Source organism: Collinsella intestinalis (genome assembly GCF_902501455.1).
GTDB lineage: Bacteria > Actinomycetota > Coriobacteriia > Coriobacteriales > Coriobacteriaceae > Collinsella > Collinsella intestinalis.
In genome coordinates this window covers 345,438-398,723 of record NZ_CABWIC010000007.1, presented here as the reverse complement: position 1 = coordinate 398,723, position 53,286 = coordinate 345,438, and the positions used below count along the sequence as shown (strand labels likewise).

General features: G+C 60.8%; 71 protein-coding genes and 1 tRNA gene (2 of these 72 running past the window's edge). 10 read left to right on the top strand and 62 right to left on the bottom strand.

Going from position 1 to position 53,286, the window contains the following annotated elements; all coding sequences use genetic code 11:
- The 6 genes from AOBCEHNH_RS03055 to AOBCEHNH_RS03030 form a co-directional block, all read left to right on the top strand.
- Positions 1-112, top strand: the final stretch of a protein-coding gene (locus AOBCEHNH_RS03055; RefSeq protein ID WP_152063113.1) for a hypothetical protein. 155 nt of this gene lie to the left of the window's left edge; only the last 112 of its 267 coding nucleotides appear in the window; its start codon lies beyond the left edge, outside the window; the stop codon is at positions 110-112.
- A gap of 71 nt (positions 113-183) precedes the next feature.
- Positions 184-333: a hypothetical protein gene (locus AOBCEHNH_RS03050; protein WP_193221160.1), complete on the top strand. Its 150-nt coding sequence runs from the start codon at positions 184-186 to the stop codon at positions 331-333.
- Positions 333-530, top strand: a complete 198-nt coding sequence (locus AOBCEHNH_RS03045; RefSeq protein ID WP_152063112.1) for a hypothetical protein — start codon at positions 333-335, stop codon at positions 528-530. The genes AOBCEHNH_RS03050 and AOBCEHNH_RS03045 overlap by 1 nt, the downstream gene beginning before the upstream one ends.
- A gap of 53 nt (positions 531-583) precedes the next feature.
- Complete coding sequence (locus AOBCEHNH_RS03040; protein ID WP_152063111.1) at positions 584-874, top strand: hypothetical protein; 291 nt, start codon at positions 584-586, stop codon at positions 872-874.
- 78 nt (positions 875-952) lie between these two features.
- Positions 953-1,354, top strand: coding sequence for a hypothetical protein (locus AOBCEHNH_RS03035; RefSeq protein ID WP_152063110.1), 402 nt, complete (start codon positions 953-955; stop codon positions 1,352-1,354).
- 18 nt (positions 1,355-1,372) lie between these two features.
- Entirely contained in the window at positions 1,373-1,579 is a 207-nt protein-coding gene (locus AOBCEHNH_RS03030; protein WP_152063109.1) for a hypothetical protein, read from the top strand.
- Between the two features lie 389 nt (positions 1,580-1,968).
- On the opposite strand, the gene AOBCEHNH_RS03025 is transcribed toward AOBCEHNH_RS03030, so the two are convergent.
- The 28 genes from AOBCEHNH_RS03025 to AOBCEHNH_RS02890 form a co-directional block, all read right to left on the bottom strand.
- Entirely contained in the window at positions 1,969-2,391 is a 423-nt protein-coding gene (locus AOBCEHNH_RS03025) for a hypothetical protein (RefSeq protein ID WP_193221159.1), read from the bottom strand.
- Positions 2,381-2,563 (bottom strand): hypothetical protein, encoded by a 183-nt coding sequence (locus tag AOBCEHNH_RS03020; protein ID WP_152063107.1) that lies wholly within the window; start codon positions 2,561-2,563, stop codon positions 2,381-2,383. Before AOBCEHNH_RS03020 ends, AOBCEHNH_RS03025 begins: the two co-directional genes overlap by 11 nt.
- Entirely contained in the window at positions 2,563-2,805 is a 243-nt protein-coding gene (locus AOBCEHNH_RS03015; RefSeq protein ID WP_152063106.1) for a hypothetical protein, read from the bottom strand. Before AOBCEHNH_RS03015 ends, AOBCEHNH_RS03020 begins: the two co-directional genes overlap by 1 nt.
- Complete coding sequence (locus tag AOBCEHNH_RS03010) at positions 2,798-3,163, bottom strand: hypothetical protein (RefSeq protein ID WP_152063105.1); 366 nt, start codon at positions 3,161-3,163, stop codon at positions 2,798-2,800. Before AOBCEHNH_RS03010 ends, AOBCEHNH_RS03015 begins: the two co-directional genes overlap by 8 nt.
- Positions 3,150-3,509, bottom strand: a complete 360-nt coding sequence (locus AOBCEHNH_RS03005; RefSeq protein WP_152063104.1) for a hypothetical protein — start codon at positions 3,507-3,509, stop codon at positions 3,150-3,152. Before AOBCEHNH_RS03005 ends, AOBCEHNH_RS03010 begins: the two co-directional genes overlap by 14 nt.
- Positions 3,506-3,727: a hypothetical protein gene (locus AOBCEHNH_RS03000; protein WP_152063103.1), complete on the bottom strand. Its 222-nt coding sequence runs from the start codon at positions 3,725-3,727 to the stop codon at positions 3,506-3,508. Before AOBCEHNH_RS03000 ends, AOBCEHNH_RS03005 begins: the two co-directional genes overlap by 4 nt.
- Positions 3,717-4,040, bottom strand: coding sequence for a hypothetical protein (locus tag AOBCEHNH_RS02995; RefSeq protein ID WP_152063102.1), 324 nt, complete (start codon positions 4,038-4,040; stop codon positions 3,717-3,719). The genes AOBCEHNH_RS03000 and AOBCEHNH_RS02995 overlap by 11 nt, the downstream gene beginning before the upstream one ends.
- Complete coding sequence (locus AOBCEHNH_RS02990) at positions 4,037-4,309, bottom strand: DUF3310 domain-containing protein (protein ID WP_152063101.1); 273 nt, start codon at positions 4,307-4,309, stop codon at positions 4,037-4,039. Before AOBCEHNH_RS02990 ends, AOBCEHNH_RS02995 begins: the two co-directional genes overlap by 4 nt.
- Complete coding sequence (locus AOBCEHNH_RS02985; RefSeq protein WP_152063100.1) at positions 4,306-4,503, bottom strand: hypothetical protein; 198 nt, start codon at positions 4,501-4,503, stop codon at positions 4,306-4,308. The genes AOBCEHNH_RS02990 and AOBCEHNH_RS02985 overlap by 4 nt, the downstream gene beginning before the upstream one ends.
- Positions 4,500-5,534 (bottom strand): NUMOD4 motif-containing HNH endonuclease, encoded by a 1,035-nt coding sequence (locus AOBCEHNH_RS02980; RefSeq protein ID WP_152063099.1) that lies wholly within the window; start codon positions 5,532-5,534, stop codon positions 4,500-4,502. The genes AOBCEHNH_RS02985 and AOBCEHNH_RS02980 overlap by 4 nt, the downstream gene beginning before the upstream one ends.
- A complete protein-coding gene (locus AOBCEHNH_RS02975; protein ID WP_152063098.1) occupies positions 5,531-5,881 on the bottom strand; it encodes a hypothetical protein in 351 nt (116 codons plus the stop codon). Before AOBCEHNH_RS02975 ends, AOBCEHNH_RS02980 begins: the two co-directional genes overlap by 4 nt.
- Positions 5,881-6,132, bottom strand: a complete 252-nt coding sequence (locus tag AOBCEHNH_RS02970; protein ID WP_152063097.1) for a hypothetical protein — start codon at positions 6,130-6,132, stop codon at positions 5,881-5,883. The genes AOBCEHNH_RS02975 and AOBCEHNH_RS02970 overlap by 1 nt, the downstream gene beginning before the upstream one ends.
- A complete protein-coding gene (locus AOBCEHNH_RS02965; protein WP_152063096.1) occupies positions 6,125-6,451 on the bottom strand; it encodes a hypothetical protein in 327 nt (108 codons plus the stop codon). The genes AOBCEHNH_RS02970 and AOBCEHNH_RS02965 overlap by 8 nt, the downstream gene beginning before the upstream one ends.
- Positions 6,452-6,607: a hypothetical protein gene (locus AOBCEHNH_RS02960; RefSeq protein ID WP_193221158.1), complete on the bottom strand. Its 156-nt coding sequence runs from the start codon at positions 6,605-6,607 to the stop codon at positions 6,452-6,454.
- The gene (mihF, locus tag AOBCEHNH_RS02955; protein ID WP_152063095.1) at positions 6,607-6,915 is read right to left on the bottom strand and encodes an integration host factor, actinobacterial type; all 309 of its coding nucleotides are present in this window, start codon (positions 6,913-6,915) and stop codon (positions 6,607-6,609) included. The genes AOBCEHNH_RS02960 and mihF overlap by 1 nt, the downstream gene beginning before the upstream one ends.
- Positions 6,908-7,087, bottom strand: a complete 180-nt coding sequence (locus tag AOBCEHNH_RS02950; protein WP_152063094.1) for a hypothetical protein — start codon at positions 7,085-7,087, stop codon at positions 6,908-6,910. The genes mihF and AOBCEHNH_RS02950 overlap by 8 nt, the downstream gene beginning before the upstream one ends.
- A 9-nt stretch (positions 7,088-7,096) precedes the next feature.
- Positions 7,097-7,507 carry a single-stranded DNA-binding protein gene (locus AOBCEHNH_RS02945; RefSeq protein WP_152063093.1) on the bottom strand — a complete coding sequence of 137 codons (411 nt, stop codon included), beginning with the start codon at positions 7,505-7,507 and terminating at the stop codon, positions 7,097-7,099.
- Positions 7,504-7,674: a hypothetical protein gene (locus AOBCEHNH_RS02940; protein WP_193221157.1), complete on the bottom strand. Its 171-nt coding sequence runs from the start codon at positions 7,672-7,674 to the stop codon at positions 7,504-7,506. Before AOBCEHNH_RS02940 ends, AOBCEHNH_RS02945 begins: the two co-directional genes overlap by 4 nt.
- Before the next feature lie 28 nt (positions 7,675-7,702).
- Positions 7,703-8,539: a recombinase RecT gene (locus AOBCEHNH_RS02935; RefSeq protein ID WP_152063091.1), complete on the bottom strand. Its 837-nt coding sequence runs from the start codon at positions 8,537-8,539 to the stop codon at positions 7,703-7,705.
- A complete protein-coding gene (locus tag AOBCEHNH_RS02930) occupies positions 8,540-9,511 on the bottom strand; it encodes a YqaJ viral recombinase family nuclease (RefSeq protein WP_152063090.1) in 972 nt (323 codons plus the stop codon). It abuts the gene before it with no gap.
- A complete protein-coding gene (locus tag AOBCEHNH_RS02925) occupies positions 9,501-9,983 on the bottom strand; it encodes a RusA family crossover junction endodeoxyribonuclease (RefSeq protein ID WP_152063089.1) in 483 nt (160 codons plus the stop codon). The genes AOBCEHNH_RS02930 and AOBCEHNH_RS02925 overlap by 11 nt, the downstream gene beginning before the upstream one ends.
- Positions 9,965-10,279 carry a helix-turn-helix domain-containing protein gene (locus AOBCEHNH_RS02920; protein WP_152063088.1) on the bottom strand — a complete coding sequence of 105 codons (315 nt, stop codon included), beginning with the start codon at positions 10,277-10,279 and terminating at the stop codon, positions 9,965-9,967. The genes AOBCEHNH_RS02925 and AOBCEHNH_RS02920 overlap by 19 nt, the downstream gene beginning before the upstream one ends.
- A 378-nt stretch (positions 10,280-10,657) precedes the next feature.
- The gene (locus AOBCEHNH_RS02915) at positions 10,658-11,032 is read right to left on the bottom strand and encodes a hypothetical protein (protein ID WP_152063087.1); all 375 of its coding nucleotides are present in this window, start codon (positions 11,030-11,032) and stop codon (positions 10,658-10,660) included.
- 106 nt (positions 11,033-11,138) lie between these two features.
- Positions 11,139-11,214 (bottom strand) — tRNA-Arg (locus AOBCEHNH_RS02910).
- A 370-nt stretch (positions 11,215-11,584) separates the two neighbouring features.
- Entirely contained in the window at positions 11,585-11,896 is a 312-nt protein-coding gene (locus AOBCEHNH_RS02905; RefSeq protein ID WP_152063086.1) for a hypothetical protein, read from the bottom strand.
- A gap of 22 nt (positions 11,897-11,918) precedes the next feature.
- Complete coding sequence (locus tag AOBCEHNH_RS02900; protein ID WP_152063085.1) at positions 11,919-12,653, bottom strand: hypothetical protein; 735 nt, start codon at positions 12,651-12,653, stop codon at positions 11,919-11,921.
- A gap of 5 nt (positions 12,654-12,658) precedes the next feature.
- Positions 12,659-13,405, bottom strand: coding sequence for a phage antirepressor KilAC domain-containing protein (locus AOBCEHNH_RS02895; RefSeq protein ID WP_152063084.1), 747 nt, complete (start codon positions 13,403-13,405; stop codon positions 12,659-12,661).
- A 20-nt stretch (positions 13,406-13,425) separates the two neighbouring features.
- The gene (locus tag AOBCEHNH_RS02890) at positions 13,426-13,662 is read right to left on the bottom strand and encodes a hypothetical protein (protein WP_152063083.1); all 237 of its coding nucleotides are present in this window, start codon (positions 13,660-13,662) and stop codon (positions 13,426-13,428) included.
- A gap of 115 nt (positions 13,663-13,777) precedes the next feature.
- On the opposite strand from AOBCEHNH_RS02890, the gene AOBCEHNH_RS02885 reads away from it, so the two are divergent.
- On the top strand, positions 13,778-14,449 hold the full coding sequence (locus tag AOBCEHNH_RS02885) for a S24 family peptidase (protein WP_152063082.1): 672 nt from the start codon (positions 13,778-13,780) through the stop codon (positions 14,447-14,449).
- Positions 14,450-14,458: 9 nt separating this feature from the next.
- Complete coding sequence (locus AOBCEHNH_RS02880; protein ID WP_152063081.1) at positions 14,459-14,947, top strand: hypothetical protein; 489 nt, start codon at positions 14,459-14,461, stop codon at positions 14,945-14,947.
- A gap of 129 nt (positions 14,948-15,076) precedes the next feature.
- Here AOBCEHNH_RS02880 and AOBCEHNH_RS02875 read toward each other — a convergent pair whose 3' ends face one another.
- Positions 15,077-15,406 carry a YjcQ family protein gene (locus AOBCEHNH_RS02875; RefSeq protein ID WP_152063080.1) on the bottom strand — a complete coding sequence of 110 codons (330 nt, stop codon included), beginning with the start codon at positions 15,404-15,406 and terminating at the stop codon, positions 15,077-15,079.
- Between the two features lie 32 nt (positions 15,407-15,438).
- Between AOBCEHNH_RS02875 and AOBCEHNH_RS02870 the strand changes: the two genes are divergently transcribed.
- Entirely contained in the window at positions 15,439-16,641 is a 1,203-nt protein-coding gene (locus AOBCEHNH_RS02870) for a tyrosine-type recombinase/integrase (RefSeq protein ID WP_152063079.1), read from the top strand.
- Between the two features lie 50 nt (positions 16,642-16,691).
- Here the strand turns inward: AOBCEHNH_RS02870 and frr are convergent, their stop codons facing one another.
- From frr to AOBCEHNH_RS02705, 33 genes are all read right to left on the bottom strand, one after another.
- A complete protein-coding gene (frr, locus tag AOBCEHNH_RS02865; protein ID WP_118103185.1) occupies positions 16,692-17,225 on the bottom strand; it encodes a ribosome recycling factor in 534 nt (177 codons plus the stop codon).
- A gap of 3 nt (positions 17,226-17,228) precedes the next feature.
- On the bottom strand, positions 17,229-17,951 hold the full coding sequence (gene pyrH, locus AOBCEHNH_RS02860; protein ID WP_006722701.1) for a UMP kinase: 723 nt from the start codon (positions 17,949-17,951) through the stop codon (positions 17,229-17,231).
- 134 nt (positions 17,952-18,085) lie between these two features.
- On the bottom strand, positions 18,086-18,955 hold the full coding sequence (gene tsf / locus AOBCEHNH_RS02855) for a translation elongation factor Ts (protein WP_152063078.1): 870 nt from the start codon (positions 18,953-18,955) through the stop codon (positions 18,086-18,088).
- 43 nt (positions 18,956-18,998) lie between these two features.
- Positions 18,999-19,745, bottom strand: a complete 747-nt coding sequence (gene rpsB / locus AOBCEHNH_RS02850) for a 30S ribosomal protein S2 (protein ID WP_039910265.1) — start codon at positions 19,743-19,745, stop codon at positions 18,999-19,001.
- 178 nt (positions 19,746-19,923) lie between these two features.
- Positions 19,924-20,850, bottom strand: a complete 927-nt coding sequence (locus AOBCEHNH_RS08260) for a tyrosine recombinase XerC (protein ID WP_152063077.1) — start codon at positions 20,848-20,850, stop codon at positions 19,924-19,926.
- Entirely contained in the window at positions 20,851-22,191 is a 1,341-nt protein-coding gene (trmFO, locus tag AOBCEHNH_RS02840; RefSeq protein ID WP_152063076.1) for a methylenetetrahydrofolate--tRNA-(uracil(54)-C(5))-methyltransferase (FADH(2)-oxidizing) TrmFO, read from the bottom strand.
- A 27-nt stretch (positions 22,192-22,218) separates the two neighbouring features.
- Positions 22,219-23,145 (bottom strand): DNA-processing protein DprA, encoded by a 927-nt coding sequence (locus AOBCEHNH_RS02835; RefSeq protein ID WP_152063075.1) that lies wholly within the window; start codon positions 23,143-23,145, stop codon positions 22,219-22,221.
- Complete coding sequence (locus AOBCEHNH_RS02830) at positions 23,129-24,661, bottom strand: YifB family Mg chelatase-like AAA ATPase (RefSeq protein ID WP_152063074.1); 1,533 nt, start codon at positions 24,659-24,661, stop codon at positions 23,129-23,131. Before AOBCEHNH_RS02830 ends, AOBCEHNH_RS02835 begins: the two co-directional genes overlap by 17 nt.
- Entirely contained in the window at positions 24,661-25,137 is a 477-nt protein-coding gene (locus AOBCEHNH_RS02825; RefSeq protein WP_006722708.1) for a YraN family protein, read from the bottom strand. Before AOBCEHNH_RS02825 ends, AOBCEHNH_RS02830 begins: the two co-directional genes overlap by 1 nt.
- A 159-nt stretch (positions 25,138-25,296) precedes the next feature.
- The gene (gene rnhB / locus AOBCEHNH_RS02820; protein ID WP_152063073.1) at positions 25,297-26,085 is read right to left on the bottom strand and encodes a ribonuclease HII; all 789 of its coding nucleotides are present in this window, start codon (positions 26,083-26,085) and stop codon (positions 25,297-25,299) included.
- A gap of 108 nt (positions 26,086-26,193) precedes the next feature.
- Positions 26,194-26,535, bottom strand: a complete 342-nt coding sequence (gene rplS, locus AOBCEHNH_RS02815) for a 50S ribosomal protein L19 (protein ID WP_006721252.1) — start codon at positions 26,533-26,535, stop codon at positions 26,194-26,196.
- Between the two features lie 205 nt (positions 26,536-26,740).
- Positions 26,741-27,646: an NYN domain-containing protein gene (locus AOBCEHNH_RS02810; protein ID WP_152063072.1), complete on the bottom strand. Its 906-nt coding sequence runs from the start codon at positions 27,644-27,646 to the stop codon at positions 26,741-26,743.
- An 87-nt stretch (positions 27,647-27,733) separates the two neighbouring features.
- Positions 27,734-29,641, bottom strand: a complete 1,908-nt coding sequence (gene ftsH / locus AOBCEHNH_RS02805; protein WP_182281919.1) for an ATP-dependent zinc metalloprotease FtsH — start codon at positions 29,639-29,641, stop codon at positions 27,734-27,736.
- Between the two features lie 77 nt (positions 29,642-29,718).
- Positions 29,719-31,101 (bottom strand): MATE family efflux transporter, encoded by a 1,383-nt coding sequence (locus tag AOBCEHNH_RS02800; protein WP_193221156.1) that lies wholly within the window; start codon positions 31,099-31,101, stop codon positions 29,719-29,721.
- Positions 31,102-31,244: 143 nt separating this feature from the next.
- Positions 31,245-32,156 carry a TrmH family RNA methyltransferase gene (locus AOBCEHNH_RS02795; protein ID WP_006722714.1) on the bottom strand — a complete coding sequence of 304 codons (912 nt, stop codon included), beginning with the start codon at positions 32,154-32,156 and terminating at the stop codon, positions 31,245-31,247.
- Positions 32,156-32,674, bottom strand: coding sequence for a dihydrofolate reductase (locus AOBCEHNH_RS02790; protein WP_152063070.1), 519 nt, complete (start codon positions 32,672-32,674; stop codon positions 32,156-32,158). The genes AOBCEHNH_RS02795 and AOBCEHNH_RS02790 overlap by 1 nt, the downstream gene beginning before the upstream one ends.
- Before the next feature lie 9 nt (positions 32,675-32,683).
- Positions 32,684-33,532: a thymidylate synthase gene (gene thyA / locus AOBCEHNH_RS02785; protein ID WP_152063069.1), complete on the bottom strand. Its 849-nt coding sequence runs from the start codon at positions 33,530-33,532 to the stop codon at positions 32,684-32,686.
- A gap of 6 nt (positions 33,533-33,538) precedes the next feature.
- On the bottom strand, positions 33,539-35,020 hold the full coding sequence (gene ffh, locus AOBCEHNH_RS02780) for a signal recognition particle protein (protein ID WP_152063068.1): 1,482 nt from the start codon (positions 35,018-35,020) through the stop codon (positions 33,539-33,541).
- 121 nt (positions 35,021-35,141) lie between these two features.
- Positions 35,142-36,056 carry a signal recognition particle-docking protein FtsY gene (gene ftsY, locus AOBCEHNH_RS02775; protein WP_152063067.1) on the bottom strand — a complete coding sequence of 305 codons (915 nt, stop codon included), beginning with the start codon at positions 36,054-36,056 and terminating at the stop codon, positions 35,142-35,144.
- On the bottom strand, positions 36,056-39,592 hold the full coding sequence (smc, locus tag AOBCEHNH_RS02770) for a chromosome segregation protein SMC (RefSeq protein WP_152063066.1): 3,537 nt from the start codon (positions 39,590-39,592) through the stop codon (positions 36,056-36,058). Before smc ends, ftsY begins: the two co-directional genes overlap by 1 nt.
- Positions 39,593-39,603: 11 nt before the next feature.
- Positions 39,604-40,329, bottom strand: coding sequence for a ribonuclease III (gene rnc, locus AOBCEHNH_RS02765; protein WP_006722720.1), 726 nt, complete (start codon positions 40,327-40,329; stop codon positions 39,604-39,606).
- A 3-nt stretch (positions 40,330-40,332) separates the two neighbouring features.
- A complete protein-coding gene (locus AOBCEHNH_RS02760) occupies positions 40,333-40,581 on the bottom strand; it encodes an acyl carrier protein (RefSeq protein ID WP_006722721.1) in 249 nt (82 codons plus the stop codon).
- Positions 40,582-40,790: 209 nt separating this feature from the next.
- On the bottom strand, positions 40,791-41,807 hold the full coding sequence (gene plsX, locus AOBCEHNH_RS02755) for a phosphate acyltransferase PlsX (RefSeq protein ID WP_152063065.1): 1,017 nt from the start codon (positions 41,805-41,807) through the stop codon (positions 40,791-40,793).
- Between the two features lie 76 nt (positions 41,808-41,883).
- A complete protein-coding gene (gene rpmF / locus AOBCEHNH_RS02750) occupies positions 41,884-42,063 on the bottom strand; it encodes a 50S ribosomal protein L32 (RefSeq protein ID WP_039910269.1) in 180 nt (59 codons plus the stop codon).
- Between the two features lie 109 nt (positions 42,064-42,172).
- The gene (locus AOBCEHNH_RS02745) at positions 42,173-42,739 is read right to left on the bottom strand and encodes a YceD family protein (RefSeq protein WP_006722723.1); all 567 of its coding nucleotides are present in this window, start codon (positions 42,737-42,739) and stop codon (positions 42,173-42,175) included.
- 2 nt (positions 42,740-42,741) lie between these two features.
- A complete protein-coding gene (locus AOBCEHNH_RS02740; protein ID WP_006722724.1) occupies positions 42,742-43,242 on the bottom strand; it encodes an ATP synthase subunit B family protein in 501 nt (166 codons plus the stop codon).
- 58 nt (positions 43,243-43,300) lie between these two features.
- Complete coding sequence (gene coaD, locus AOBCEHNH_RS02735; RefSeq protein WP_006722725.1) at positions 43,301-43,816, bottom strand: pantetheine-phosphate adenylyltransferase; 516 nt, start codon at positions 43,814-43,816, stop codon at positions 43,301-43,303.
- An 8-nt stretch (positions 43,817-43,824) separates the two neighbouring features.
- A complete protein-coding gene (gene rsmD, locus AOBCEHNH_RS02730; RefSeq protein WP_152063064.1) occupies positions 43,825-44,397 on the bottom strand; it encodes a 16S rRNA (guanine(966)-N(2))-methyltransferase RsmD in 573 nt (190 codons plus the stop codon).
- Positions 44,394-46,577: an ATP-dependent DNA helicase RecG gene (locus tag AOBCEHNH_RS02725; protein WP_152063063.1), complete on the bottom strand. Its 2,184-nt coding sequence runs from the start codon at positions 46,575-46,577 to the stop codon at positions 44,394-44,396. Before AOBCEHNH_RS02725 ends, rsmD begins: the two co-directional genes overlap by 4 nt.
- Positions 46,578-46,589: 12 nt before the next feature.
- Positions 46,590-48,254: a DAK2 domain-containing protein gene (locus tag AOBCEHNH_RS02720; protein ID WP_152063062.1), complete on the bottom strand. Its 1,665-nt coding sequence runs from the start codon at positions 48,252-48,254 to the stop codon at positions 46,590-46,592.
- A gap of 46 nt (positions 48,255-48,300) precedes the next feature.
- Positions 48,301-48,654 (bottom strand): Asp23/Gls24 family envelope stress response protein, encoded by a 354-nt coding sequence (locus AOBCEHNH_RS02715; protein WP_182281915.1) that lies wholly within the window; start codon positions 48,652-48,654, stop codon positions 48,301-48,303.
- A gap of 109 nt (positions 48,655-48,763) precedes the next feature.
- A complete protein-coding gene (locus AOBCEHNH_RS02710; RefSeq protein ID WP_226803214.1) occupies positions 48,764-50,581 on the bottom strand; it encodes an ABC transporter ATP-binding protein in 1,818 nt (605 codons plus the stop codon).
- A gap of 1 nt (position 50,582) precedes the next feature.
- A complete protein-coding gene (locus tag AOBCEHNH_RS02705; protein WP_152063060.1) occupies positions 50,583-52,847 on the bottom strand; it encodes an ABC transporter ATP-binding protein in 2,265 nt (754 codons plus the stop codon).
- A 332-nt stretch (positions 52,848-53,179) separates the two neighbouring features.
- Between AOBCEHNH_RS02705 and rpmB the strand changes: the two genes are divergently transcribed.
- On the top strand, positions 53,180-53,286 hold the 5' portion of the coding sequence (gene rpmB / locus AOBCEHNH_RS02700) for a 50S ribosomal protein L28 (protein WP_006721280.1). It continues 82 nt past the right edge of the window; only the first 107 of its 189 coding nucleotides appear in the window; it begins with the start codon at positions 53,180-53,182; its stop codon lies off the right edge, out of view.

Sequence of the window (53,286 nt, the reverse complement as noted above, 5' to 3'; positions counted from 1 at the left end):
GATAGACGCGGTGAGCGAATTTGCAGAAGGGCGCCTGACGCGCGAGGAATGCCGCGTCTTGGTCATCAGCAAATGCGACGAGCTCGCCGAACTTATCAGCGGGGTCGCATAGCACGTAAACGAAGCGCGGCCCCGAGTCCGTTACACCCGAGGCCGCAAGGTCAAGTCAGAAGGGAAATGACCATGGACAAGAATACCACTTACCGCGTCACGTGGCGCGAGACCGAAGGCGATGCCCTCACCTTCCACGACTTCGCCGACGAAGCCGAAGCCAAGGAGTTCTATATGCGCCTGCTCCTCACCGGGGCAATCGCCGCGATGGAGGCCCGCTAATGCGCGCCCTGAAGCTCATCACCCTGGCCGTACTCATGCTCGTCATCTGCCGCGCGACGTCAGCGATCCACGACGCCAGGATGTCCGCAGACCTCGCCAGGATCTGGGAGCAGCGCGAGGCCCAGCGCCTCGAGGCAATCGCCGCCATATCCGAGACCGAGGACGCCGAGCTCAAGCGCCTGGGCCTCGCCGACTAGACAACCGAAGGTGGGCGGCAGGACGTCGCCCCCCCCAACCGAAAGGACAAGCCATGTTCGACTTCAACAGCCAGCCCGATAACGTGCAGCAGCTCCTCGACTACGCCGCGATGCTCCATTGGAACGGAAGAGCGCAAAAGGCGAAGTTGCTCAGGATACAGAGGGAGCACAAGCGCGCCACCAGCGAGATGGTCGACGTTGCAAGCGCAGCAGGGTCGTTCAACGCGAAGGGCAAGGGCATCGAGTGCGCCCTGATGGACCTGCTCGGCATAAACAAGCGCGATATGTGGCGCGAGATCGACCGAAGGGCAATCGAGATGTATGGCGCGTACCCAACCGCCTAGCCCCATTCACCGAACCAGACCCCAGCGCGGCGGGCAAGCGTCCGCTCGCCGCGCTATCATCATCCAAGGAGGTAAACCATGTGCAACCACACAGGCATCAAGTCCCGACACCCGCGCTTCAACGTGGACGGCCTGCCAATCGAGATATTCGCCACCGACCAGCCAGGCGAGGCCTACGTCGTGACGGAGCCCGCGACCAATCCGGTCGGCTACCTGTTCCGCCGCTTCAACGCCTGCGAGATGACCTGCGACGCGATCGACGAGGACCTGACCCGCGCCGACCTGAAGTCCATGGAGCTGCTTAGCCCCGGCAAGGCCCCGAAGGTCGGCACCGACCTCGGCGACGCCCTCTGGGCCATGATGATGGGCCTTGTGGGGGCGTCCACCCTCGCGGGACGCCCTCTCGACGAGGGCTTCCACCACGACGAGCCGAAGCCGAAGCGCAAGACGCGCTCGAGCTCGAAGACCATCCGCTACTAGACACAGGCAAGGAGACTAATGCCCTCCCCCAAGTACAAGGCCGCCAACGGCAGGCGCTACCTGATCGAGCCCGTCCCAGACATCATCACCGGCGAGACCATCGGGTACCGCGCGAGCGGCCCAGACGGCCTAGAGTGCCCCGAGGAGGGCAACCCCGCTTGGTTGTCCTCCACCCAACCGAAAAGGCCGCAAAAGCATATCTGGACGCCCTGTAGGGCCAAATGAAAGAACCCCCATCGGGACAGCCCGGTGGGGGTTTTGCTTTAGAGGATTGCCCGAGGCGTCCCTGCGGGCCTGACTCCGCGCTTCACCGTTCTCCGTAGGTACCCGGTCCCTCGCACTTCCGATCGGGCCAGGGTTGCGGTCCCTGCGCGTCAAACCCGAACGGCTTTAGGGCTCCATCGTACCTTACTTGTCCACATGTTATCAACAGGTTATCAACAATCCCCAGGATAGGGTTTTCCACTCCGACTGGGGGCCGCTCTCTATCTATCTATCTATCAATCTATCTATCAATCTATGGCATTGCGTCCGCATTGCGGATGCATATGCGTATGCAATGCATGTGCATATGCATATGCATGTGCGTCTGCATAAAAAAAAGGGCGGGTGCCCTACTCGGACTCCCCGCCCTCTAGCTCGTTTTTCTTGCTCCACCTTGCCCTGGCGGCGTTCTTGGCCCGCTCGCTCTTGCCCTTGTAAGCATCCACGCAAGCGGAGACGATGGGGCATGCGACGTACTCGCGCCCGTCTTCGGCGACGATCGCGCACAGGCCCTCGGCTCGCATGTCCGAGATGAAGTCCATGCAGTCCTTAACGCTGTCGAACCGAAGACGCCCCGCGAGCAGCTTCCAGCCCTTCTCCCCGGTGACGTCGAGCATGTACTCGGGGCACTTCGACTGCTGGGACGCACAAGCGCAAAGGAGGCGCAGGGCCTTGCCCAGACCCTGCTCCCCATGGTCGTATGCGATGCCGTCGAGCGCCTGGTCGAACGTGACGGGAAGGTTGATGTAGCTGATCTTCACATCACTTGCCATCGACCACCCTCCCAACCGGACGGAACGTGAAATCGTTGACGACGTAGGACCCGGCGCTCGCCTCTGTCACCCGTAGGCGGTTGCCCGCGTACTTGACCCCGATGCTTCGGCGCTGTAGGAGGGCGACGAGACGGAGCAGGTCGGCCCTCGAGATCATGTAGTTGTCGGCCATCAGCCGAGCACCTCCCTTATCTCACCGACCATCTGCTCGAAGGCATGGAAGCGCCCGAGGTCGGTGCCTCCCATTGGCTTGTCTCCCCAGCCTTCGAGGATGGTCGATGCTCTGTCGTGGTACTTGTCCGCGATTCTGGACACGGCTCCCAGCTTGGCTTTGAGGCTGGCAAGCTCGCACTCGAGCTCGCGGTTGCGGGCGATGAGGGCGCGGTTGTCGGCGATGATCTGGTCGTTAAGCATCGTTGATCACCCGCGCTCCGCAGTGCGGGCAATAACTCGGCCACTTGTTTTCAAGAAGCTCGACCTCATGTCCGCAGGTGAGCGGGAAAACATAGGTAGACACGCAGTCGCTGTCGCAAACAATCTCATTCGGATAAGCGTGGCTGAACATTTCTATCCCGCGCTCGCACGTCCGCTCCTCCGGTGCTATCAGGTCGGCGAGGCGGCGGACTCCGAGCCGCAGCGCGCCCTCACTGCTCGCGTATAGGCCCATGCCGAACAGGGTGTGGCTCGCATGGTAGTACCCGCCTTGTGGCAACACGTCAAATGGCTCGCGCAGCCTCGCCGCAACCTCGCGGCGCTCGTCATTCGTCGGCATACTCGACCCTCCTTCCGCAATAGGGACAGAACTCGTAGTCCTCGCCCCACACGCCGTCGCAGGACTTGCCGCATCCGGTGCATTCGTAGGTGCGCACGTGCGCATTGGTTTGTCCGCCCCACGTCAGCTCAAGCTCGCACGTCTCGTCGTGCGGGTCGATGAGGTCGGCGAGGCGGTTGAGGAACAAGCCATCAGGGTTTCTGTCGCTAACATCCCATTCGGTGCCGTTATGTATGGCGCTGAACAATAGGCTGGCGAGATTGCTGTCGGGCAAGTGTACGTACGCTGTGACCGCTGCAAGTTTCCTCAGTTCCGCCGCCACCTCGCAGCGCTCCTCGTCAGTCATCGGCATGCCTCCTTCACGTATTCGTCCCTGTTGCCGCGCTCGAAGTAAATGCATGCCGTGCCGTCATACGGGGACACGGCGCGCACGTTCGCCATGTGCCTCATGCAGGCCCACAGGGGGTAGTCTTCAGGCATCGTCTCCATGTGTTCGCGCGCGAACTTCATCCGCTCGGGCCACGGCGCGAGATGGATGCAGTCGGCGCAGCGCTTACTCGTCATAGCGCCCCCTATGCCGGTTCCTCTCCTCGCAGCGCGCGAGGTACGGCGTCAGGTCCTCCACGCCCAGCGCCGCCGCGAGGTTGCATGACGCCTGGATGGTGTCGGCGATCTCGTCCATGAGGTCGTTGAACTCGGCGTCGGCCCAGTCGGCTGGTACCTGCTCGGCGTTGCACTTCTGGAAACCGTCGGCGAGGAGCCATTTCTTGCATGCCTCGACCGTCTCGCTCGCCTCCTCGAGCACCTTGAGGGCCTGTGGCTTGTTCGGCGCGACGTGCGGGAACGTTCGGACGCTGGTCAGTTTCACGCGGGTCATTCGGATACCTCCTCAATCAGGAAGTCGATGCATTGCCTGCACTTCCGCAGGTCCTCGACTCCGTTCTTGCTCGTCCACCGCCACAGGTACTTGAACGCGCAGCCCCACCAGTAGAAGGCCATCGGGGACAGCTCGCTGCCGTCCATCGCTGCCTTGAGCGCGTCCTTGGCCTCGATGCCGCCCGATGTGTAGTGGGCGGGGTGGGAAACGGCGTCGGGTTTCGCAGTTGATTTCGCAGTAATGTCGCAGTCTTGTCGCACCTCGGTCATTCGCCCTCACCCCACTCCACGGTCAATTTCAACTTCGCGCCGATTGCCGGTGCGCTCTTCGCGTCGGTCCTGAACGACACCTCGTCGCCATAGCCGCTGGCGGCGACCCTCACGCTTCCGGGCGTGCCGTCGAAGCGCGTGGATTCCGCTTCCAGCCCGTTGACGAGTAACGTCATCGTCTTGCCGTTCCTCATCGGCCCACCCCCACTCCCGCGAGCGCCTTCGCGCGGCGGACGATGTCGAGATTTCCGCCGACGATGCCGGTCTCGTCGTTGAACTCGGCGTCATCCTCAAGCCGCTCCCAGCTGTCGGGAGCGATGTGGGTGAGAATATCTGTCCAGACAGTGGTTGCGCTCTCTTCGCTGCAATGCGTCTTGCTGTGCAGCCGGACACTCCCGTCTTTCACCCCGACAACCGCATACGGGCGCGGGTTCCCCTTGAACCACACCGTGTCTCCGACCTTGATCTCCACGCCGTCGGCGTCCAAGACGCTTTGAACGGGGCGCTTGAGTTTATCTGCGTACCGGAACGTGTGCCCATAGATGCTGCTGCCGCGCCTGATTGCCTTTGCAACCGATGAACGTTCTGCCCCTATAGACCCCGCCGCCTTCGACGCACTCGCATACCATTCGCCATCGTCACGAATCACCGGCTTGCTTGATGCTTCCCACATTTTTTGCATTTCTTCGTCGGACTTATGGCTCTGCAATCCGTTCTCTAAGGCATGGATGCTGTTCTCAGAGGATGTCACCCATTCGAGATTATCCGAGCAGTTGTTCGTTTTACATCCGTCGATATGGTTAACCTCTGGCTTATTCTCGGGATTTGGCACAAACGCCTCAGCAACAAGTCTATGAACCTGTTTGTGCGGATGACTGCTCTTGTCGATAGACAGCTGAACGCGACAGTATCCGTGCTCAACTCTCTGCTTGAGAACACGACCTTTTACTGTTCTCCATCCTCCAAGGCTTTTCACCTCATGATCTATGCTTCGCACTCTCCCACAATTGCTGACTTCGTACTTGCCATCGAATCCAGCGACGGGTTTCCAAATTTCACCCATGAAGTTATTCATTGGTACTTCTTCCTCGAACTTTGGCCACATATCCAGGATGCGCCGCTCGCGCTCGGTCAGGACGCGCTTGCCCGTGCTCGCCGCCTCGGCCATCGCCTCGCACACCTTGCGCGACTTAGCCGCGTTGCGTTTGTCGAACTCCTTTGTCATTCGCCTCTCCTTTTCCTAATCCTCTTGAACCGCTCGTCTCCCGCCTTGCGCATGTCCAGCACCTTGCGCTGGCAGGCCCATTCGGAGCGCCCCATCAGCCCCGACGCCTCGCGCATCGTCATGTGACTCCGAAACTCGGCGAGGCGGTCTATCTCCTCGGCGGTCCACACGCGGCATCCCTTGGTAAGACCCAGCTTGCGCGCATGGACCACGGTCGCCGAGACGGTGCGGCCCAGCACCTTTGCGATACGCTCGACCGGGGCCTTGCCGTAGGCCTCTCGCAGCACGTCGTCCTGCACCTCGGTCCAAGGCCTTCGGTTGTGGGTCAGCGGCCATGTCGCCTCCATCAGTACTCCTTCCAGTGCGCGCAGGAGTCCACCTGCATGTCCACGCGGGCGTCCCCTATGTAGTCCACGACACCCAGCCACGAGTCGAAGTCCTGCGGCTCGCTCTTGAGCCTCCGCTCGCACAGGCCCATGTCGCAGCATTCCTCGATGCAGTGGCGGCACCACATGCACACGCGGTCGCGGTCCGGCTCACCGTGCGCCGCGTCCACCTGCTCGCCCGTGCAGTTGTCAGGCAGATTGAAATCACCCATGCGAACCCCTCCTGCGCCCTGGCCTGATCGCAGCCCCGAGGGCCTTCAAATGCCTCCTGCGGGCCACGACAGCGCCGTTTGTCCTATTCAGGGAGACGGCTATCTCATCGTCTGGGACAATGCCGCTCATGCGCGTGAGGGCGCGGTCGTCATCTTCGGTCCACGGGCGCTCGCGCCTGACGCCCAGCATCGAGGCCCTGTTGCGCACACCGGCGACAGAGCGGCCAAGCGCGACGGCTATCTTCTTGGTCGGGACTGACTCGTATGATCGACGGATGACCTCATCCTCAACGGGCGACCATTTCTGACCGACCTTCACTCAGTCCCCTCCCCTCTTTAGGAGCGCGTCGAGGTTGGCCTGAAGAAGCTCGCACTGGCTAGTTACCAGAGCGAGCTCGTCCTCAAGCTCCTCGCACTTCCCCTTGTAGTACTCAAGCTCGCCGAGCACGTACTGCTCGCAAGTGCGGGCCTCCATTACTCGCCGAACTTGTCGAGGAGGGCCTTGTACTGACGGGCACCGAGCCCGGAAATGCGGCGGCTCTTGGCGATGCCGATCTTGTCCATGAGCTTCTCGGTGCTGTTCTTACCCATGCCTGGCAGGGCGGCGATGACGTCTCGGACTCGCATGCGCTGCAAGTCATCGTCGTCCAAGACGGACTTGAGCGATCGTTCGCCGTGTTTGAGCTGCTGCTTGGTCTCGGCGTATCGGATTCGGGCTTCCATGGCCTTGCGCTGGAACTTGGCGAGGTCTTCGGCGGTCTGGGTTGGGAGTGTGCTAGGCATGATGCGCTACCTTCTTTCTCTTGGGTTTGTTCATGACGTACCAGGCCCTGCCGTACTCCGCTTTGCATGAGCGGCACATGGCCTGGTGCCCGTCCTTGCTGTTCTTCTTCTTGTGGAACTCGGATATGGGCAGCAACTTTCCGCACTGCCCGCATCGCTTCACCTCTGGCACGACTTGCCCCTAGAACGGGATGTCGGTTTCGTAAACAGCAGGCATATGAACGACCTGCCGTGGCTGTTGCTGCATCTGTTGCTGGCCACCGTCCTGGCGGGACATGAACTCAAGCTCCTCGGCAATGACCTCGAGCTTGCTTCGGCGCTGCCCGTCCTTCTCCCACTGGGAGTAGCGGAGCTTGCCCTCGATTACGACCTTGGACCCCTTATGCAGATACTGGGCCAGCTTCTCGGCGCGGGTGCCGAACATGGTGCATTCGATGAAATTGGGGCGATCCTCCCATTCGCCAGTCTGCTGGTTCTTGGCGCGGTCGTTCACGGCCACGCCGAAGCTCAAGACCTGAGCGCCGCCAGATGTGGCACGAAGTTCTGGGTCGCGGGTGAGATTGCCGCTGATGGTTACTCGATTGATGCTCATTTGTTCCTCTCTCTATGGAGCTTGATAACGGACCTCATGTAGCCCTCTACGTCCCTCGCCTGCACTTCGGTGAGGTCCTTCAGGCGGTCTACGCCCGCATAAAGGAGGAGGAGGCGCTTGGCCCCCTCCCTGTCCTTGCCGACGGCCTCGGTGAACTCGTCGGCCATCCTCTGTATCTCGCTGAAATCGACGCCGCTAGGCATCGACGACCTCGCCCGTCTCGGGGTTCACGTTGTCGGGGACCTCGATGACCTCGGCATCGTCCGCCGTGTCCTCGTAGCCGAAGATGCGCTGACCGTCCTCGGTATAAACCTCGGGCGTGGTCTCGTCCTGGCTGACGGCCTTGGCCACCTCGACCGAGCGGGGCAGCAAGCCACGGTTGAACGCGCGGCGGATGACGGTCTTCTCGGCCATGGCCTCGTAGTCGGTCTTCCACGGGCCGAAGCCCTGGGCCTTCGAGCGGGCCTTGATCGCATCGACCTCGTTCTTGCTCATGGCGAGGAACACGCTTCCGCCGTCCTTCATGTGGGCGGACAGGTAGACGAGCTTCAGGTTGGCTTCACCGTGAGGAGCCTCGAGGTTCGGGCGGTAGTGGAAGTGAAGCCCGCCCTCGTCCTCGTAGTAGTCGAAGTCGTCGCCCTCGTAGACGCACTGGGTTCGGATGGTGGAAACCAGTCCGCTGCGCTTGACCAGCTCGAGCATGCCGTTCTTGCCGAGCTGGAACTGTGCGAGCATCTTGCCGCCCTTTTCCTTGTACGGCAGGATGTAGGCGTTGCCGAGGCCATCGACTGCACTCGGTTCGAGGCCGAGAGACGCGCAACGGAGGCAGCAGCTCAGGAAGCTGCTCATATCGCACTCTGCGAGCTTCGGTGTCTGGTTGCGTGCGCTGATGGCCATTTGGACCAGCCGCTCGGAGGTGAAGCCCTTGGGCATGACCGACTGGAACGTCGGGGCCAGCTTCTGCATGTAGTCCTTGAAGGTGTCCTTCTTGCCGGTTGCAAGCTCACCGCTCGCCTTGGAGATGTCTCCCATTTACTTCTTCCTTTCCTTGATTCTGATACCTGAGTTGGACGGACCGGCGTTGGCGTACTGCTCGTACAGGTCCGGGTGGTCTGCCATAAACCGCTTGGAGTCGAACGTCTTGCGGGTACCGCGCGGCCATGTGACGATGTAGTCGGGGCACTTGATGCCCTTGTGGTCACCTATGAGCTGCTTGAGTGCGTTGCCCGCCTTTGCGAGCCTTTCCTTGGCCGCGTCCGCCGTCTCCTTGTAGTAGATGTAGTCGGCGACCTCGCGCGGCATGTCGCCGCAATACCAGACCTCTCCGTCGCTCGTCTGGTGGCGCTTGAGCAGGGCCTCGGCCTCGCCTGGCGAGCCGTCTAGCGGCGGCTCATCGCCCGTCTGCACGCGCTGCCAGAACTCGTCCACGGCGCTCTCGACGGCGCGTATGTCATCCTCGTCGCGCATGATTCGGTATTCGCGGTAGTCCTGCCCGCCGATGAGTACGGCCACGTCGGCGAAGGCGCGGCCCGTCACGGACAGGTAGTGGGCCACCTGCGTCTGGTAGAACAGCGGAACGCCGTCGTCCCACTTGTCCTCGCTGCGCTGGCCAGCCGTCTTGATCTCGAGGACGCCCCATCCAAGCTCGGGGTCTTTCACCTCGTAGTCCAGCGACGCTTGAGCCCAGGGCCGCTCGATGGACTGGCACACGGCGTTGAGCCTGCGCACCTCTCGGTCCGGGTGGTTCTCGGCGTAATGCTCGCCGACCACGGGCTCTAGGATATTGCCCCAGATAACTGCGGGATTGTCCGATATGTCGGGGGCTTCGATGAGGCCTGACTTCTCGGCCCAGACCTCGTATGCGCCACGGTACGGGGAAAGCCCCATGATCGCCGCCACGTCCGACCCGCCGACACCCTTGCGGCGCTGATCAAGCCATGCCTCGCGGTCCCCATCGGGGGTCCTCACGAGCGTGAACAGTGACCCCTCTCCCTTAACTGCCATCTTCCACCATCCTCGTGATGCGGACCCTCACGCCGGGGTTCTGCTTGTCAGGCTCGCCGCGCTTGCAATGGAGCGCGACATGGAACGGGTCATCGTCGAAGAACGCGCCGACGCCGTTGGAGTGGATGATGCGGCCACCGCGCGGGTGCGGGCGGCACAGCGCGTCGAGGATGTACTTGGCGCCGGCGAAAACGTTGTCGTCGTCTCGACGCTTGTCGGGTTCGATGAAGGTCAGCTCGACGAAGCACAGGCGCTCGTCCGCGACCCAGCCCGCCTCCTTCATGGCCTCGAGGGCGTACTTGGCGACGTGGCGCTCGTTCTCATATTTGCGCTTGTTCGCCAGGTGGACATTGCCGCGCGACTGGCGGACGATCTCGTTGAGGCCGTCCATCCCCTGCTTGCGCCCGTTCTTTGCGACGCGATTGGTCGGGATGAAGAACTCGAGGCGGTCGATCAGTTCTCTGCGAGCCATCGGTCCACCTCATCCACCTTTATCCGCGCGCCGCGCTCCTGCCCAACTGGGATAATGAACGCCAGGCGCCCAGCCTTGTGTTCCTCGCGCAAGGTCTTTACATCGACGCCGAGGTACTTTGCCGTGTCGCTGACGTTGTAGGTCATGCGCGGTGGGAGACCCGCCTGCATTGCGAACGCCAGGGCGCGGCTACCGCATGGCATGGGCTGCTCGGCCATGCGCTTCTTGAAGTTTGCGATAACCTCGTCGAGCTCGTCTATGAGCTGGGCGGTTGGGTCCTTAGCGGTGAGCTGCATCCCTGCGCCTCCTTTCTGCTTCTATGTGGTTGTGTACTGCTGTTGATAGCGGCACGAGATTTGTCACGTCGTTCGAGCCACCTTGTGACAAAGGCACACGATGGTGGATTCCGCCGTTGCCGCGCATGACCCATCGGCCATGCACCTTGTCTGCGATCTTTATGCCGCTTACTGCGCACCTGCCGCCCGTCATCTCGAGGACGGTCTGGCGCGCCTGTTGGTATTGCCTGGAGGAGTAGCCCGTCCTCCACGGGTTGTCGGCCTTGCGACTACGCTCCTGCTCCTTGCTGCGCCGCCAATTCGACTTGGACGGCGAGCACGGGCACCTCTGGCCCTTCTGGTGGAGCTTCCCGCAACGGGGGCACATGACCTTGACCATCAAGCGCCCCCGGTGTTCTTGCGGTGCTTCGCGTTGTCGTAGTCCCTTTGGGCGGCTCTCTCCGCCGCCCTCTCGCGCATGGCGTCGGCCTTGCGTCTCTCCCAGCAGACCTGGCACATACCGTAGCGGCCCGCCTTGTTGTCGCGCACGAAGTACGTCCCGCAGATCGGGCAGACCTTCATGGGCTTGCGGTCGAGGGAGATGTGCAGACGAGCCGCCTTCACCCTCACGCTCAGCGGTGTGCGCTTGAGGACATGGGCGATGAGGTACGACCCATCGGCCCTGTGAGCAGACAGGTAGCGAACCTCTGCGTCCGTCCACCTGCGCTTTTCATCCCGTGAAACACCGTTGAGTTTCATTTCAGAATCGGACACAAAACCTCCACATACGCTTGGGGTATAATGCACCTGCCTTTCTGGTTGATTGGCTGTCCCCTTCTGCTGTTGGTCTGGCGGAGGGGACTTTTGTTTAATAAGTGGTTGGTGCGCTCGGCGGGACTCGAACCCGCATCATCCAAGGTAGGAGCTTGGTGCTCATCCAATTGAGCTACGAGCGCGCATTGCTCTTGCCGCCCATTCCGCTTCCGCTTTTCGCGTGGACGGCTGCGCTATCACGCCTTTTCTCAGGGGCCGCGTGAGGCCCCATCACTATTCGGTTCTCAAGGTTCTCGCGGTCGCCCGCATGGACGCGCCTGGCCGTTATGCCGACACATTGCTTTTGATGTATCTCCAGACGCGCCCATGTAAACGGCCTGCCATGCGGTGCGCTCCGTCCCGTCATCGTGAAATGGGCAGTTGGGTAAGGAGGCACTATCGGAGCGCACCGCGTAGAAGGCCGAGCCCCGCGCTCGGACGGCACCGGTGTTAGCCATACTTCTCGTGTTCAGAAGTTCGGCACCGCCCGGGCACGGGGCTCATGGGATTGGGTTATTTCAGGAGGATGTCGAGAAGATGTTTGAACAACTCATCCACGTCACCTGGACGGAGTTCATCTTTGACTTCCGCCAACGCCTTCTCACGCTCGTCTTCACCAACGAGGTCGATAATCGCCTCGCATACGGCAATGAGATAGAACGCGCTTCTAGCGAGCTTCAAGCGGTGCTCTTGGGACTTGAGATCGTCTTTGGCCTCTTGGAAAAACAGGTTTGAGGCAACGACGGAATAGGCGCGCGTGAGCCTATGGTGCAAGTCGATGAAGTCATAGCCAGCGTACTCGTTCTGCTCGAAGTACTTGTTCATTTGGTTCTCCTTTCTTTGGCGGCTATCTGCCGCACATCGCCTCTGCCCTAGCGCAGAAACCCTTGAAGCAAATTGAGTCGAGATAGGTCATCTGTTCCTCATCTGGCCTATCAACGAGCAGTGAGTAGAGACGGCAAGCGGCGTTTATGTCATTGCCGATTGATTGCAGCCTCTTGATGAGCGCTTGCCATGCGTCTTTTCTGTACTTGATGGGATCAACGTAGACGCCATCGCCGATTCCAACCGCACCAGCGCCAAGCAAACGGTCCTTTAGGCGGTCCTTTGCCGCATCGATGAGGAATGCGACATCGCTGTCTCTGGATGTGCTGGAGACACCAGATATGTTGACGATGCCATTCCTCCTGAATGCCTCGACTGATTCGTCCGCTTGAACAACGACTGCTTTGAGCTTGTCTTTCTCACGCTCCGCTATACGATCACGCTCGAAATTGCCACGAACGGTAATGCCTTCGCAGATGCACTGCTCACGAAGAACGCCAATTCCGTGCTCATCGAGATTGCAGAACTGCTCACATGCATAGCGGGCGGATATACCTGTGACCTTATGGGCGAGACCACTGTCCCTGATAGCCGTATAAACGGAGATCTCGTGGTCAATTAGCTTTACTAGGTTGTCATGCAGATCATCGACGGCGCGTAGCAACTGCTCCACTCGCTTCGCCTCGTCGATAAGGATGCGAGCTTGCTTCGCTGTCTTGACTTCACCGACCTTTGCAAGGCCATCAATAGCACTCATAATTGCTACGCCTTGCAGTAGCGGTCGATGAAGTAACGTTGCCCACGCCCTGTGGCCTTGGGGGTGCGGTTGACGGTCACATGGCCATCGGAGTGGGTAACCGCCGTCTCCTTGATGCGGAACAGGCCGCGCTCCATCGCCATCTGCGTGGGGACGTTGTAGTTGGAGCCGGTCTTGCCGAGGAACCCGTCGCGGCGCAACCACTCGAACAGGCGGTTCTGGCCAACATGGACGCCGTTCTGGCGCATCATCTTGGCGAGCTCGCCGATGAGGCAGGTGCCATCGGACGCGGCAACGGCATCGGCGAACAGCGCCTTGGGGCGGAGCTCCGCGATCTCGCGCTGCTGGCGGTCCATGGTGTCCTTGGCGAGCATGAGAGCGCGGGCCATGATCTGCTCGGGGGTCTCGTCCGCGCGGGCAGGCATGTAGCCGCCCTGCTTGCGGATGGACGGGAGCACTTCGTGAGTGACCCAACGCTGGAACGCCTTCGCCTCGGGCTTGCGGGACTTCATCACGAGCTTGTAGAAGCCGGGCTCGGATACGATGAGCGGAGCCTTTCCGCCCTTCTTGGGGCCAATCTCCGTAATAGGGAGATTGCGAACTTCATCGGAATCGAGGCCGTCCTTCACGTGGTTGGTAGCAATACCGAGCGCATCGCACACGTCCTTAGCAACGAACCACGGCTCACCATTGTTGTCTGCAACGCGGATGGTCCCGAACTCGTCGTTGGTAAACTTCTGAATGTCGTTCATGTTTTCCTCCTTTCGTATAACTAGTTACGTTTAATGTAATCGTCGCCGCAAATAAAAAAGACGACAGCCTGGCGAATAATATCCTTAGAGGTGTCGGACAGCGCTTCGTAAAGCGCCTTGAGCTCCGACAAGCGGAAGTTGCCAGGGTTCGTCTCTTTCTGCTGGTAGGTCACTCGTGAGATCTCGCAAATCTCGCCAGCGCTCTCCAAGGTAATGTCAGAGGCGCGGCGGGCGGCTCGAAAATTGTTTTCAGCCATTCACCCTCCCTTCTGTTTGACTCCATAGTATCCTTCATTACGTTAAATGCAATAGTCAATTTGAGAAAATCTTTTTTCGTAATGTATAATTGAGTCCAACGTAAAGGAGGTCAACATGGGAATCCCCGAGAACATCGACACTCTCCTGGTCAAGTTCGACCTAAAGCCCGAAGGCCTTGCGAAGATCGCTGGAGTTACAACAGCAACGATCTCACGTTGGAGAACAGGAAATACCGAGAACATCCGCAGGGCCAACTTGGATAAGATCTGCAAGGCTCTTGAACTCACGCCAGACGATATTCTCTCGTCCACCGCTGGACTTGCCGCACAGGAACATGGGTATGCTGGCGGTTCCATCAATACGATCCCGTTTAAGTCCTCCTCCGCCATGGTCCCCGTGCGCGTTCTCGGTCGAACCCATGCTGGTGAACGTATGGACGAGGATGAATCAGACTACGAGGCGGAGTTCCCGCAGTCCGTCGTCTCCCGCCATCCTAACTGCTTCGCGCTCACGGTCGAGGGTGATTGCATGAACCGCCGCTACCACAACGGCGATCACATCCTCGTTGACCCCGATATGGAGCCTCGCAACGGGTCCGCTGTTGTCGCCGAGTTCTCCGATGGGCGTAGCGTCGTCCGCAGCTATCTGCGCGGCAGCTCTACCCTCGTCCTCGCCCCTGACAGCTACCTCGAAGGCTACGAGGACATCATCATCGCCATGGACGACGAGCCAGTCAAACTGCTGGGCGTCGTGTTCTGGAATCAGGCAGGGAAAGAGACAGACTAGGAGGAAGTCATGTTTAAGAAGGCTGCAAGGCTATCTGTGATCGGCGCGCTGGCCGTAATGCTTGTTGGCTGCGGAGGCCCGAAAACGAGCGAGGAGGACATGAATGCGTTCATCGAAACCGCACTTGAACTGATGGACGAACAGAGCACGGCTTGCGCTGAATTATCTGACGAAGTGCTTCGCGCCGGATTCGAGTCGAGCGAGCCAGCTGACATGGACCTCATTTACGAGCAAAGCAATAAGGTGAAGGAAATTGACCGTGAGATCCGCCACCTTGATGAGATTCCTGTTGAAGCAGAAGAAATGTACTCAATGCTAAAAGGAATTTCAGACTACAGCGTGTCAAACGCGTCGAACATGGTCCAAGCATCGCTTGCGAGTGACATGGAGCAATATGTCGAGTTCGTCGAAAAGGCGACCGATGACCTGAACGAAATGACCTACCTCATCGAAGATTGCGCCGACGAGATTACAGAGCTCAAGGCAATATACGAATAATCGGCAATCAAATAGACAAGCCCCGCTCCCCAAAATAAGGCGAACAGGGGAACGGGGCCGCAACCACCAACCGAATGCAACGACGGGTAAGTCAACTTAGGGTCGATTGGAGGTCCTTCTATTATGCCATTACACGAACGGGATGGCGCTCTTAGCCTCCTTGATGTAGTCGAGCGCGCGCTTCATAAGCGTGTTCTCCATCATGAACTCGACTCCCTCGATGGTCACACACGGCTTGATGACCTGCACCCTGTCTCCGTCAGGACTGTGGAACACCGTCACGCCACGGATGTACTTGCGGTTCACGAGGTCGGCGACGATTGCCGTCCAATACTTCTCGTTGATTTGCAGCGCGGTCGCGGAGAACTTGGACGGATCTGGCGTTTCGCCGCCCTTAAGGCAGTCGTAGAGATATTTCAGGATCGTGTACATCACGACGTGCATATCGTCCCTTGCCATCAATCCTCCGTCTCGTTAGGGGTGAGTCTATTATGCCACGGAAAACGCGCGCCTCATGGGGCAGCAACAAACCAGCCCGCCGCAAGGGCTACCGCACCCTGCGTTACTGGGCGGACCTGCACGACGGGCGCGGTTACATGCGCCATACGATGACGGTGGAGGGCAGCAAGCGCGACGGGGACCGCAAGCTCGCGGAGCTGAGGTTGCTCCATGGCGAGGACAAGCCCGTACCGACCATCGCCCAGGCCTGGGATTCATTGCTCCTACCCGAATACAACGCGATGCACCAGAGCTACCTCGAGAACCCGCGCCCAAGCAAGCGCGGAAGCCGGGAGAGCGTGAAGACAAGCACGTACGACCAGGTTATGTCTACATGGAGGGTCCACGTCGGCCCGCGCTGGGGTGACGTATATGCGGACGCCGTAAAATACAGCGATATTCAGGAATGGCTCGACGGTATGACGGAGCAGGTCGGGAAACGCGCGCTAACGCAGCTGTCGCTCATCCTGGACAAGTGCATGATTAACGAGTTCATCGACAAGAACGTCGCGTCATACAAGTACCGCATGCCGACCAAGGCGAAGAAGCATGACGACGGCGGCGTATGGTCGCTCGAGGAAATTCATTCGGAGATCCTGCCCGCAGTTAAGGGCAGTCCGTGTGAGGCGGCTATCATTCTATCGGCGATAGCCGGATGCAGGACGGGAGAGGCCGTAGCACCGATGCTGTCCGAGGTGTACAAGATGGAAGCCAACGGCATGACCTTCGCTTGCGCCGACATACCCAGGCAGGTGGACAACGAGGGGCGCATATCGAGCGAGAACGACCTCAAGAACGAGTGGAGCCCGAGGTCCGTCGTGGTTCCTCCGCCGTGGAGCATACGCCTGCTCGAGATCAGGGACGAACTTGAGGCGAACGGGCTGCAATGGCTCAGCGATAAGGGAACGTGCGAACCGATGAGTCAGAGGACGATTCGCCGAGACTTCAACAAGTGCTTGAAGAAGGCCAAAGTGGAACCGCGTCAGTTCCGCGCGCTTCGCCGCTCCTGGCGCACATGGATCTCGAGCAAGGGAATCAACGACAAGATTCTCGAGAAGATGATGGGTCATTCTGACGGCACGACAACGGGCCGCTACTACCTCAAAGCGGACGTAAAAATCATCGTTGAAGAGATGGCTAGAGCGTGCGATTGGGGTGAGTTGGCGACCCGTTTAGATGACGTTAGGGACAAATAGGGACACAGAGCGTTTATGCAAGCCTTCTACCAGCGGAAATGCTGATATGACTAGATCTCCATGACCTCGGCCTCTTTGGCCTTCAGAAGCTCCTCGACGCGAGCGACATATTCATCGGTCGCCTTCTGGACCTTTGCCTGCTCGCGACGAACGTCGTCCTCGGTGAGCTCCTCATCGCGCTCGAGCTTGTTATTAGCGTCGCGACGAATGTTGCGAATGGCGATCTTGGCGTGCTCAGCGAGCTCGCGGCACTCCTTGACGAGCTCGCGACGGCGCTCCTCCGTGGGGGCCGGGAAAGGCAGGCGAACGACAATGCCGTCGGAGTTCGGGGTAATGCCGAGATCGGAGGCGGTGACCGCCTTGACGATAGCGTTGACGAGGGCCTTGTCCCAGGGCTCGATGACAAGCATGTGGGCCTCGGGGACCTTGATAGCGGCGACTTGGGTGATCGGGGTGGCCACGCCGTAGTAGTCGACCGTGATATCGGACAGCACGTTGGCGTTAGCGCGACCGGTGCGGACCTTGGCGAAGTTGTGCTTCAGGCTATCGATGGCCTTGTCCATGTTCTCGCGGATATCGGACATGACTTACTCCTCTTCCATGACGACGGTACCGACGGGCTCGCCCGCCAGCGCGCGCTTGATGTTGTCATCCCCATCGATGTTGAGGACGATAATCGGCATGTGGTTGTCCTGGCACAGGGCGGTCGCGGTGGCGTCCATGACCTGAAGGCCGCGAACGAGCACCTCATGATAGCTGATGCTGTCGAAGCGAACGGCATCCTCGTTCTTGACGGGGTCCATATCATACACGCCGTCGACCTTGGTGGCCTTGAGCAGACAGTCCGCGCCGATCTCGCAGGCGCGCAGAGCGGCCGCAGTATCGGTGGTGAAATAGGGGTTACCCGAACCGGCGGCGAAGATGACGACGTCGCCCTTCTCAAGGCTGCGCATCGCGCGACGGCGGATGTAGGGCTCGCAGACCTCGTTCATCTGTATACCGCTCATGACACGGCAGGGGCAGTCGATGCGCTCGATGGCGTCCTGCAGGGCGAGAGCGTTCATGACCGTGGCGAGCATGCCCATGTAGTCGGCCTGGGCGCGCTCCATACCCTTGGCAGAGCCTGCGACACCACGGAAGATGTTGCCGCCGCCGACGACGACGGCGACCTCAATGCCCTCGTCATGCAGCTGCTTAACCTGGGCGGCCATGCGCTCGACGATAGCGGGATCGATGCCGTAATCGGCGCTGCCCATCAGCGCCTCGCCGGAAATCTTGAGAAGAACGCGTTTGTACTGGTAATCGGACAAGGATGCCTCCTTAGTACGGAATTGTTCCCATTCTAGCAGGGATGAAGAACACGCGTCGCCTTCGCTTGGCGGCACATGAAAAAGCAGGCCGTGGGAGTGCTCCCACGACCTGCATAAACTAGCTCATTGCGAAATTACTCGCCGCAAACCAGACGATCGAAGGCGACGACCTTGACGGTGTCACCGAGCTCCTTGGAGACCTTCTCGGCATAGGCCTTGATGGTGAGGCTGGAATCCTTGATGAAATCCTGCTCGTTCAGGACGATGCCCTTGAAGAACTTCTCGAGACGGCCAATGGCCATCTTCTCCTGGATGGCCTCAGGCTTGCCGGACTCGGCAGCCTGAGCCTTGTAGATCTCGACCTCGTGGTCGATGACGTCCTGAGCCACGTCCTCGCGGACAGCGGCGATAGGAGCGGTAGCGGCGACCTGCATGGCCACGTCATGAGCGAAGGCCTTGAAGGCCTCGGCGGTAGCAGTCTCGGGCTTCTCGAAGGAGAACTCGACGAGGACGCCGATCTTGCCACCCATGTGAATGTAAGAGGCAACGCCACCGGCAGCGGGCTTGCGAACGGTGGTGCGGGAGACCTTCATGTTCTCACCGATGACGTGAATCATCTCGGTGAGGGCAGCCTCGACGGTCTCACCGTTCATGTCGCAGGCCATGAGAGCCTCGACATCAGCGGGCTCGTTGTCGCAAACGACCTTGGCGACCTCAGCGGCAAAGCCGGTGAACTTGGGGTTGGAAGCGACGAAGTCGGTCTCGCAAGCGATCTCGGCGAGAGCGCCCTTGGTGCCATCCTCAGAGATGTAAGCGGCGACAGCGCCCTCGTTGGTATCGCGACCAGCCTTCTTGGCGGCAGCGGCGAGGCCGTTCTTGCGGAGGATGTCGACAGCGGCGTCCATATCGCCCTCAGCCTGAACGAGAGCCTTCTTGCACTCCATCATCGGGGAGTCGGTCATCTCGCGGAGCTCCTTGACCATAGCGGCGGTGATCTGAGCCATGTTCGTTCCTTTCGAAGGAAGTTACCTAACGGGGTACGGTTGCCTACTCGGCAGCGGCCTCGGTGGCAGGAGCCTCAGCGGCCATCTCGGCCTCGGAGATCTGCTCCTTGCCGGAACCGGCGAGGCAAGCGTCGGCGAACAGCTCGCTCATGAGCTGGATCGCGGAGATGGCGTCGTCGTTGCAGGGAATGCCGTAGTCGACGACGTCGGGATCGGAGTTGGTGTCGATGAGGGCGACCACCGGGATGCCGAGGCGCTTAGCCTCCTTGATGGCGTTCTCCTCGCGCTTGGTGTCGATGACGAAGAGAGCAGCCGGGGTGCTCTTGAGCTCACGGGCGCCACCGAGGTTGGCCTGCAGCTTGGCGAGCTCCTTGCCCAGGACAGCCTGCTCCTTCTTGCCGCGCAGGGCCATGGAACCGTCGGCGACCATGCCCTCGAGCTCCTCGAGGCGGTTGATGCGGGAGCGGATGGTCACGAAGTTGGTGAGCATACCGCCGAGCCAGCGCTGGTTGATGTAAGGCATGTTGGCACGCTCGGCGGCGGCCTTCACGGCCTCCTGAGCCTGCTTCTTGGTGCCGACGAAGAGGACCTTGCCACCCTTGGCAGCGGTCTCCTTCAGGAAGGTGTAAGCCTTGTCGGCCTCGACGATGGTCTGCTTGAGGTCGAGGATGTAGATGTTGTTGCGCTCACCGAAGATGAACGGCTTCATCTTGGGGTTCCAACGACGGGTCTGGTGACCGAAGTGGCAGCCAGCCTCGAGCAGGGTACGGATGTTAATCTTGGTAGCCATGTTTACCTCCCGGTTTTTCTTTCGCACGGTGTCGACCACTCCGACCACTCGAGCCTGTGCTACCTTAGCCCGAGCACCGCGGCCGGCGTGTAGCCGTGCGTGTGTGATGGAACGTTGCGTATTCGCAACCTGATGCATGGTAGCAGGTCCGACCGCCATTGCCAAGGGCCCACAAACTCTATCCACGAGGATGCGCCCGCGCGACGGCAGATTTAAGTCGATCCGGTGTCAAATGCGTGTAAATCTGGGTCGTAGAGAGACTTGCATGCCCAAGGAGCTCCTGCACGCTACGAAGATCCGCTCCCCCGCCGAGCAATTCAGTCGCAAACGTATGGCGCATCGCATGGGGCGTTATGTCAGATGAGATACCGGCTCTTCTTATTAATACGTCAAAACGATATCGCAGCGCATCGCTGTTCATCGCCCTTCCCCGGTCGGAGACGAACACCGCACGGCACGCGTCGCCGCCGAGCGCGGGCGGCCGTAGCAGAATGGGCCTTCCGTTTTCAAGATACCTCTCGTATACCTCGATCGCCCTCGCGTAGAGAGGGACGATTCGCTCCTTGGAGCCTTTGCCCAGAAGGCGCACTTGTCTCTCAGCCACGCAGACATCGCCGAGCTCGATCCGGGAAAGCTCGGAGATGCGAGCGCCCGTGGCGATAAAAAGCTCGAGCATGGCGGCATCCCTCAAGCCGACAGGACATGAAAGATCGGGGGCATCGAACAGAGCCGCCAGCTCCTCCGCAGTCAGCACATGAGGAAGCTCCCTACGCTGCTTGGGGGCAACCGTCGCAAGAGGGACCGCTCCCGCCCGATGTCCCGAATATTCCAACCAGCGAAAGAACGATCGGAGCGCGGAAAGGTGCGCGGCAACCGTAGTCGAAGCACGACCATCGCGACGAAATTCGGCAAGATAAGACCTCAAGTCCCGAGATGAAGGATCGAGTCCATCGACCGCGTGTGATTCGCACCAATCGGCGTACGCTTCCAAATGCTGGCCGTAGGCCCTGACCGTCTCGGGAGACAGCCCTTCAACGCACGAGATGAAAACGATGAAATCATCAATCTGGGCAAGCAGCTCGCTTTGAAGACTGGAGGGCGCCACCTAAGCCCGCCCGCGCTCGCCGAACAAATCCGGTCGGGTTGAGATGTAAGCGTCGAGATCAGCGAGTGCGCGAGCCGAATAAGCGGCATAGCGATCACGCTTGCTGCGGCGTTTGCCGTCCTCAAGCGGGGGAACCACACCGAAGTTGACGTGCATCGGCTGGTAGTCGACCGTATCCTTCGAGGTCGCGTACGCGACAAGTGAACCAAAGGCGCCCGTGAGCGGAAGCGACACGCGGCCGGTGGAGCTCAAATCTGCAAACGTGTTGAGCGCGGCGAACAGGCCAGACGCAACCGCCTCGGTATAACCCTCAGTGCCGGTGATCTGACCGGCAAGACGAACCCGAGTTCCCGGAACGGCAAAAGACCCATCCAGCACGCGCGGTGCATCGACGAACGTGTTTCGGTGCATGACACCGTAACGGAAGAACTCGGCGTTCTCCAGGCCGGGAATCATACGGAACACCCGCTTTTGCTCACCGAACGTGAGGTTCGTCTGGAACCCGACAAGATTGTATGCGGTGCCTTCCGCATTTTCAGAACGCAGCTGAACGGCGGCCCAAGGACGCCTGCCCGTACGCGGATCCGTCAAACCCACGGGCTTCATAGCGCCGAATCTGATGGCATCGTGGCCGGTTCGCGCAACTTCCTCGGCCGGCTGACAGGCCTGGAACAAATCACGGCGCTCGAAATCTTTCAACACAACACGTTCGGCACCAACGAGCGCATCGATGAATGCGTCGTATTCATCCTTAGTGAAGGGGGCATTGAGATAATCCCCGCCCCCCTGCTCGTCATAGCGAGACTGGGTGAACACAATTGACCTGTCGATCGTCGTCGCATCGACAATCGGAGCGGCGGCATCAAAGAATGACAAGGCATCCCCGCCCACGAGCTCGAGCACCTTGTCGGAAAGGGCGGGAGAGCACAACGGACCCGCGGCGATGACGCAGGGACCCTCAGGGATATCCACAACCTCCTCGCGAATGACCTCGATAAGGGAACGGCGAGCCACCTCTTCCTCAACGAGGGCGGAGAAGCGCTCGCGATCGACGGCGAGCGCCCCTCCAGCGGGGACCGAAGCGCGCTCAGCGCAATCGATGAGAACTGATCCCATCCTACGGAGCTCCTCCTTGAGAAGCCCGGCGGCGGAGTCCACGCGAGTCGACTTGAACGAATTAGAGCAAACGAGCTCAGCAAGCGAGCCGGTATGGTGCGCAGGAGAAGAATGATCGGGCCGCATCTCATACAGGCGAACGGGTACGCCGCGATCGGCGAGCTGGCAGGCGCACTCGCTGCCCGATAGACCTCCGCCGATAACCGTCACGCGTTCAAAGCTCATATTCATCTCCCTTACGTCGAATGCATCTCAACCATTCTGCCCCAAGCGCGTAAGCGCGTGAAGCGCAATGCTGCTCAGCGCCAACCTTCCATCAACCAATCGCTCAACGACGCCATGAACCTCGAGGTCTCCAATAAGCTGCAAGCACGCAAGAGGATCGACCCCAAGGGCGGACGCAAGATCATCGACGCGCATCGGATTGGCCAGCAGCATGTCCACCATGCGACGACCATTCGTATCCAAACCGTCCAACCCACGTGCATCGGGACGAGAAAACCGCAGAGTCCCGTATATTCTCGAAATGGCGACCTCGAGGGCCTCCTCATCCGCAATGCAACACGCCCCGTTGGCTATGAGGTAATTCGCACCCCGTGACTCGGGGGAGAATATCGAACCAGGAGCGGCCAGCAACTCACGACCCAGCGCATTCGCCGCCTCGGCGGTGCTGAACGTGCCCGAGGGCATGCCGGCCTCTGCAACGAACGTCGCCCCGGAAAGAGCCGCTATCACCTGGTTCCTTTTGGGAAAGGCCCATTTCATGGGCTGCGTACCCCACGGCTCGAGCGACAGCACACATCCTCCCTGAAGCAATGAACGATCGATCAATCGGCCGGCGCTCGACGGATACACGACGTCTGCACCCGTACCCAAAACCACGACATGCCGTCCGCCGGCATTCAGTGCGCCCATCCCTCCAGCCTGATCGCATCCTCGAGCCCCGCCCGAAACCACAACGATCCCAGACTCTGCTGCGATTCGACCGGCCATCTCCGCGATGGCCCGACCATAAGGAGTTGATTTGCGTGCGCCGATGATCGACAGAGACGGTGCATCCAAAATGCTGGGATCGCCCCTCACGTAAAGGGTCTGTGGCGGATTTGCAAGCTCCTCGACAGTCTTTGGGTAGCGATCATCACCTCTATGAAGCTCGATACCGTCAGCAGGCTTCCCCATCTCCCCTCCTTCCTTGCAGCAGCGATGCCTCCATAAGATGGGCAGGCTCAATGGTCTGCGACTCGGCCATGTCGGCAATGGCTCGGGCAACCCTTGAAAGTCGCACGATCCCGCGACCAGTCAGGTGCTTTCTTCTCGCGATTTCTAGAAGGGCGGTTTTTCCCTCGTTGCTAAGAGCCTGCGAGGCGATAGCCGCATCGATACTTGTCAGCCCATCATGGCCATCGCCGTCCCCTCGGCTGGCAACCCTCCACGAACGAAACTCTCGGCCACGCATCACGTCTTCGAGCAATTCCGAGCTTGTTTTCCCCTCCGCACCCCGGACAATCAGGTCGGGATCCGGTCGTGCAACGTCCACAATCAAGTCGATTCGATCGGCGAGCGGACCTCCGAGCTTCGTCCGATATCGCTCGATTGCGGCATCCGAGCAACGACAAGCGATATCACGATCGCCGAGGTATCCACACGGACAAGGATTGCTCGCGGCTATGAGCTGAAACCGCGCGGGGAACGTGAAGGCGCCATCGACGCGTACAACGCGGATACTTCCCTCCTCAATTGGCTGCCGCAACATCTGAAGCGAGGTCGAGGGAAACTCGCCGAGCTCATCCAGATACAGAACGCCGCCATGCGCCAAGCTGATCTCACCCGGATGCACGGGCCTGCCACCGCCAACCAAACCGGCTACGGAAACCGAGTGGTGCGGGCTCCTAAAAGGTCTCTCACCCCGGAGCAAGGAATCTACCGGCTCTCCCAATACCGAGTGGATACATAGCGCCTCCTGGCGCTCATCCTCATCAAGGGGCGGCAGAATGGTCGTCATCCTCTTCGCGAGCATTGTCTTGCCCGATCCGGGAGCCCCGACCATGAGCATTCCGAGGCCGCCAGCGGCCGCAACGGCAATCCCTCTCTTCGCGATCTCCTGCCCAACCACATCGCCGTAATCTAGTGGCGGAACCAAAGGATCGGCAGGGGACTCTGTCGAAACAGGCATACCAAGTGCCGCATCGATACCGAGTCTCAAATGGCCGATATGAGACAAGATGCCACAGGCCACGCCCTGAACCGGAACATGCGTGCCGCCCTGTCCGCCGGCGAAGGAAAGGGCGTTGTCCCGCGCGAGGAGCTGATATGCGACTTCTCCACTGACGGCGTTGACCGAACCATCGAGCCCGAGTTCTCCCGCAAAAAGATAGTCATCGAGTCCGGAAACTGGGATTTGATTGGTTAAAGCCAGAATGGCCACCGCAATGGGAAGGTCAAATCCCGAACCCGTCTTCCTCACGTCTCCAGGCGCCAAGCTCACCGTTAACGCACATCGCGGAATCTCAAAATCGCTCGCACGCAAGGCGCAGCGGATGCGAACCCGCGCCTCCTGCACCGCCGCGTCGGCCATGCCAACGATAGTAAGACCGGGAATCGTGCCCGATGCGGATACTTCCACTGTTACGGGAAACGCCTCCACGCCGCGAATGCATGCAGCGTGGACGGCGTACACCCTGCGAGACCCGGGCATCAGCGACCCGACCAATCAAACGCGCCGCATAGATGCCTTATCTCACCGATGTTGGCGGGCCTGAGGGTCACCCCTATGACATCAAATCGGATGGATGGAACCGGATAATGATCCGCCGCGTAGCACAGGGCAATCCGACGATACCTACGCTGCTTCTCAGGGGTAACCGCTTCTTCGGGATACGCGCCGCCTCGCTCAGAACGTGAACGTCTCGTCTTAACCTCAACCAACACGACTCCGTCGTCATCCTGATCATAGGCGACAAGATCGGCCTCCCCCTCAGGGCAACGATAATTCCGATCGATGATGTCATAGCCTCGTTGCTCAAGATATCGCGCAGCGAGCTCTTCACCCAGGGACCCCAGGAGCTTGTTCGACATGCCATCGGCATCCTGATGTCCAAACACGATATCATCGCCCGAAAGCATGCGGTCGACCAGTTCTCGCGCGAGATCCCTTTGCCTGTTCGTTCCCATAGCGCCTCCTCACATCGGGTGAGTCGAAGTATGGACCCGAGCTTTTGAATGGCCTCAGGGCAATACGAACGCGATTCCAAAGCACTTTGGAACCAATCTGCCCAAAAGAGAAAACGCGAGAGACCGTGCGGTGGTTTGGTTGAGAGGGGATGGGAAACGTTAAAAAAGTCGAGCGGTCTCCAGGAAATTACCGCAAAAGCTCACGCGATGGACGGGAGACAGACCGTGATCCTTGATTGCCTGGATGTGTTCGGCCGAGGCATAGCCTTTCGATTGAGCGAGATGATATTCGGGATATTCCGCATCGAGCTCAACCATGAGCTCGTCACGAGTCACCTTGGCGACGATGGAGGCGGCGGCAATGCAGGCGACCTTGGCGTCACCTTTCACAACATCACGCTCATTGGGAACGGCACCCAACGGATTACCATCCATGAGCACGCAGTCGGGCTCCAGGCCCGTGTCGGCAACGGCACCGGCGACCGCCTCACGAAGGGCGCGAGCCATGCCGATCTCGTCGATGCGGGCAGAGGCGATATGGCAGATGCCGACAGCCGTCGCAACCTCCGCGATTCGAACGGCGAGTATCTCGCGCTTTGCGGGAGTCAACTGCTTGGAATCATTGATTCCCCAAATGCGCGGCTCGGAGGGAAGGCACACGGCGCAAACGGTCAGAGGGCCGGCAACTGACCCGCGCCCCACCTCATCAACACCGACGACGATTCCCTCGCCGCCAAGCTGTGCCATGGTTTCGTACATCGCACCGACACGCTCGCGCTCCGCACGCTCCTTAGAAAGCCGCTTCAAGGCGCGTTCGCACGCCTTTTGAACCTGCGCCCGCGGATCCTCCGAATACCGATCGACCAAAGCCTCGATCTGGTCGATGGACGCACTGCTCAGCTCGGCGGCGACCTGGGCTGCCGACGCGGAACTCGTCATATTGGCCATACCGGCTCTCCCTCTCAACGCTTGGGCGCACCTTCGATGTACACGAAAACGGGCCGCCCAAAGAGCGGCCCGTTTCCTGTTGCGGATCTGTACTCCGCGAAAAGCGACTTAGCGCTTCTCGGGGATGCGGGCAGCCTTGCCCACCTTGTCGCGCAGGTAGTAGAGCTTGGCGCGACGGACCTTACCGTGACGCACGACCTCGAGCTTGGCGATCTTCGGGGAGTGAACCGGGAAGGTACGCTCGACGCCGACGCCATAGGAGACCTTGCGGACCGTGAAGGTCTCGCGAGAACCGGCACCCTGGAGACGGATGACGTCGCCCTGGAAGACCTGGACGCGCTCGCGGTCACCCTCCTTGATGCGGTAGTGCACCTTGACGTTGTCGCCGACCAGGATGCGAGGCATGTCCTCGCGGATCTGCTGACGCTCGATTGCGCGGATGTAATCCATGACAGATTCCTTACTCTTCTAGAGGTGCCGCACGCGTACGCCGGCACATAGGTTGAACAAACAGCTTGGTAGTATACACAAGATGCAGGTCGAACCCAAGGAAAACCTCAACTCCTCCACGGGAATCCCCGCACCGAGAACCCTTGAAAACACCCGTACTCCCCCACGATGCCCTCACCGGGACGAAACGAAGACCGGCAGGTCATCACACATCACGTTGGCGAAGGTTGATCTGGCGCTTTCCCTGCTCGCCCACCGGCTCATCAAACTCGTAGACACCCAAGGACTTCAAAAACGGGCGCAGGCGCTTATACCCGTAGTTGCGAACGTCGAAATCGGGAAGACGCTTCCCAAGCTGATCGCCAAGCAGCCCCAGGGAGATCCAGCCGTCTTCATCGCCGAAGGAATCGATGACGGCGTTGATGGCGCAGCGAATCGCACGCAGATGGCGGCGCTTATCGGCTCGGCTCATCTCGCCGAACGTCACTTCCCCCTCAAGCTCATCATCGACATCCTCACAGGCGCAATCGAAAGACTCGGACGTATTGCCGCCGGCATCGCCAGGTCGACGGCGACGTCGACGGGAGGGCGTCTTTCCCGACGAGGCCGCCATATCGGTGTCATCACGGGCATCCTGCGCGTCTTCAGATTCCTCGTCCTGCCGCTGGGCATAGAGCAGATCAAGGTATTTGAACTGGTTACAGGCAGAGATGAACGGCTTGGGGGTCTTTTGTTCGCCCATGCCGATAACGATCATGCCGCTTTCGCGCAAACGGGCGACGAGCCGCGTGAAATCGGAATCGGAACTGACGATGGCGAATCCGTCGACCGTTCCCGAATACAGGATGTCCATCGCGTCGATGATCATCGCGGAGTCGGTGGCATTCTTGCCATACGTGTAGCTGTACTGCTGCATGGGAATGATCGAATGGTCGAGCAAGCAACTCTTCCAGCTCGCCAATCGTGGACTCGTCCAATCGCCATAGATGCGCTTGTACGTCGCAACGCCCGCGTTGGAAATCTCATCGAGGATTACCTTGATGTACTTCTCGCTAACGTTGTCGGCATCGATCAAGACGGCGAATCTCAGCTCGGAAGTCGTCTCAAACATCTTGTCCTTTCAGACCATTCGCACGCAGAGACCCCGCTCGCACATGGGCGGGCGGGGTCGGATTTCAGCCGCGAGCGATAGCCACTGTTACTCCTGGGGGCTCTTCGGCATGAGCGGATTCTCGCGAGTGAGAAGGCTCATGAACTCATCGCCCGTGATGGTCTCCTTCTTGTAGAGGTAATGGGCGAGCTCATGCAGCTTGAACTTGTTTTCCTTCAGGATCTGCATGGCGCGCTCATGCGCCTCGGTAATGAGCTTGAGGACGGCCGCGTCAACGCGCTCCGCGGTGCCGGGAGCGCAGGTGAGCGACGTGTCCTGGTTGAGGTAGGCGTTCTGAACGGTGCCGAGCGCCATCATGCCAAACTCCTCGGACATACCGAACCGCGTAATCATGTTGCGCGCGAGCTTGGTAGCCTGCTCGATATCGTTCGCGGCACCGGTGGTCATCTCGCCGAAGATGAGCTCCTCAGCAGCACGGCCGCCGCAATAGACGGCGAGCTTGTCCAAAACCTCTTGCTTGGTGGTGAGGAAGCGCTCATCTTCCTCCACCTGCATGGTATAGCCGAGGGCGCCCGACGTGCGGGGCACGATGGTGATCTTGGTGACCGGAGCCGAGCCCTTCTGACGAGCCGCTACGATGGCGTGGCCGATCTCGTGGTACGCGACGACCTGCTTCTCGTGATCGGACAAAACGGTGGACTTGCGCTGCTGGCCGGCTATGACCACCTCGACGCTCTCCTCGAAGTCCTCTTGGGTCGCACGCTTGCGACCGAGGCGGACGGCGCGAAGGGCGCCCTCGTTAATGATATTTGCCAGATCGGCACCGGAGGCACCGGGTGTGGCGCGGGCGATCGTGGTCAAGTCGATGCCGGGCTCGGTCTTCACATCCTTGGTATGAAGCTCGAGGATGGCCTTACGACCGGCCAGGTCAGGCAGCTCGACGGGCACGCGGCGGTCGAAGCGACCAGGACGCAGCAATGCGGCGTCGAGCGAGTCGGGGCGGTTGGTGGCCGCAAGGACGACGATGCCCTTCTGGTTGTCGAAGCCGTCCATCTCGGTGAGAAGCTGGTTGAGCGTCTGCTCGCGCTCGTCGTTTCCAGAGAAACCACCACCGTCACGCTTCTTGCCGATGGTATCGATCTCATCGATGAAGACGATGCAGGGGGCCTTTTCCTTGGCTTGCTTGAACAGGTCGCGAACCTTGGCGGCGCCGCGGCCAACGAACATCTCAACGAACTCGGAACCCGAAATGGAGAAGAACGGTACACCGGCCTCGCCGGCAACGGCCTTGGCGAGCAGGGTCTTGCCCGTGCCGGGAGGACCCACGAGCAGGGCACCGCGCGGCAACTTGGCACCGATCTCCTCGTAGCGCTGCGGGTTCTCGAGGAAGTCCACGACCTCCTTGAGAGATTCCTTTGCCTCCTCCTGGCCGGCAACATCCTTGAAGGTCACACCGACATCCTTGGATGCGACGATGCGCGCACCGGACTTACCGAGGTTGCCGCCGCCCAGGCCGCCAAAGCCGCCGCCGGAGAAATCCATGGAGGGGTTGTCGTCTCCCATGGCCTTCTTCATGCGACGGTTGAGCCACCAGCCGAGCAGGAAGAAGATGAGCATGGGTGCGAACACGGTCACCATCAGGTAGGTCCACATACCGGAATCCTGCTTGGGGATGGTGACCTTGAGCTCGGCACCTGCCTCCTCGATGCGGTTCGTCAAATCGACGTCGGTAGGCATAGTGGTGGTGCGATAGGCCTTGTCCTTCTCGCCCTTGCGTGTGTACATGGCCTGCGCGTCATCGGTTGTATAGCTGATCTCCTTGACCTTTTTGTCCTTAAGGTCATCGAGCAGCTGGGAATACGTGACATCCTCGACCTGCATGCCGCCGTTTTGGAAGCTCGGGAACAGCACATTGCTGAGAACGAGGTACACCGCGAAGGCGATGAGCACGTAGAGGATCATGTTGCGTCTACGCTTGTGATCGTCCATTTCCATGGAAAGACTCCGTCCGTACGTTCAGTATCTGGTTCAGGATACCCCGCGGGGCGCAATCTAAACGGATGAGCGAAGCGCTAGATGGAGAGCTCAAGCTTGTCCCGACGGCGCTCGGCATGGCTGAGCCAATGACCGAAGTGATGATAGGCGACGAACAGGCAGGCCGTGAGAATCCATGTAACCGGATACACCATCAGCATGGTCTGAAGCATATGGTGCATCGGCACCACGACGAGCAGCCAGATGACACGAAACACCACGGTGCCCACAACCGTCAGCAACATGGGGCGCAGGCTCTCGCCGGAGCCGCGGATGGCGCCCGATGTGTTGTCGACAATCGAATAGAACAGATAGAACGGCGCGATGAAATGAATCATGGTCGAGGTATAGCCCACCACCGCGGAATCATCAATGAAGAATCGGGCCAGCGGATCGACGAACGTGATGAGGAACAGCGCCATCGATCCGATGAGGGTCACCGTGATGACGAGCGAGGTATGGTAACCGCGGCGCATGCGGTCATAATTCCGCGCGCCGAAGTTCTGCGCGGAGAACGTGGTCATGGCCACGCCGAGCGCCTCAGTGACCATCCACACGATGCCGTCCAGGCGGGCGGCAAGGCCCCAGCCAGTCACGGCGTCCGCTCCGAAAGAATTCACCGTGGACTGCACGATGATGTTCGAGATCGAATAGAGTGAGGCTTGGATCCCCAACGGCAGGCCGGTGGCGACCATACTCTTGCAGATGACGGGGTCGATGCGCAGCCGGGAGAGCTCGAGGCGCCACGGTCCATCGGCGCGCATGAGGCGCAAAAGCACCATAGAGGCGTTGATCGCAATAGTGAGAGCCGTCGCGATACCGCAGCCCAGAGCCTCCATCTTGAACCAGGCGACGAAAATCAGGTCGAAGACCACGTTGAAAATGCAGCCGCTCGCAATGATGAGCGCGGGCGCACGCGTATCGCCCACGGCGCGCAAAAGAGCGGTGCCCATGTTGAGGACGAGCGAGAACACCATGGCCCCAAAATAGCAGCGAGAATAAGCCACGGCCTCCCACATGAGCTCGTCGGGCGTCCCCATAAGCGTGAGGATGCTCGGCAAGAATATGACTCCGAACACCGATATGCAAGCACCGATGATGAGCGCGAGCGTCATGGCGGTGTGGACGGAACGAGAGAGCCGGTCGTCGTCACGCTGGCCGAAAAACTGACCGGTAATCACAGCACAACCGGCACCAAGGCCGACGCAAAAACCAATTGCGAGCTCAGAGAGGGACAGCGTGGACTGAATGCCACCAAGCGCGATCTTGCCTCCGAACTGCCCGACGATATACGTGTTGATGAGGGCATAGGCCTGCTGGAAGAAGGAACTGAAGAAAATGGGTACGCATAGGGCAAGAAGCTGACGCCAAATGACACCCTGTGTGACGTCGATCGAACCATTCCCGGCACGTTTTACCATATGCTCCCCCATCCCCGTTCAACTGCAGCCATACGAGCCTACGGCAACAACATGGGGACCGCAACCCTTCGCCAATTATCGGCAGGTCGCAGTCCCCAAACAACGCGGCGTTAAAGCACGAAAATGAAAGGTGCAGAGGTCGACTAGGCAAACATGCCCGGACGGTAGTGATAGCCGTTGTCGACATGGGGGCAAAGCTGCCAGAACGCCACGGCACTTGCCGCAGCCACATTGAGGGAGTCCACGCCATGTGCCATGGGGATGCGGATGGTCTTGTCGCACCCCGCTATAGTCCTGGCTTGCAGTCCCGTACCTTCGGTGCCCATGAAGATGGCATGGCGCTCGATATCCAGAAGCGACGGATCGTCGAGTGAGACGGAATCATCGGAAAGAGCCATGGCAGAGCACGTGAACCCCGCACCCTTGAGGACCTCGAAGCCGTCATACGGCCACGCGCGTGCCTCGCTGCCGATGCGCGTCCAAGGTACCTGGAACACCGTGCCCATGGACACACGCGCGGAGCGACGATACAGCGGATCGACGCACGTGGGGCTTACCAGGATGCCGTCGACATTGAGCGCGGCGGCGGAGCGAAAGATCGCACCGACATTGGAATGGTCGACGATGCCCTCGAGCACGCACACGCGCACCGGGCGACCATCGGCACGCTCGACGAGCCCGTCGAGAAAAGCGCCCGGATCGGCAAGTGGCGGTCGGCGAAACGCCGCAAGGGCTCCACGCGTGACGGAGAAGCCCGTGAGCTGCTCCAGTAGGTCCATCGCCCCCACAAACACAGGGATCTCAAGCTCAGGATGCGCATCGGCGACCTTGTCGAGCAACGGTGTCAGTTGCTCGAGCCAACGCTCCCCCAACAGAAAGCTCACTGGCTCGAGCCCCGCCTCAACCGCACGCTCAATGACTTTGCCGCTCTCCGCGATGAAGATCCCTTTCTCGGGCTCCAACACAGAACGCAGCTGGCGCTCGGTGAGCTTGGTGTACGCCTCGAGACGCGGGTCGTCGAGTGTCTCGATACGAATGATCTGCACGTCTGCCATCAGCAGTCCCCACGGCGATACGTGACAAACTCGAATGCGATCCCCTCATCACCCTGTCCGGGCTGGACCACCTGGACATCAGATCGCCCCGCGACATACCAGGCGGGATCCTGCGAGAGATCGGGGAAATGCGTATCAACCTCATGCGTCACATGATTATGGGTGATCTCGGCCTCTGAACAATACGGCAGGAACTGCCCATACACCGCTCCCCCACCGATAACCCAGGCAACGTCCTCATCCGCAACCGCGGCAAGCGCCTCGTCGACCGAATGAACGACCTCGACACCCTCACGGGAGAACGCCTCGTCGCGCGTCAGCACGATGTTGCGGCGGTCCTTGAGCGGGCGGCCGCCCGGAAAGCTCTCGAGCGTCTTGCGGCCCATAATGACCGGATGTCCCTTCGTCTTATTGACGAAGTGCCTCATATCCGCACGATTGGACACGACCATGTCCCCATCGCGCCCAATCCCCCAGTCGTCGCACACCGCGACGATGGCCTTGAGTTCACACGTCATGATGCCCGCCTAGACCGCAATCGGAATGTTCTTGACCTGAGGACCATGGTTATAGTCCTCGACGATCAAATCTTCCGTCGTGAAATCATAGAAATTCGTGACCTCAGGGTTAAGCGAGACCTTGGGCGCCGGATACTGCGGACGCTCGATGAGCTCGCGCACGATGTCGACATGGCGGTCGTAGATGTGCGCATCGACGATCACGTGCAGAAGCTCGCCTGCAATCATGTCGCAGTGACGCGCGACCATCATGAGCAGGATGGCGTACTGGCAAACGTTCCAGTTGTTCGCAGCGAGAATGTCCTGGCTACGCTGCATGAGAACCATATTGAGCACAGGCTTGTCGCAACCGGGCTCGGAGGTCACGTTGTACGTGACGCTGTAGGCACACGGATACAGATGCATCTCCGAAAGATCGGAGAAGGTATACATATTCGTCATGATGCGACGCGAGTACGGCGTGTGGGTGAGATCGTAGAGGACACGGTCCATCTGGTCGAAGTCGCCCTCCTTGTAGTGCGACTTCTGCGCGATCTGATACCCGTACGCCTTGCCGATCGAACCCGTTTCATCGGCCCACTGATCCCAGATATGGGAATTGAGGTCGTTGATGTTGTTGGACTTCTTCTGGTAGATCCACAAGATCTCATCCATCGCGGACTTGAGCGCGGTGCGGCGCAGCGTCAGCGCAGGGAACTCCTCGCGCAGGTCGTAGCGGTTGGTGACACCGAAGTTCTTGATGGTGTAGGCAGGGGTGCCGTCCTCCCAAACCGGGCGGACTTTCTCCCCCTCCGTGGTCGTACCGTGATCGAGAATGTCTCGGCACATGGACACGAATAGCTTGTCTGCCTTGCTCACAAGATCCTACTTCCGCTTGAACTGATCGTTCATCTGCATGAGCTTGTCCATATCGGACATGCCTCCGCCCATGCCGCCCATCTGATTCATGAGCTGGTTCATATTCACGCCGCCCATGCCGGGGATACCGGGCATGCGCATCTTCTTGCCCTTCTTCCCCTTCTTGCCCTTTTTACCGGACATCTGCTGCTGGGTAATAGCCCGCATTTTGCCCATCATCTTGTTCATCTCGCCCCACTGCTTCATCAGGGCGTTCACGTCGGTCGGCGTGAGACCGCAGCCGCGGGCGATACGGGCGCGGCGCTGACCGTTGATGATGGAGGGGCGGCGGCGCTCCTCGGCCGTCATGGACAGGATAATGGCCTCGTTGCGATCGAAGATCTTCTCGTCGAGGTTGCCACCCATCTGGTTGAGAGCGCGCTGGCCACCAGGGAGCATGCCGAGGATGCCCTTCATGCCGCCCATCTTCTTGACGGCCTTCATCTGCTCGAGCATGTCGTCCATCGTGAAGCCATCGCGCAGCATGCGCTCGGCAGAGGCGAGCTGCTCGGCGGTCGCGGCCTCCTGGGCCTTCTCGATGATACCGATGACATCGCCCATGCCGAGGATGCGTTTGGCCATGCGCTCGGGATTGAAGACCTCAAGGGAATCGGGCTTCTCACCCATGGAGACGAACTTGATGGGCTTACCCGTGACCTCGCGGACGGACAGCGCGCCGCCACCGCGGGCGTCGCCGTCGAGCTTGGAGATGATCACACCGTCGAAGTCGGTGCGCTCGGCGAAGGTGGACACCACGTTGACGATATCCTGACCGGTCATCGCGTCGACGACCATGAGGACCTGATCGGGCTTGACCGCCTTCTTGATGTCGACGGCCTCCTGCATCATCTGCTCATCGATCTGCAAACGGCCGGCGGTGTCGACGATGACCACGTCGCGCATGTTGTCGACTGCCTCGCGGATAGATGCGCGGGCGATATCGACCGGATGCGCGCCATCGCCGCGGAACACCGGCACGCCGATCTCGCCGCCGAGGGTGGCGAGCTGATCGGCGGCGGCGGGACGATAGACGTCGCACGCGGCGAGAAGCGGGCTTTTGCCCTGTTTCTTGAGCATATAGGCGAGCTTGACGGCTGCGGTGGTCTTACCGGAACCCTGCAGGCCCACGAGCATGATCACATTGGGAATGCGGCTTGAGAGGACGAGCTTGCTCTCGGTTCCGCCAAGTAGCTCGGTGAGCTCGTCGAGGACGATCTTGACAACGTTTTGCGCCGGAGTGAGAGACTCCATGACCTCGGAGGCGAGGCAGCGCTCCTTGGTACGCGTGACGAAGTCCTTCACGACGCGGTAGTTGACGTCCGCCTCGAGCAAGGCCATGCGGATCTCGCGCATAGCGGCGTTGATGTCCGCCTCGGTGAGCTTGCCCTTGCCGCGCAGGCGGTCGAAGGTATCGTTCAGGCGATCGGAAAGCGAGCCGAAAGCTGCCATGGATTCTCCCAACAATCAGATGCGTCTCAAATCGGGGCAGGCGCGAAACTGAGATCGGAACAGGACTGATGAAACCTCGACGTGAAACCTGCCTCCGGGCCGAGGTGTATGCCGATGCGAGCTAATTCAAACCGACGAGCGCGCGGCAGAAGGACGAGGCATCGAAACGCTGCAGGTCCTCGACCTGCTCACCGACACCGATACGGTAAATCGGCAATTTGAGCTGCTCGGCCACCGCCAACGCGATACCGCCCTTGGCCGTGCCGTCAAGCTTGGTCATGATGATACCGTCCAAACCGAGAGCCTCGTTGAACTCCTGGGCCTGGGCCAGGCCGTTTTGACCGGTGGCGGAATCGATGACGAGAACGACGTGCACGGGCATGGGGCCCGCGTCGCACGACTCGGCGCGCTTGCGGGTGACCTTCACGACCTTGGCGAGCTCGCGCATGAGCTCGGGGCTCGAATGCAAACGACCCGCCGTGTCAATGAGAACGAGGTCGCTACCCAGCTTATCGGCCTGGTCGAGCACGTCGTAGCAAACGCTCGCGGGATCGGACCCGCGATCGCGCTTGATGACGGGCACACCTGCGCGCTCACCCCACACATCGAGTTGCTCGATGGCCGCGGCGCGAAACGTGTCGGCACTGCCGATCACGACGTTCTTGCCGGCACCCGCCTCGGCGCTCGCGATCTTGCCGACCGTGGTGGTCTTGCCGGCGCCGTTGATACCCACGAACAGCACGCAGCTCGGCGTATCGTCGAAGATGTCGGACTCGGGCTCGACGAAGAACTCGCACAGGCGCTCGGCAAGGGCGCCACGCAGCTGATCGGCGGTCTTGAGGTTCTTACGGGCCGCGGTCTCACGCAGGTCGTCGGTGACGCGCATGGCGATCTCACCACCCATGTCTCCCATGACGAGGGTGTCCTCCAGGTCCTCCCAGAAGCTCTCATCCACCTCACCACCGAAGTAGAAGACCTCGTTCAAAGCCTCGCGGCTGCGCTCCAGTCCGCGCTTGAGGGAATCGAACAGACCCATTAGGCATTCACGACCTTTCCGGTTTCACGATCGAGTTTCTGGCTGACCACGCGGCTGACTCCGTCGGCCTGCATAGATACGCCGTACAAAACGTCCGCATCCTCCATGGTGCGGCGCTGATGGGAGATAACGAGAAGCTGCGTCGACTGACGCAGGTAATCGATGGCGCCGATGAGCTTGGACAGGTTTGAGTCGTCCAACGCGGCCTCGACCTCGTCGAGCACGTAGAAGGGCACCGTGCGCGTGCGATACACCGCGAACAGCAACGCGAGCGCCGTGAGGCTCTTCTCGCCGCCGCTCATGAGCATCATCTTGGTGATGCGCTTGCCACGCGGCTGCGCCACGACCTCGATGCCGGTGTCCGCCGGATGCTCGGGGTCGGTCATCTCGAGATGGGCCTGACCGCCCGGGAACAGCATCTGGAACACCTCACGGAAGTTCTCGTCGACCTTCTCAAAGGTGGTGAGGAAGCTCGCGCGCATCTTGCGGTCGATGGCAGCGGTGATCTTGGTGAGCGCCTTACGCGCGTTCTCGAGGTCGGCCAGCTGCCCCGCGATATAGTCCGCGCGGTTCTTGAGCGTCTCGTACTCCTCCATGGCAACCTGGTTCACGGGGCCCAGGTTGTTGATCTGGCGGACGAGGCTGTTGAGCTCACGCTCTGCGGCGGCGCGGTCGGTCGGCGCGGGGAGCCTGAGGGCGTCCTCGAGAACGGTCGAGCCGTCGGCGGTGATCGCCTTGACGGCGGCATCCACCTGAACCTCAAGCTTGCCGCGGGTGATCTTGTGCTCATTGACCGACGAAGAGGCCATATCCACTTCGACTTTAGCACGCGCGACCTCGGCCTTTGCATCCTCGATCGTGCGCTTGAGCGAAGCCGAATCGGCCTCCTCGAGCGAAGCGCGGTCCCTCAAGCGAGCGGCCCAATCAAGCGCGCGCTCGGACAGGGCCTCATAGCGATCATGCAGCGGGTCTACACGCAGGCGAAGAACCTCGAGGGAGCGGGCGGACTGCTCGGTGCCGCGAATACGGCGGTCGATGCCGTCAAGGCGCTTCTCGAGCTCGGGAACGCGGGCGGAAAGGCTGCGCACGCGCTCGTTCGCGCGAGCGAGCCGAACCTTGGCGTCGGCGAGCTTTGAACCCGCCTCGGAATCATCGCGGCGGACACGCTCGAGGTCGTCCTGGGCGTCGGCCAGGCGACGGGTCGCCTCATCGACGACACCGCGGGCCTCATCGCGCTGGATCTCAAGTTCGTCCACACGCGGCTGGGCGGCCCGAACTGCCGTAGCGGCGTCCTCACGGCGCCGAGCCAAATTGGCGCGCTCCGCGAGCTTCGTGGAGAGAGAGTGCTCCATACGGCCGATTTCGGAAAGCAGGGACGTGCGCTCGCCCTCAAAGCGCGAGATCTCCCCCGCAATCTCACCATCACGGCTTCGCGCATCCTCGATGGCGTCGTTTGCCTCGGCCACACGGCGCTCGGCGGCGTCGAACACGGCGCACAAGTCAGGCTCGAGGCCTTCGAGTTCGCGAATGCGGCGCTTACGCTCGAGCGCGCCGGAAGCCGCGCCGGAAGAACGGCCGACGCGCACGACGCCGCCATCGCGGACGCGAGCACCGTCGGACGTGACATACAAAACACCCGGGCAAACCGGCGCCTGGAGAGCATCTTCGAGGGAATCCACGAGGTAGATGCCGCCAAGCAAAGCGCAGACAACGTGCGCGTACCCGTCACGCACCTGCAAGAGCTCGACCAAGCGACGGCCCGCAGCTTCAGGCAGAGCGTCGGCGGGGGCGATGTCGCGAGAGACCATCAACGTTTCCCCGGAAGCGTCGTCAATGGAAAGCGCGAACTGCGCGGCGGACGTGAGCGCGGCGGAGTCCATGCACACCAGGGCATCGATGTCCTCGGCCAAGAGCTGCTCGACGAGGCCCTCGAGCTCGAGCGGAGCCTCGATGAGGTCGCCCAATCGGGCAGCGATTGCCTGTGGCCGATTGCTCACCACACGCGCGGCGAGCGGCGAAGAATCGGCGAGGCTTGCGTCGAGTTTGCGCAGGCCGGAAAGCTCGGAGCGGACGTCCGCCAGTTTGGTGCGGGCATTTCCCTCCTGTTCGCGGAGTTGGGCGAGTGCCGAGATCGCGACATCGAGCGCGTCTTTGGCTTCCTGGCGGTCCTTGCGGGCATCTTCCAACTCCGCCTCGAGCTCGACGGAGCGATCGCGGCGATGCTCGAGAGAGGCTCGGAGCTCATCGACCTCGTCGTCAACTTGTTCGAGACGCTTGGCATACATGCCGTCCTCGATCTCGGCGTTGGAAAGGGTCTCCCGGACCTTCACGAGTTCGAGCGCGGCGTTGTCGGCATTGCGCTGGGCGTCGCGCACGGAACGCGTGAGCGTGGAGATGAGCTCATCGAGCTCGACGCGTCGAGCATGCAACTCGTCGGCGGCGGGCTCGAGGGAGGAGACGTCGACCCCGGCGACCTCTGCCGCGGCACGCTCCTCATCGAGCTGGCGATTGATATCGAACAGTTCCTCAAGCGTGCGCTTGCGCTGATGCTCCGAGGCCGAGAGGGTGCCGCGCATCTCAGAAAGGCGCGCGACCATGTTGCGGCCCTTCTCCTCGAGCAGGCGCATATCGGAGCCGATGCGCCCAACGACGTCTTGCATATGGCGGCGCTGCTCACCCAGATCGCCTACGAACAGACCCTTCTCCTCAAGCATGACCTGGAGCTTCTCAAGCTCTCGCTCCTTTTCGGAGAGGCGGTAGCGCGCAAGCTCGAGCGCCGCCGCGCTCTCACGCGAGGCGGATTCGAGGTCAACCCACTGGGCTTGCAACTGACGGAGCTCATCGACGGCGAGGATCTGGGTCAGCTCGTTGGCGCGCGCGGACAGGTCCTTGTACTTGCGGGCACGATCGACCTGGCGCTCGAGGGGCTTGAGCTGACGCGAAATCTCACGATTGATGTCACGGGCACGGGTAAGGTGCTCGTCCATGCTCTTGATTTTGCGCAGCGCACGCTCCTTGCGGCGCTTATGCTTGGAGATGCCAGCGGCCTCCTCGATGAGGCTGCGACGTTCCTCGGGGCGACTCTGAAGGATCGCATCGAGCTTGCCCTGGGAGATGATGGAGTGCGTGTCCTTGCCCAAGCCCGAATCATGCAGGATGTCTTGAATGTCCATCAGGCGGCAGGGGCTCGAGTTGATGAGGTATTCGCTTTCGCCCGAACGGTACATGCGACGCGTGATCGCGACCTCGTCGAAATCGACGGGCAACATGTGATCGGAATTGTCGAGCACGAGCGTGACCTCCGCGACGCCAACCGGCTTGCGCGCGGAAGAACCGGAGAAGATGACGTCCTCCATGGCCTGACCACGCAGCTGCTTGGCGCTCTGCTCGCCCAAGACCCACAGGATGGCATCGGAAACATTGGATTTACCCGATCCGTTAGGGCCGACGATGACCGTCAGACCCGGCTCGAACGTCATGTGAGCGCGGTCCGCGAAGGATTTGAACCCCTTGAGGGTCAGCGACTTCAGATACACGCGACCCCCTGCTACCCGAGTTTCTTTTTCAAGATGACACCGTTGGTGGTGTAGCCCATGCGCTCGAGGGCATCAAGAGCGGCGGCCGCCTCGGCCTCCTTTTTGGAGGAACCGGTGCCGCGCCCGCGACGGATGCCGTCCACGAGCGCGACGGCGGTGAAGGTCGGCTGATGTGCCGGTCCATCCTCGCCGATCACCTTGTAGGCAGGAGGGTCCATGCGGTCGGACTGAACGCACTCCTGCAGATAGCTCTTGGGATTGGACGGGTGCTCGGCGCGCTCATCGGCCAGATGGGGCTTGAGCGTGCGCGTGATGAAGGCCTCGGCGACATCCCAACCGCCGTCCAGATACAGGGCGCCGATCAAGGCCTCGTAGACGTTCTCGAGAGCGGAGTGCATGCCGCGAGCACCAGTCCCCTGCTCGGAGGCGCCCAGGATGATGATCTTGTCGATCCCCAGCTCGAGTCCGACTTCGGAAAGCGTGGCGCCCGAGACGAGCGATACCTTGAGACGGGTGAGCTTGCCCTCGTCGAACGCCCCGTAGGTCTTGAAGAGCGAGAGCGCGACGATCGAACCGAGAATCGAGTCGCCCAAGAACTCAAGGCGCTCGTAAGAGGCCGAGACGGGCTCCCCCTCAACAGCCGAGGGGTGCGTGATGGCGCTGCGAAGCAGTTGTACGTCAGTGAACTCGTGACCGCAGATCTCCTGCGCGAGCGCGAGCTTATCCGCGATGGACAAAACCTACTCCCCCAGGGTCTGAGCGATGGCGTCGATGGCCTCGGCCACGGAGTTGATGGACATCAGTTTGTCGTCGTCGATCTCGATGTCGAACTCATCCTCCATAGCGGTGACGAGCTGCAGGCGATCGAGGGAATTCGCATCGAGGTCATCGAAGGTGGTCGCCTCGGACAGCTCGTCCGCCTCAACGCCGAGGACATCGGACGCGATATCGCACACCTTGGCGAAAATATCATTACGATCGAGTGCCATGAATAGCTCCCTTCCGATTGGCCGGCGCAGTGCCGACCTTGCACATATGGTGCTCATTCTACCCCAAGCAACGCCCTCGGCCCGTGTACACGGAAAGCGTCGCAAGGTTCGCATTTCAACAAAACGTGCGCGGCCACAAGAGCGACGTATGAAAACCCCGGCCCTCGAACAAGCGAAGAGCCGGGGAAGGTACGTTGGGTGTAATGACGCTACGCCTCGAGTCCCATGGACTCCCGGACGCGTTCGACGAGGCATGCGCGCACCGCCTCCGCGCAGGCAAGCGTGCCGTTCTTTACCGCCTCTGCGCTCGTTGCGCCATGGCCGATCATGACCACGCCGCGCAGACCGAGCAGGATCGCCCCGCCCTTGGCATCGCCGGAGAGCTTGTGCTTGAGAGCGCGCAGCTTGTCCCTCATGAGCAAGGCCGCGACCTTTCCCTTGAGATTCGCGGTCATGCCGGCCTTGAGCTCGCCCATCATGAACTTGGCCGCACCCTCAATGGACTTGAGGGCGATATTGCCGTCGAAACCGTTGCATACCACAACGTCGACCGAACCGCTGATGATATCCCCGCCCTCGCAGTTGCCGGCAAAACCGGGAACGTGCTCCGCCATGAGCGGATAACAGGACTGTGTGAAGGCACTGCCCTTGTGCTCCTCCGTGCCATTGGACAGCAAACCGACGCTCGGCTCATCGACGCCGAGGACACAGGCCGCATAGGCAGCGCCCATCTGGGCGAACCGAACCATATCCCACGGCTCGACATCCGGATTGGCGCCCATGTCGCACATGACAGTCAAACCGCCGCGGCGGTTGGGTAGAGCATTTGTGAGGCAGGGGCGAATGGCAGTCTTCTTGCCGTCGCGCTCGGCCTTGAACGGGGTGACGTAGGCGGTGCCCGCCGCGGTGATAGCGCCGGTGGACCCGGCGGAGAAGAAGCCGTCGGCCGCGCCCTTCTTGACCGCGCGGCACCCCAGAACGATAGACGATTTGCGCTTTGTCATGACCGCGTTGATCGGATCGTCCTCCATGGTGATCACATCGGGCGCGACGAGGGACTCGGCGCGTTCATGGGAGTCGCAGAACGGAACAACGACATCCTCGGGGCCCGCGACGAGTACCGTCAAGGAACGATCAGCCTCAAGGGCGGCCTCGATACCCGCGAGAACAACCTCTGCCGGCTCATCTCCGCCCATGGCGTCGACGCAGATGCGAACATCGCTCATACGTAGCCTCTCTAAACAGAAATGGCCGACTCAACGAGCCGGCCATTATGAAACTCAACGTAACCGCCAGTCGAGTTTACTCGACGACGATGACCTCGCGGTCCTTGTAGAAACCGCAGTTGCCGCACACGTGGTGCGGGAGCTTCACGGCACCGCAACGAGGGCAGGTGGACTGGGAAGCAGCGTTGATCTTCATGTTCGTCGAACGACGAGAGTGCGTCTTAGCGCGACCCTTTTTTTGCTTAGGTACTGGCATGTTGACCTTCCTTACAACTCATAACTGGCGGCGATTACGCGCAAGCATTGATAGTAGCAGAAATCACCGTTACACACAAAATATTAAAAACAATCCCCAGAAATTACGGTTACTCATCATTCGAGTCATCGAACTTCAGGGCCTTAAGGGCCGCGAAGGGATTCTCTTCGGAATCGACCCAAGCCTGCTCGGACTGCTTCTCGCACCCGCAGTCGCCGTCATTGAGGTTCGCACCGCACGTCGGGCACAGACCCTCGCAATCGGGACGACACAGAACGACGAACGGCGTGTCCATCACAACGGCATCCGAGATAGCCTCGCCAAGATCGATCACGCGGTCGGGGCTCACGAGCTCGAAGCCGTCCTCATATTCCTCCGGATCCGAGGGCTCCTCGAAGAGGTAGTACTCCTCGATCTCACCGGAGACTTCGAACGCGGCGGTCTCGAGGCAGCGGTCGCACTCCCCCGTCACATCCGCACGCACGATACCGGTGACGAGGATGCCATCGCCGGCGTTGGTCAAAACGACATCATAGTTCGCACCGTGGGGCAGAGCGAGCTCCTTATCGCCCACCATATACGCATCGACATCGATGTGACCGGAAACCGGCAACGACTCACCGGGGTTTTCGAGCTTGTCAGACAGGTCGACCGTCACGGAACCCAGGCAACTCATGGCTACCAGCCCTGACCCTGGTTCTGGGAGGCGCTATCGTTGAGCTGCTGACGGCAGCGGGAAACGGTGCCCGTCAAGCTCTTGAGATTCTCCTCCAGATGCGTGAAGACCTGCTCGGCATAGTCCTCGGCAGCGTAACGGGTCTCGCGCTCATACTGGTTGGCACGATCGCGGATATCGTCGGCCTGCTGCTGGGCAAGACGCACAATCTCCTGCTCAGAGGCGATGGTGAGCGCCTGCTGTTGGGCATCGGCGATGATGGAGTCCGCCTGGGCGGCGGCGCTTGCGAGCAGCTCCTCACGCTCCTTGATGATGCGGCGAGACTTCTGCCACTCCTCCGGATAGCTCATGCGAATCTCATCGAGGATGTTGAAGAACACGTCTGTCTCGATGATCTTCTGCTGCGCGCCCTTGCCGAACGGCGGACGTGCCTCCTCGATAATGCCCTCGAGCTCATCGACCAAGCTCTCGATGCGCTCACCCGGGAGGTTATCGACCGGCATGAGGGTCTCCTTTCTGCTGATTACTCTAACGATTCATGGTACCACATCTGTGTAAATTTCAGATTGCGGCTGGTAGACCACAAAATCGCTCTTTGAGGGCCGCCGCCACGCAGGGCGGGACGAACGTGTCCACCTCTCCCCCGAACGAGGCGATCTGACGGACCACCGAACTGGACAGATACCCGTACTCAGGCGAGCTCATGACGAAAATGGACTCGAGGCCGGCATCCAGTCGATAGTTGAGGTCGGCCTGCTGCAGCTCGTACTCGAAGTCGGTCATGGCGCGCAGGCCCTTGACCACCGCGTCGGCTTGCACCTCCCGCGCAAAATCGACCAACAGTCCCGTAAACGGCATCACGTCGACGCCGCCCATGCCGTCCAGGGCGCGGCGCGCGAGCTCGACGCGCTCATCGAGCGTGAACGTCGTGCCCACGCCGTTCTTCCCCAGGCTCTCGGCCACGGCGACCGTCACTCGCGGACAAATGCGCAGGGCCCTGCGAACCACATCCATATGGCCGAAGGTGATCGGGTCGAAGGTGCCAGGCACCAACACGTGCGAAATCTTCTTGGTCATACCTTTTCCTATTCCATGCGCAGCAGGTCGATGCACGTATGCCCGTAGCGCTTCTCCTTGACCGTCTCGAACCCTACGATCGATAGGGCGGGGGTCGAGGAGGTGCGCTCGAACATCACAACTGCTCCATCGGCGAGCAGGCCATGTCCACGCAAGGCCTCGACAAGATCGATGGCCGGCTGCGAACCGAGTGCATACGGCGGGTCGATGAGAACCGCATCGAACGGCCCGCCTGGGACGCGTCCGCGGCGGGCAGATGCAATCACGTCACCGCACATTACCTGAAAGCGAGCGGGGGCACATGAGAGCTTGGCGAGGTTTCGCTTCACAAGAGCAGCGGCCGACCGATCGAGATCGAAAAAGACGGCATGCTCTGCACCGCGAGAAAGCACCTCAAGGCCGAGCGCACCCGAACCGGCAAACGCATCGAGCACGCGGGAGCCCTCGATACCTTCGGACAGCGCACTCTCGAGCATCGAGGCGATGGCCTCGCGCACGCGATCGGTCGTGGGGCGGCTCACATCGCGCCCCTTGGGGCTATCGATGGGACGGCCGCGCCACTCCCCTCCAACGATCCTCATCCGCCGCTTACCTCCTTGAAAACATCTCCATAGCGCGCAATGACTTCATGGCGCATGGGCATGGTAGCGCAAGCAGTCAAATCGCGGGAGTATCGCAACAATTCCTCAGCGTCCTCATGGGCGGCTTCGATAAGGTCGGTGTCGGCATCGAGGTCGACGAAGCGCAGCGCGACGCCGCCGTGCTGGCGCAGGCCGAGGATCTCGCCCTCATGCCTGAGCCTGAGGTCCATCTCGGCGAGCTCGAACCCGTCATCGGTCTTTGCCAGCGCCTGGAGGCGCTCCCACGCGGGCGACTTAGATCCGCGTTTGGGCCTAACCTCGGTCAAGACATAGCAGGTGCCGGGATTCGACCCTCGTCCCACGCGACCGCGCAGCTGATGCAAGGTGGCCAAACCAAACCGCTCGCCGTTCTCGATGAGCATGACGGTGGCGTTGGGCACGTCGACGCCGACCTCGACGACGGTCGTCGAGACGAGAATATCGATCTCGCCTTTTCCAAATCTGTCGATGACATCGTCCTTCGCCTTTGGCGCCATCTTGCCATGCAGCACCTCGACGCGTGCGCCGGGTATGAGGCGGCGAATATCGATCGCCTCCGTCTCGACATCGTGCAGGGTTACGGCCTGTCGTGCGCGGCCGCTCTCGTCGATGTCGAGCCCGGGAACGTCGTCGAGCTGCTCGGGCGCATCTTGCGGGGAGACCATCGGGCAGATGATGTAGGCCTGCCGGCCCTGGGCCAGGGCATCTCGAACTGCCCCATACGCGATGTCGCGACTGCCGCTCTCGAGTGCGACCGTCGAAACGCCCGCACCCGGCACGGGACGATGGCGAATGATGCTCGTATCAAGGTCACCGTAGACCGACAACGCCAGCGTACGCGGAATCGGCGTGGCCGTCATGACAAGTAGGTCAGCACCAGGCCCCTTACCTCGCAGGACATTGCGTTGACCCACTCCAAAGCGATGTTGCTCGTCAATGACCACGAGCGATAGGCGCCTGAAGCGCAAGTCGTCGTTGAGGACGGCATGGGTGCCGAACACCACGTCGAGCGCACCGGATGCGACGCGCTCGAGTATGGACGAGCGCTCCGAGGCGGCCGTCGAGCCGGTGAGCAGTGCCCACGATATCCCTGCGGCATCGAGGAGCGGGCCGCTCTTGACGGCATATTGACGCGCAAGGACGCCGGTGGGCGCCATAACGCACGCCTGATTACCCGAATCCGCCGCGCAGGCGAGCGCGACGCAGGCCACGGCGGTCTTGCCCGTGCCAACATCGCCGAGGAGCAGTCGGTTCATCACATGCCCGGCATCGCACATATCGCCGAGAATATCGGAGACCGCGGCCTCCTGCTCATCCGAGAGCGCAAAAGGCAGCGCCTCGCGCATGGCACGCACGCGAGCGCCCACTCTGTGCGCAAACGGCGCGACGTCGAGAAGGTCGCCGTCGTTTCGAAGGCGCAGCGCGAGCTGCAGGTACATGAGCTCGTCATATGCCAAGCGACGACGAGCGAGTTGCACCTCGTTCATAAGTCGCGGGAAGTGGATGGTACGCAGGGCCCGCGAAAGGCTCATAAGCTGCCTGCGGGCGCGCAGTGGGGCGGGCACGGGATCACAGAACACACCGACCTGTTCCAGAGCAACCGACGCTATGCGACGCATCCAAGCCTGGGATATGCCGTCTGTCACCCGGTGAACCGGCTGGATACCCGCACGCGCTCCCCCACCATCGAGCTTCTCGAAGTGAGGTGATGCCATTTGCTTGAACCCATAGGCAAACTCCATCTTGCCAATCAACGCAAGGCGGTCGCCGCGGGCAAACTCACGAGCCAACCAGGGCTGCTTGAAAAAGGCAACTTTCAGCACACCCGATTCGTCGACGAGAAACACCTCGGTGAGTGTCATGCCGGGCTTAGAAGTCGGACGGTTTGAAACCTTATCGACCGTACCGACGATGGTGCAGACCTCTCCCAACGGAGCGCTCTCAATCGTATACGCCCGCGTGAAATCGAGATAGCGAAACGGGATATGGGAAAGGAGGTCCCCCACCCGCTCGATACCGAGCCGGCGGAGGGCCTCCTCACGTGTGCCTGACACATATTTGAGCCGCGCTACATCCTCATACAGCGCGCAGGCCCGCGACAGGCGGGCAGAAGCGCGCGGGACACTCAGGTCTGCGGCCATGCGATCGAAAACCTATTCGATGGAGAAGATGACGGGATACAGGGGCTGCTCGCCACGATGGGCGTCGATCTCCAGATCGGGCTGGGCCTCCTCAATGGCCTCGATGAGCTTCTCGAAATCCTCGTCGGACATGTCCTGGCCGGCGAGAATGGTGAGAGCATCGCCCTCTTCCTCATCCATCATGCGATTGATGCAATCGAGCGTGACCTGATGCACGTCGGAGCCCACGATATCAATCGAATCGCAGATGATGCCCATAACGTCACCGTCATGGATGGGGGCGCCATCGGAAGCCTGGGAATCGCGGACGGCGCGGGTGACCTCGCCGTCGCGGACGGAGGCCTTGGCCTCGGTCATCGCCTCGACGAGATCCTCGACGGGCATGTCGGGCATGACGGCGAAGAGCGCAGAGAACGCCTGCGGAACGGTCTTGGTGGGCACAACGTAAACATGCTTGTCCTCACACGCACTCGCAGCGGCCTCGGCTGCCATGCGGATATTGCCGTTGTTGGGCAGGATGATAACGGACTCGGCGTTCACGCGAGAAACGGCCTCGAGAAGGTCGGCGGTGGAGGGGTTCATGGTCTGACCGCCGGAAACGACGACGTCGACCCCAAGGGACTCGAGAATCTCGGCCTCACCGGAACCGGCGGCGACGGCCACGAAGCCCAGGGGCTTGGCGGGCTCGGCGGAAGCCTCCTGATCGGCGTGAATCTTGGCGGTGCGCTCGGCGACCTCGAGATCCATGTTGTGAATGAACACCTCGTAGACCTGACCGAACTGAAGCATGTGCTCGAGCACCAGGTTGGGAGTGTTGGAGTGAACGTGAACCTTGTAGTCGGGATACGCGCCAACGAGCAGCTCGCAATCGCCCATAGAGCCGAGGAACTTCAGGGCCTCGTCCTCGTCGAAGGGCTTCTCAGCCTTGAAGAGGAACTCGTTGCAGTAACGGAACTCGGAGCCCTCCCAGTCGTCGTTCGCCTCGATCTTCACGCGGTCGAGCGCGCCGGCCTTGGCGGAGTTGGTGTCGGCCTCGAAGGTGGCGGAGAAGTTCTCGACCTTGGAGGTACGGCCGAGAGCGGCAGCCACGAAATTCTCGAGGAAGACGGCGAAGCCGAAAGCGCCCGAATCGACGACGCCGTTCTCCTTGAGGACGGGCAGCAGGTCGGGCGTGCGGGCGACGGACTGATATGCCTCGACCACAAGGGCGTCCAGCGTCTCCTCAACGCTCATGCGGCGCTTCTCACACTCGTCGGCCTTGGTGGACACGTCGCGCAGGACGGTCAGGATGGTGCCCTCGATAGGCTTGCGGACCGCCTGGAAGGCGACCTTGACGGCTCGACGGAACGCAGAGGCGATATCGGCGGAGGAGATGGGCTCCCCGGCTTCACGCAGGCCCTCGGCTACACCGCGCAGAATCTGCGAGGTAATGACACCGGAGTTTCCGCGGGCGCCCATAAGGGAACCGTGGGTGATGGCGCCGGCAATACCGTCCATGTCCGCGTCGACCGAAAGTGCGGCGAGCTCCTTCACGACGGACTGGAGCGTGAGGGACATATTGGTGCCGGTGTCTCCATCGGGAACCGGGAACACGTTGAGCTTGTTGATCTCCTCAGCCTTGTCGGCAACGGCCGCGACGGCGATGGGGAAACAGGTTCGAATGGTCTTTGCAATCATCTGTTCTGGCACTTTCGTCTCGTGAATGCAGGAGGGCGCGGGGCGCCTAGAAGCGGGACTTCATCCCGTCGATGTGGATGGCGATCTTGAGGCTCGCAGGATCGATCTGGGCGATCTCGGAAAGCGTGAATGCCACGGAGCTGGAGAGGTTGTCGGACACGGAGCGCATGTTGACGCCCGCCTCGAGCACGACGTGCAGGTCGACAGTCAGGCCGGACTCGGTGGTGGTGACGAGCACGCCCTTGCGCAGGCGCTGCCCGGGAAGCAGGCGGACGCTCTCAGCACCCTGCATCTGCTCGGCCATGCCGACGACGCCATAGCAAGACATGGCGGCGTAGCCGGCGATATCGGCGATGACCTCGTTCGAGACGCTCAGGGTCCCGGCGATCGGTTCAGTCATGAGGTTCTCCTTCCGCGCGAGCGCGTCGGCGTATCGAGCATACATCCGAGTATTCTACAACTCCGCGCGCTCCGGCACAGACAAAACAGACGGCGCACACGAGGAACGCCTACTCATCCGCCCCCTCATCGAACTGGCTGTTATACAGCTCGGCGTAAAAACCACCCCTCGCGAGCAGCTCCTCATGCGAGCCGGATTCGACGATATCGCCGTCGCGCAGCACCAAGATCACGTCCGCCGAGCGGATGGTGGAAAGGCGGTGTGCGATGACGAAGCTCGTGCGGCCGGCCATGAGGATGTCCATGGCGCGCTGAATGCGCTCCTCGGTACGCGTGTCGACGTTGGAGGTCGCCTCGTCGAGAATGAGGATCGGGCGGTCTGCAAGCAGGGCGCGTGCGATGGTGATCAACTGGCGCTGCCCCTGGCTGACATTGGAGGCGTCCTCGTTCAGCTCGAAGTCATACCCTCCGGGAAGGGTGCGGATGAAATGGTCTGCGAGCGCAGTGCGGGCCGCCGCCTCGACCATGGCGTCATCGGCCTCGATGTTGCCGTAGCGGATGTTCTCCCGGATGCTGCCCTTGAACAGCCACGTGTCCTGCAGGACCATCGCGAAATTCGATCGCAGGTCCTCGCGCGGCAGCGAACGGACATCGGCGCCGTTCACGCGAATCGAGCCGGCGTTCACATCGTAAAAGCGCATGAGGAGCTTCATGAGCGTCGTCTTTCCGGCACCCGTGGGGCCAACGATGGCGACCGTCTGCCCGGGCTCGACCGAGCAGTTGAAATCATGAATGACGGTCTTTTCCGGGATGTAGCCGAACCTTACATGATCGAACTCAACAGAACCCGTGGCGCGAAGAGACTCGGAAAGGGGCACGGGGTCATCTTCCTCGTCCTCGTCCAGGAACTCAAAGATACGCTCAGCGGCGGCGGCCAGCATCTGCAGCATATTGGATACCTGGGAAAGCTGCGTGATGGGCTGCGTGAAGTTGCGGATGTACTGGAAGAACGCCTGCGCATTGCCGACCGTGATGCGGCCGGAGATCATGAGGAAGGCGCTCATCATGACCACGGCGACATAGCCGAGGTTGCCGACGAGGCCCATGATCGGCTGCATAACGCCGGAGAGGAACTGTGCACGCCAACCCGACTCGTACAGCTTTTCGTTCACCTCATCAAACTCCCCGAGCGCCCGCTCGGCCCTGTTGTAAGCCTGGATAAGGGTCTGGCCAGCGAAGCTCTCCTCGATAATGCCGTTCGCCGAACCGAGGAACACCTGCTGGCGGCGGAAATGGCGCTGCGACGCGCGGACGACCAACACAACGCCGAGCAGCGACAGCGGTATGGTCAGGAACGTGACGCCCGCCAAGGCGACGGAGATGGAGAGCATCTGAACACTCACGCCGATCAGCTGCGCCACCGAGGTGATCAGCTGCGTGACACTTTGGTTGAGCGACTGGCCGAGCGTATCGACGTCATTCGTCACGCGGCTCATCACATCGCCCGTGCTGACCCGCTCGAAATAGGCCAAGGGCATGCGATCGATTTTCTCGATGATCTGGCGGCGCAAGCGATAGCAAACGCGCTGCGTGACGCCCGTCATGAGCCAGCCCTGCACCAAGCTGAGGGCGGAGGAGGCGATGTAGATGCACAGAACAGTGGCCAAGATGCGGCCGATAAGCGCAAAATCGACCCCGCCCGTACCGCCGACCTTCGCGGCGATGCCGCGGAACAGCTCCGTAGTCGCCTCACCGAGCACGCGCGGCCCCATGACATTGAACGCAACCGAGCCCACCGCGCACGCAATGGCGACGAACAACGCCAGCTTATCGTGCGCGATATAGCGCACGACCTTTACAACGGCGCCCTTGAAATCTTTAGCCTTTTCGGTCGTGGGACCGTGGCCGTGACGCATATGTGCGGGCATGCTAGCGCACCTCCCCTTCATCCAGGCCGAGCTCTTCTGAGGAAAGCTGGCTCATCGCGATCTCGCGATACGACTCACATGCGCGGAGCAGCTCCTCATGGGTGCCCTGCCCCACGACGCGACCATCATCGAGCACCAAGATCTGATCGGCGTGCATGATGGTCGCGATGCGCTGGGCGACGATCACGACGGAGGCGTCGTGCAGCTCATGGGACAGTCCCGCGCGCAGCGCGGCATCGGTCTTGTAATCGAGCGCGGAGAAACTGTCATCAAAGACGAGGATCTTCGGATCGACCGCAAGCGCTCGCGCAATCGATAGGCGCTGCCGCTGACCCCCGGAAACGTTTGAGCCGCCCTGAGCGATCGCGGAGCCATAGCCATCCGGTTTGGCATCGATGAACTCGGAGGCCTGGGCGATCCGCGCGGCGCGCTCGACATCCGAATGAGCCATATCGGGGTCGCCGTAGGCGATGTTGCCCTCGATATCGCCCGAGAAGAGCATGCCCTTCTGCGGGACATAGCCGATGAGCGAGCGAAGTTCATGCAGAGACATACGACGCACATCGACCCCGTCGACCGTGATGGACCCCGCGGTCGCATCGTACAAACGAGGGATCATCTGGACGAGCGTGGTCTTGCCCGACCCCGTTGATCCGATGATGCCGAGCGTCTGCCCCGGTTTCACGGTGAAGCTGACATGCTCCAGCGTCGGAGCCTCGGCGTCCGGATAGGTGAACGAGACGTCATCGAAGCTCAGCACGCCGCTCCAGTCGACGCGCTCACCGTCGGCGGTTATATGACTCTGCGGGCCCTCGAGCGTATGTGCGGGATCCACGATGCTCGATTCGGTTGAAAGCACTTCCATGATGCGCTCAGAGGCAATGTCGGCGCGCGGCAGCATAACGGCGACCATCGTGATGATCATGAAGGACATAATCACCTGCATCGTGTAATTCATATACGCCATGAGGTCGCCAACCTGCATGCCGCCCGCGTCCACGGCGTGGCCGCCGAACCAGACGATGGCCACCGAGATGATGTTCATGAGCATCATCAGCACGGGCATCATGAAGGACATCGCTCGATTCGTGAATATATAAGTACCGGTGAGTTCGCGATTGGCCTCGTCATAACGCTTGCGCTCGCTATCGCTGCGTCCAAAAGCCCGGATCGGCATGACACCGGTGATGATTTCGCGCGCGATGAGGTTGTTGCGGTCCACGAGCTCTTGCATCCTGCGAAAACGCGGCATGGTGAGGCCCATGAGAACGCCGATGACCACCATGATGGCGGCAAGACCAACTAAGATGATCCACTGAAGCCCCGTGCTGCCGAACCCTATGACCTTCACAACCGCACCAACGCCCATGCAGGGGGCGAACAGCACCATGCGCATGCACATGACCAACACCATCTGCACCTGCTGAATATCATTCGTGGCGCGCGTGATGAGCGAGGCCTCCGAAAAACGCCCCATCTCCGCGGGCGAGAAGGACAGGACGCGCTCGTACACATCATGGCGAAGATCGCGAGCGATGCGAGCCGCGGTACGCGATGCGTTATACGCGGCCGCGATGGCGCACAGCGCCGCAACGACCGCGTACGTCAACATGCGTGCACCCTCGCGAACGAGAAAATCGGTCTGAACGCCGGCAAGGTCGAAGCCGGCGCGTTCATAAGCGAATTTGACGAACTCGATGGCCTGGGAGGCGACAACGGCCCCGCCGTCCGCGCCGAGTGCGCGATGCAGGCCAGCCCGAATGGCCGACGGATCGAACAGCGTGGAATCAGGCGACCCATCTGCCTGTGCCCCAGCAAGCGCCCTGACCGTATCGATGGTTATGGTATCGCCCACCGCGGCCTTAAGCGCGGCCGCCTCGCGTGCATCTTCAACCACGGAGTCGACCGGCACACCGCGCTCGAGCATGAATGCGATCATCTCGGCCTCTCCCAAAAAGCCCTTGATCTCATCACGGTCCCGAAGATTCCCTTCGAATATGCGGACGCCATCGGCATCGGGACTCGAATAGAGCGCCTCGACGCGATTGACCTCACCGGGCGTCAGCAAGAGTTCGACATCGCCAAGGTCATCGGAGGTGATGCGGTTGGGCACCACATCCTCGATGCCTCCCCGGCTGATGCCGGTGTCGACGATCTCACTCATGACCGAAGGTAACGTGAGCTCGCAATATGCTTGCACCATAAGTAGCGCGAGCGCCAACGCGAGATTGGCCTTGTGATGTCTCAGGAACCTGAATATCTTCACCGGTGCCTCCCCCAAACGCACTTACAACTCAAACGACGAAATTTGCGAACGGTATTTTCTCCATCTCATGCGCCCTGAAACCGTAAGAGCCCCATTCCATAAAAGCTCAACAATTTAGGTACCTCATAACTATCTGTCAAAGGTGGAGGTCAAACCACTTGCGCACGCACATGACGGCCGTATAATGTGGTCCGCGCGCTGCATCCCACGCCGCGGAGCGCACACTTCTCGTTCATTGTGGAGATTCCGCACATGAATGGGCTTCTATGGTATAGTTCATTGCTGTTTGTTCACGCGACCTCATTTTCGGTCGCCTAAGAAGGGTCACTGACATGTCCAAAGTTTGCGAAATCTGCGGTAAGCACCCCGTTGCTGGTCGCTCCATCAGCCACTCCCACCGCGTCTCCAACCGTAAGTTCCGTCCGAACATCCAGCGCGT

Bases quoted from the DNA above. Each gene is read 5' to 3' on its own strand.
- rnhB (WP_152063073.1), bottom strand. From the start codon at position 26,085: ATGGCCAATATGACGAGTTCCGCGTCGGCAGCCCAGGTCGCCGCCGAG.
- AOBCEHNH_RS02740 (WP_006722724.1), bottom strand. From the start codon at position 43,242: ATGCCGGTCGATAACCTCCCGGGTGAGCGCATCGAGAGCTTGGTCGAT.
- AOBCEHNH_RS02945 (WP_152063093.1), bottom strand. From the start codon at position 7,507: ATGAGCATCAATCGAGTAACCATCAGCGGCAATCTCACCCGCGACCCA.
- mihF (WP_152063095.1), bottom strand. From the start codon at position 6,915: ATGCCTAGCACACTCCCAACCCAGACCGCCGAAGACCTCGCCAAGTTC.
- AOBCEHNH_RS02715 (WP_182281915.1), bottom strand. From the start codon at position 48,654: ATGACTGAACCGATCGCCGGGACCCTGAGCGTCTCGAACGAGGTCATC.
- AOBCEHNH_RS02795 (WP_006722714.1), bottom strand. From the start codon at position 32,156: ATGGCAGACGTGCAGATCATTCGTATCGAGACACTCGACGACCCGCGT.
- coaD (WP_006722725.1), bottom strand. From the start codon at position 43,816: ATGACCAAGAAGATTTCGCACGTGTTGGTGCCTGGCACCTTCGACCCG.
- AOBCEHNH_RS02875 (WP_152063080.1), bottom strand. From the start codon at position 15,406: ATGGCAAGGGACGATATGCACGTCGTGATGTACACGATCCTGAAATAT.
- AOBCEHNH_RS02720 (WP_152063062.1), bottom strand. From the start codon at position 48,254: ATGATTGCAAAGACCATTCGAACCTGTTTCCCCATCGCCGTCGCGGCC.
- AOBCEHNH_RS03025 (WP_193221159.1), bottom strand. From the start codon at position 2,391: ATGGCAAGTGATGTGAAGATCAGCTACATCAACCTTCCCGTCACGTTC.
- AOBCEHNH_RS02760 (WP_006722721.1), bottom strand. From the start codon at position 40,581: ATGGCACTCGATCGTAATGATATTTTCGCCAAGGTGTGCGATATCGCG.
- AOBCEHNH_RS02960 (WP_193221158.1), bottom strand. From the start codon at position 6,607: ATGGAGGCCCGCACTTGCGAGCAGTACGTGCTCGGCGAGCTTGAGTAC.
- tsf (WP_152063078.1), bottom strand. From the start codon at position 18,955: ATGGCTCAGATCACCGCCGCTATGGTCAAGGAGCTCCGCGAGATGACC.
- AOBCEHNH_RS03000 (WP_152063103.1), bottom strand. From the start codon at position 3,727: ATGACGAGTAAGCGCTGCGCCGACTGCATCCATCTCGCGCCGTGGCCC.
- frr (WP_118103185.1), bottom strand. From the start codon at position 17,225: ATGTCCGATATCCGCGAGAACATGGACAAGGCCATCGATAGCCTGAAG.
- AOBCEHNH_RS02885 (WP_152063082.1), top strand. From the start codon at position 13,778: ATGGGAATCCCCGAGAACATCGACACTCTCCTGGTCAAGTTCGACCTA.
- AOBCEHNH_RS02830 (WP_152063074.1), bottom strand. From the start codon at position 24,661: ATGCCCGGGTCTCGCAGGGTGTACGCCGTCCACGCTGCATGCATTCGC.
- ftsY (WP_152063067.1), bottom strand. From the start codon at position 36,056: ATGGGTCTGTTCGATTCCCTCAAGCGCGGACTGGAGCGCAGCCGCGAG.
- rplS (WP_006721252.1), bottom strand. From the start codon at position 26,535: ATGGATTACATCCGCGCAATCGAGCGTCAGCAGATCCGCGAGGACATG.
- AOBCEHNH_RS03045 (WP_152063112.1), top strand. From the start codon at position 333: ATGCGCGCCCTGAAGCTCATCACCCTGGCCGTACTCATGCTCGTCATC.
- AOBCEHNH_RS02880 (WP_152063081.1), top strand. From the start codon at position 14,459: ATGTTTAAGAAGGCTGCAAGGCTATCTGTGATCGGCGCGCTGGCCGTA.
- AOBCEHNH_RS02900 (WP_152063085.1), bottom strand. From the start codon at position 12,653: ATGAGTGCTATTGATGGCCTTGCAAAGGTCGGTGAAGTCAAGACAGCG.
- AOBCEHNH_RS02990 (WP_152063101.1), bottom strand. From the start codon at position 4,309: ATGACCGAGGTGCGACAAGACTGCGACATTACTGCGAAATCAACTGCG.
- AOBCEHNH_RS02935 (WP_152063091.1), bottom strand. From the start codon at position 8,539: ATGGGAGACATCTCCAAGGCGAGCGGTGAGCTTGCAACCGGCAAGAAG.
- rpmF (WP_039910269.1), bottom strand. From the start codon at position 42,063: ATGCCAGTACCTAAGCAAAAAAAGGGTCGCGCTAAGACGCACTCTCGT.
- AOBCEHNH_RS02810 (WP_152063072.1), bottom strand. From the start codon at position 27,646: ATGTTTGAGACGACTTCCGAGCTGAGATTCGCCGTCTTGATCGATGCC.
- AOBCEHNH_RS02725 (WP_152063063.1), bottom strand. From the start codon at position 46,577: ATGGCCGCAGACCTGAGTGTCCCGCGCGCTTCTGCCCGCCTGTCGCGG.
- ffh (WP_152063068.1), bottom strand. From the start codon at position 35,020: ATGGCAGCTTTCGGCTCGCTTTCCGATCGCCTGAACGATACCTTCGAC.
- AOBCEHNH_RS02985 (WP_152063100.1), bottom strand. From the start codon at position 4,503: ATGAGGAACGGCAAGACGATGACGTTACTCGTCAACGGGCTGGAAGCG.
- AOBCEHNH_RS02890 (WP_152063083.1), bottom strand. From the start codon at position 13,662: ATGGCTGAAAACAATTTTCGAGCCGCCCGCCGCGCCTCTGACATTACC.
- AOBCEHNH_RS02995 (WP_152063102.1), bottom strand. From the start codon at position 4,040: ATGACCCGCGTGAAACTGACCAGCGTCCGAACGTTCCCGCACGTCGCG.
- AOBCEHNH_RS02905 (WP_152063086.1), bottom strand. From the start codon at position 11,896: ATGAACAAGTACTTCGAGCAGAACGAGTACGCTGGCTATGACTTCATC.
- AOBCEHNH_RS02925 (WP_152063089.1), bottom strand. From the start codon at position 9,983: ATGGCTCGCAGAGAACTGATCGACCGCCTCGAGTTCTTCATCCCGACC.
- AOBCEHNH_RS02790 (WP_152063070.1), bottom strand. From the start codon at position 32,674: ATGACGTGTGAACTCAAGGCCATCGTCGCGGTGTGCGACGACTGGGGG.
- AOBCEHNH_RS03020 (WP_152063107.1), bottom strand. From the start codon at position 2,563: ATGGCCGACAACTACATGATCTCGAGGGCCGACCTGCTCCGTCTCGTC.
- AOBCEHNH_RS02800 (WP_193221156.1), bottom strand. From the start codon at position 31,101: ATGGTAAAACGTGCCGGGAATGGTTCGATCGACGTCACACAGGGTGTC.
- rpsB (WP_039910265.1), bottom strand. From the start codon at position 19,745: ATGGCTACCAAGATTAACATCCGTACCCTGCTCGAGGCTGGCTGCCAC.
- AOBCEHNH_RS03010 (WP_152063105.1), bottom strand. From the start codon at position 3,163: ATGCCGACGAATGACGAGCGCCGCGAGGTTGCGGCGAGGCTGCGCGAG.
- AOBCEHNH_RS02940 (WP_193221157.1), bottom strand. From the start codon at position 7,674: ATGGCCGACGAGTTCACCGAGGCCGTCGGCAAGGACAGGGAGGGGGCC.
- AOBCEHNH_RS02980 (WP_152063099.1), bottom strand. From the start codon at position 5,534: ATGACAAAGGAGTTCGACAAACGCAACGCGGCTAAGTCGCGCAAGGTG.
- AOBCEHNH_RS03035 (WP_152063110.1), top strand. From the start codon at position 953: ATGTGCAACCACACAGGCATCAAGTCCCGACACCCGCGCTTCAACGTG.
- plsX (WP_152063065.1), bottom strand. From the start codon at position 41,807: ATGAGCGATGTTCGCATCTGCGTCGACGCCATGGGCGGAGATGAGCCG.
- AOBCEHNH_RS02825 (WP_006722708.1), bottom strand. From the start codon at position 25,137: ATGGGAACGAACAGGCAAAGGGATCTCGCGCGAGAACTGGTCGACCGC.
- AOBCEHNH_RS02975 (WP_152063098.1), bottom strand. From the start codon at position 5,881: ATGGAGGCGACATGGCCGCTGACCCACAACCGAAGGCCTTGGACCGAG.
- trmFO (WP_152063076.1), bottom strand. From the start codon at position 22,191: ATGAGCTTTGAACGCGTGACGGTTATCGGCGGAGGTCTATCGGGCAGC.
- ftsH (WP_182281919.1), bottom strand. From the start codon at position 29,641: ATGGAAATGGACGATCACAAGCGTAGACGCAACATGATCCTCTACGTG.
- AOBCEHNH_RS02710 (WP_226803214.1), bottom strand. From the start codon at position 50,581: ATGCCCGCACATATGCGTCACGGCCACGGTCCCACGACCGAAAAGGCT.
- AOBCEHNH_RS02895 (WP_152063084.1), bottom strand. From the start codon at position 13,405: ATGAACGACATTCAGAAGTTTACCAACGACGAGTTCGGGACCATCCGC.
- AOBCEHNH_RS03050 (WP_193221160.1), top strand. From the start codon at position 184: ATGGACAAGAATACCACTTACCGCGTCACGTGGCGCGAGACCGAAGGC.
- AOBCEHNH_RS03015 (WP_152063106.1), bottom strand. From the start codon at position 2,805: ATGCTTAACGACCAGATCATCGCCGACAACCGCGCCCTCATCGCCCGC.
- AOBCEHNH_RS02745 (WP_006722723.1), bottom strand. From the start codon at position 42,739: ATGAGTTGCCTGGGTTCCGTGACGGTCGACCTGTCTGACAAGCTCGAA.
- AOBCEHNH_RS02835 (WP_152063075.1), bottom strand. From the start codon at position 23,145: ATGGGGAAGCCTGCTGACGGTATCGAGCTTCATAGAGGTGATGATCGC.
- AOBCEHNH_RS03040 (WP_152063111.1), top strand. From the start codon at position 584: ATGTTCGACTTCAACAGCCAGCCCGATAACGTGCAGCAGCTCCTCGAC.
- AOBCEHNH_RS02970 (WP_152063097.1), bottom strand. From the start codon at position 6,132: ATGGGTGATTTCAATCTGCCTGACAACTGCACGGGCGAGCAGGTGGAC.
- AOBCEHNH_RS03005 (WP_152063104.1), bottom strand. From the start codon at position 3,509: ATGACTGACGAGGAGCGCTGCGAGGTGGCGGCGGAACTGAGGAAACTT.
- AOBCEHNH_RS02920 (WP_152063088.1), bottom strand. From the start codon at position 10,279: ATGCAGCTCACCGCTAAGGACCCAACCGCCCAGCTCATAGACGAGCTC.
- AOBCEHNH_RS02930 (WP_152063090.1), bottom strand. From the start codon at position 9,511: ATGGCAGTTAAGGGAGAGGGGTCACTGTTCACGCTCGTGAGGACCCCC.
- AOBCEHNH_RS02870 (WP_152063079.1), top strand. From the start codon at position 15,439: ATGCCACGGAAAACGCGCGCCTCATGGGGCAGCAACAAACCAGCCCGC.
- rsmD (WP_152063064.1), bottom strand. From the start codon at position 44,397: ATGAGGATCGTTGGAGGGGAGTGGCGCGGCCGTCCCATCGATAGCCCC.
- AOBCEHNH_RS03030 (WP_152063109.1), top strand. From the start codon at position 1,373: ATGCCCTCCCCCAAGTACAAGGCCGCCAACGGCAGGCGCTACCTGATC.